Below are 57,671 nucleotides of genomic sequence, written 5' to 3'. Positions count from 1 at the left end.
TTGAGTGTATTTATGATGAAATCGCGGAATCAAGACCTGGCTATAAAGTGGTAGGATATTTTAAAAAGAAGAGATCCTGTAAGGAGTTTGCCAAATTATATTATGACATTGCTACTTCAAAATATGTCATTTTGGATGATTATTACCGTCCGCTATATAAATTAAAGGCCAGAAAAAGAACAGAAGTGATTCAAACTTGGCATGCTGCCGGTGCCTTTAAGAAATTTGGACACAGTGCGGTAGGCTATCGAGAAAGCAACACGGAAGAGTTTGAAAATGAAGCTCATGGTTCCTATACTAAAGTGGCTGTTACAAGTAAAGAAATAGTCCCTCACTATGCGGAAGCTTTTAATATACCAGAAGAAAATGTATATCCGGTAGGTCTTCCGAGAACAGATGTGTTTTTTGATACGGAAGGGATTGAATATATTAAACAAAAATATGAAGCGGTTTATCCGGCTTTACGTAATAAGAAGATCATTACGTATGCTCCAACCTTTAGAGGAGGTCCGGGAAAGCGAGCGAGCTTCAATATTCAGCTCGATTTAAAAAAAATGGCTGAAGAGCTATCGGATGAATATGTATTAGTATTGAAACTTCATCCATCTGTTACGAAAGGTATTGACATACCGAAAGAAGCAGAGGATTTCGTATTAAATTTAAGTAAGAATGATATCAATAATGTTTTATCTATTACAGATATATTAATAAGTGATTATTCATCAGTCATATTTGAATACGCATTGCTTGAAAGGCCGATGATTTTCTTTGCATACGATTTAGAGGATTATTTGGAAGATAGAGGTTTCTACTATGAGTACAAAGAATTTATCCCGGGCCCTCTTGCAGAGAAGACAGAACAAGTTATCTCTCTGATTCAACAAAACTCCTTCAACATTCAAAAGGTTAAAGCTTTTAAAGAACGATTCTTTGAAGACTTTGATGGAAAAGCATCCAAACGTTTTGTAGATACATTTATAAAACCAATTAAAAAATCATGATCGACCAGATCATGATTTCCTTTTTTTGTGAGATGAAATGAAGACTTAGACATGTTATAAACATATATAACATAAAGAGGCATTAACTTTATGTTACAAATAATACGTGTATACGATATAATTTAGATTGTATTCGACACAGGTTTGAAAGTTAGATGCATGAGTTATATAATTAAGAATAAGTTTTCATCTTGTTTTTGTATGATGCTCCGTTTTTTGGTCAGTTACCAGTTTGCTAATGAACTAGGTAAGGAGATGTAGAAATGAAAAAGATTATTACGTATGGCACTTTTGACTTATTACATGTCGGTCATATTAATATTTTAAGAAGAGCCAAGGAAATGGGCGATTATTTAGTAGTGGGCTTATCCACTGATGAGTTTAATAAGGCGAAAAATAAAAAAGCTTATCATAGCTATGAAAATAGAAAACTGATTTTGGAATCAATTGAATTTGTTGATGAAGTGATTCCGGAGGAAAATTGGGAACAGAAGATTAAAGATATTAAGGAACATGATATAGATGTTTTTGTCATGGGTGATGATTGGGAAGGTCATTTTGACTTTCTAAAAGAGCACTGCCAGGTCGTTTACTTGCCAAGAACAATCGGTATTTCAACATCTCAAATCAAAAAAGACTTATTTAAGGTGAAAAATGGTTAAAGAACTTGTTATTCAGTTGTATTTGTTGATTTTTAAAATCGTATTTAATATTTTTAATTTATTCCCTATCCAAAATAAGGTGGCATTTATTGTATCTTTTGGTGATAACACTCAGTATGTATATGAAGAAATGCGTCGAAAACATATTGCTTTTGACGTGGTTTTTTTATGTAAGGGTACAAGCTATAAAAGGTTTCAGCAATATGAGGATGCTACTATAGCACTGATTGAAAATAAAAATCCGATTGATTTCATTCAATCTATTTATCATTTGGCGACATCTCGTTATGTATTTGTTGATAATTATTATGGTTTTTTGGCTGCCACTGACTTTAGACCGGGAGTGGAATGTATTCAGCTTTGGCATGCCTCAGGAGCTATCAAAAAATTTGGCTTGGAAGATGCCTCTGTTCAAAACAGGTCTGAAAAAGCTGTAAAACGTTTCAAAGATGTTTATAAACGTTTTAACAAAGTAGTAGTTGGTTCTGATATTATGGGAACTTACTTCATGAATGCATTTAATTTAAAGGGAGAAAATATCCTTAGAACTGGTATCCCCCGAACTGACTTTTTTTATAATCAGGCTGAAAAAGAAAGTGTATTCAATCAATTGACTAACGAGAACAGATTGCTCTGGGATAAAAAAGTAATATTATATGCGCCTACTTATCGTGATAACGAATTGGATAAATTTCAGTTAGAATTAGATTTAAAAAGATTATACGATGAATTGCATAACGATTATGTCGTTATGTTACGTTTGCATCCAGCTATTAAGGATATTCCGGACTATTCAAAAATCTATCCCAATTTTGTCCTGAATTATTCTAAACCAAAGTACGATATTAATGAATTATTGGTGGTTGCGGATATTTTAATAACAGACTATTCCTCTATATCATACGAGTTTTCATTATTAAAGAAACCGATGATATTCTTTGCCTATGATTTAGTTGAATACACAAAAGATAGAGGACTTTGGGAACAATATGAAAAAATGGTTCCAGGACCAGTAGTAAACAATACAGAGGCGATTATTGACCTCATTAAAGAGAACAGCTTTGATATGGACATGATTGAAGAGTATGCAAATAAATGGAATAAGTATTCAAAAGGACATTCCAGCGAAAACTTAATTTCATATTTGTTTGATGAAAAAACAATACTATCCAAACAGAGAGCGCTGTAAGACTCTTTGCATTACATGTATCTGTTGTAAAATAGTGGGGAAGGATATTCAGAATTTATGAAGTCTATGTTTACAGTCATACAAGAACAAATACGTTCATTTTATTTAATAAAACGATTGTCTGTATTTGAATTAAAAAGTGCTAATAATAGTAACTATTTAGGAATCATGTGGGAATTCTTAAATCCCTTGATTCAAATAGGAGTATATTGGGTTGTATTCGGGATGGGAATCCGGGGAGGCAGAGAAATTGGGGACGTGCCATTTATCTACTGGATGCTATCCGGAATTTCATTGTGGTTCTTTGCCAATCCAGCCATTATGGATGGAACAAAATCGATTTATACGAGGATTAATTTTATCTCTAAAATGAGTTTTCCTATGAGTGCGATTCCTTCATATGTCATTATGTCGAAATTTTATCAGCATATTGTCATCGTGATTATTGTTTCTATCATTTTGCAGTTTGGTGGTTTCCCTATTTCGTTGTATTATCTACAGCTGCCTTACTTTATGATTGCGGCTATCATTCTGTTTTTTGCTGTTACACTCGTTACCTCCACGTTGGCTACCATTGTCCGTGATGTAGTCATGATTGTCCAAGCCATCATGAGGATGCTGATTTATTTAACCCCTATCTTGTGGGTTTCAAATAGTTTGCCAGGATTTTTACAAATGATTATTAAATTTAATCCACTTACGTATCTAGTGGAGGGGTATCGTGCAGCGATGTTAGGCCAGTCCTGGTACTTTATTGAGCATGCAGACTATACGTTATACTTTTGGGGAGTAACGATTGTGTTACTCATGATTGGATCAGCGCTTCATTTGAAATTTAGAAATCATTTTGTGGATTATTTGTAAAATGGAGTGAGGTCTACTATGGAAACAGTTATTGTAAAAAATGTTTATAAAAGATACAAAATGCATAGCAAAACCTCCGATAAATTATTGGATATTCTTCTTCCGGGAGGATATGGAGATGATTTCTATGCACTTCAGGATATTAGTTTTACAGCAAGTAAGGGTGATGTTATTGGACTGATTGGAGTTAATGGATCAGGTAAATCAACATTATCCAATATTATTGCCGGTGTGGTACCTCCTACAATGGGTTCGGTTAAAACAGTTGGACAAACGTCTTTAATTGCCATTGCTTCCGGTTTAAATAACCAGCTGACTGGCCGTGAAAATATTGAGTTGAAATGCTTAATGCTGGGTTTCAATAAAAAGCAAATTCAGGAATTAGAGCCGGAAATTATTGAATTTGCGGATATAGGCAAGTTTATTGATCAGCCTGTTAAGAAATATTCCAGCGGGATGAAATCAAGACTTGGTTTTGCGATTTCTGTAACCGTCGATCCTGATATTCTGATTATTGACGAAGCATTATCAGTAGGTGACCAGGCTTTTGCTGAGAAATCCAAAAAGAAAATGTACAGCTTCCGAGACCAGGGGAAAACAATCTTCTTTGTTAGCCATGCGATCGGACAAATAAAGGATTTCTGTAATAAAGCTTTATGGCTTGAATATGGAGAAATAAAAGATTTTGGTACAGTGGAAGATGTTGTTCCAAAATATGAGAAATTCTTGAAAGAATACAGAGCTATGACTCCAGCTCAACAAAAAGCATTTAGAGAAGCTGCTATTAAAAAACAAAGCAGCATGACGATCACATCGAAATAAAATACATGAAATTTAATTTTTATCAACAGGCTATCATCACAGGATGATAGCCTGTTTGCGCTTTTAAACTAAATTATGAAGATGGATACTGAAAATGACTAAGGAAAGAACACATATTTTCGGATTAGAGAAAGAAAAAGTAATGAATAAGTTTAGAAGAACTGTGAGAAAGTTTGATATAGATGGGTAAGCTTTCACGCCCATGATTTCTAAAATAAATTAAATTAGCTATAGATATGATGGATTTAATTACTCATGGTTATATTTATTAAATACCAAAAAACAGGAATGCTAATAACCCATAAAATTAGAGTGTTAGTATATATATGAAATCTATTTAAATATAAGTTGATTGCTGTTCTGTTCAGTAATCAACTTCTTTATTTTATTTAATTACCATTAAGTTATAATTCCGTAGATGCTAAAATTAGTTTAATATAATAAAATGATAAGTAATTAAAAGTTTAATATAGTATTATTATTGGATATAAATATATTAAAATAATAATTTTGTTTGATATTTCCATTTTAAAAGGAGATTTTTATGATTAAAAGAAATAAGCTGCCATTCAAGGTCATGGCAACATCCGTTCTTTTATCTACCGGACTGGTTTTGGGTGGTGGTGTTGGACCAACAGGTAGTTTAACGGGTATACAAGTAGCTGAAGCGGCTGATACATATTATAAAACAACCGATAATTTGAATATGAGAAAGTCTGCAAGTACAAAGGCGCAAAAAATCACAACAATTCCAAAAGGAAAACAGGTTACTTACATATCTAAAAGTGGCAGCTGGTTTAAGGTGAAATACGGAACTAAAACTGGATTTGTCAGTTCGCAATATTTAATAAAAGTGACGGCGAGTTCAACAGTTTCATCTTCTGCCTCCACAACAAGTACTTCTGTATACACAACAACAGACAATTTACGTTTGCGTAAACAGGCATCAACCAGTTCAGCTACGTTATTGACCATCCCAAAAGGGAAAACAGTGACGTATGTATCTAAAAGCGGCAGCTGGTATAAGGTGAAATACTCATCGAAAACAGGATATGTTAGCTCCAAATATATAAAAGTTACTAAAAAAACAAGTTCCTCAACATCTACGTCTACATCTGCAACGATGAAGGCAACTAAATACAAAACGACAGAAAAATTAAATATGAGATCCAATGCATCAACGAGCGGTACCCGGATCCTTACTATACCAAAGAATAAAGTTGTCACAGCTACTGCAAAATCAGGTTCCTGGTACAAGGTGTCTTACAGTGGTAAGACCGGCTGGGTAAGCGGATCATATTTAAAGGAATACAATCAAACTACGACGACAAGCACGACTTACTATAATACAAAGGCTGCAAGCTCCTTATATAGTGCTGCTAATACAAATAAAGCAGCTGTTTATTCTATTCCAAAGAATAATGTATTTACTTCTACCCAAAAAGTAGTCAATAGTATCGGAGAAACTTGGTTTCGAGTTTCTTATAAAGGAAAAAACTATTATATTCAGTCCAGCTCAGTAAATAAGGTGACAGCAGCGAGTGTTACGAGCACCTCCTATACGGCAAAGGAAGCAACTTATTTATATTCCTTTGCAGGAGCAACACACGGAACTTTAGTTGCCATTCCAAAGGGAGCTAAAATAACCACCAATTATCGAATCGGGGATTGGTATAAAGCATCCTATGGCGGAAAAACAGGTTACATTGATTTGACTAAATTCACAAAAACAGTTGCTACTTCGGAAACATCGATTAAGGCTACAAAATTTAAGGTTACGGCTAATTTGATTTTACGTAAGACAGCTTCCGATTTAGGTGCGAAATTAGATACAATCCCTGCGAATACTGTTATCACAGCTACTGCAAAATCAGGCTCCTGGTACAAGGTCTCTTACAGTGGTCAGACCGGTTGGGTAAGCGGCTCGTATTTACAAGAATACAATCAAACTACGACGACAAGCACGACCTACTATAATACAAAGGCTGCAAGCTCCTTGTATAGTGCTCCTAATACAAATAAGGCAGCTGTTTATTCTATACCAAAGAATAATGTGTTCACTTCTACCCAACAGGTCGTGAATAGTATAGGAGAAACCTGGTATCGAGTTTCCTATAAAGGAAATAACTATTATATTCAATCTGGTTCAGTAAGTAAGGTAACAGCGGCGAACGTTACGAGTACTTCTTATACAGCAAAAGAAAAGACTTACTTGTATTCCTTTGCAGGAGCATCGCACGGAACTTTGGTTACTATTCCAGAGGGAGCTAAAGTAACTACTAATTATCGAATTGGTGATTGGTATAAAACATCCTATGGCGGAAAAACAGGTTACATTGATTTGACTAAATTCACAAAAACAGTCACTTCAACGACACCGTCTTTTACGGCTACGGAGTTTAAAACAACGGCTAATGTGAATTTACGTGAGACAGCATCTGAATCGGGTGCGAAATTGACTACAATACCTGTGAATACAGTAGTTACAGCTACAGAACAATCAGGTGATTGGTATAAAGTTACATACAATGGTTATATCGGCTGGGTAAGTGGTTCTTATTTGACAAAGTACACTAGCAGTACTGGTAATAACAACTCAAGTAGTAACAGCGGAAATCAAATAACATTACCGAGCGGCACTGCTATAACTGAAACAACGTATTTGCCAATCAGTGAATTGAATATCCGTGCTTCCGATTCAACTTCATCAGCTAAAGTTGGTTCAATCCCTAAATATACACAGGTGAAATCTACCTATAAAACGAGTAAGGGCTGGTACCGAGTGACCTATGGTGGAGTAACAGGTTTTGTATCGGGAGAGTATTTAATCACAAAAGCGAATTACGATAAAATGAATTCTTATGAGGCAAATAAGAATTCCTATATGCATTTGGATTTACGTAAAAAATCCTCTGTAACAGCTGCACAAATTAATGCTTATATTGCTAAGCATGCAACATCAGCTAATAGCGTTCTCTACAATAAAGGCTCGGCATTTATTACAGCGGCTAATAAATATGGTGTGAATGCCCTCTATTTAGCAGCACATGCGATTCATGAAAGTAACTATGGAAAATCTACTATTGCGTTAGCAAAAAATAACTTGTTTGGCTTTGGATCCTATGACATTACGCCATTTGTAGGTTCCGTTAAATTTTCTTCTATTGAAGAGAATATTGCCTTTATTGCACAAGAAATGAAAGCCACTTATTTAAATCCATCTAACTGGAAGTACAAGGGGGCGACACTTGGATATACGATTAAGGACGCTAATGGAAATCGTATCACTGATTTAAGTAAGGGAATGAACTTTTACTATGCCAGTGATTCCGATTGGGGAAATAAGATTGCCAAACATATGTCTAACATCCTGGATTATGGCAATGAGGGGGCAGTCAGCCAAAGTCCAAATACAACGGTTCCAGCCAAACCTAGCTATCCAAGCGGCAAGGATGTGTTCCCGACAGGTACAATCGCTGTTGCCAATTCTTCTATCAGTCTTAGAAACTCAAAAAGCAGTTCAGCGACTGTGGCTGCAACGATTAAGAAGGGTGAAACCTTTAATCTACTGGAAAAATGGAATGATTATTGGCTAACAATCAGTTATAAAGGCAAAACGTATTATACAAATACGGTTAGTCTGAGCACCTATAATCAATATATGACCGTGAAAAATTTAGCGCGCGTCAATGGTGCCAGCACTTTGAATGTCCGCGCGTCAGCTAATACGGCGTCAGCTACAGTGGGAACTTTAAAAAACCATCAATATGTCGAACTTGTGGTAGATTCAAACAATAATCCAATCACTAGTAGCGGATGGTATAAGGTTAAGTTATCTAATGGCACAGTTGGCTGGGCATCAGGTTCTTATTTAGCAAGAGAATTGAATAAATAGAATTTAGGAAAAGAGGTTGTTGACATGGTCAACAACCTCTTTTTTTATTAAATACACTATTGGATAGAGAAAATTTAACTTGGTCTTTGAATGATGTATAAGTGAAAGAGAATAAGAAATCGGCTTTTATATTATTTAAACATAATATAAACAAGCATGATTATTTATGTATCTATCAAATTATTTGATAATTTTAAAACTATATAGGAAAATTATTTTATATCAAAATAGTAATTTAGTTTGGTGTCTTATTTACTAAAGAGGGAGATTTTATTGCAATGAATAACAGGTATAATCAACCACTTAAGGTTATGGCAACATCCGTTCTTCTATCTACGGGTCTAGTTTTGGGGAGCAGTCTTGAACCGACAGAAAGTTTTCTGGGAATGCAAGTGGCTCAAGCTGCTGAATCATATTATAAAACAACAGCCAATCTAAATATGAGAAAAACAGCCAGTATTAAGGGCCAAATTATCATAACCATTCCCAAAGGAAAGCAAGTCACCTATATATCTAAAAATGGAAGTTGGTATAAGGTGAAATATGGATCGAAGACAGGTTATGTCAACTCCAACTATCTGAAGATTGTACCGAGTTCGACTGCTCCGGCAACAAGTACATCCGTATATACAACGACGGCCAATTTGAATTTACGCAAAACAGCTTCAACCCGTTCGGTAATCTTAACGACCATCCCAAAGGGGAAAACAGTCTCGTATCTATCGAAGAGCGGCAGTTGGTATAAGGTGAAATATGGAACAAAAACCGGTTATGTCAGTTCGAGCTATATAAAGGTTACGAACAAAACAAGTGAATCTACGTCTGCGTCAACAACGATTAAGTCGACTAAATATAAAACAACATCCTATTTAAACATGAGGTCTAAAGCCACAACGAGCAGCAGTCGGCTCTTAACTATACCAAAGAATAAAGTTATTACAGCCACCGCAAAATCGGGCTCGTGGTATAAGGTCTCTTATAGTGGTCAGACCGGTTGGGTCAGCGGCTCGTATATAAAGGAGTACAATCAAACTACAACGACAAGTATTGCTTACTATAAGACGAATGCGACAAGCTCCCTGTATAGTGCTGCCAATACAAATAAAGCAGCTGTTTATTCGATTCCTAAGAATAATATATTTTCTTCTACCCAAAAGATCGTCAATAGTATAGGAGAAACCTGGTATCGAGTTTCTTTTAAAGGGAAAAATTATTATATTAAAGCTGGATCAGTAAGTAAGGTATCTGCAGCAAATGTTACAAGTACCTCCTATACGGCAAACCAAAATACTTACTTATATTCATTTGCTGGGGAAAAACACGGGACTTTGGTTTCTATTCCAAAGGGAGCCAAAATAATAACCAGTTATCGTATTGGAGATTGGTATAAAACAACGTATGGTGGAAAAACAGGATATATCAATATGGCTAAATTCTCAAAAGCGGTAACTTCATCAAGCGCGTCTATTACAGATACAATGTTTAAGACTACCGCCAATCTGAATTTAAGAAAGACAGCATCTACTTCCGGAGAGAAATTAGACACAATACCTAAAAATACGATTGTCACAGCTACTGCAAAATCGGGAGATTGGTATAAAGTGAGCTACAATGGTAAAACCGGCTGGGTCAGCGGTACGTATTTGGCTGCGTATAATAGTTCAAGCAACAATACGGGCAGCAACTCGAGCGGTTCTAGTGTTACGGAAAACATATACTTGCCAATTGCTAAGTTGAATATTCGTGCCTCCGATTCGACATCATCGGCTAAAGTAGGTTCAATCCCTAAATATACTCAAGTGAAATCTACCTATAAAACTAGCAAGGGCTGGTATCGGGTAACATATGGTGGAGTAACAGGCTACGTCTCAGGAGATTACTTAATTACAAAAGCGAATTACGATAAAATGAACTCTTATGAAAATAATAAGAATTCCTATCTACATATTGATTTACGTACAAAATCCTCTGTAACGGCTGCGCAAATTAATGCCTATATTGCAAAGCATGCAACATCGACTAATAGTGTTCTCTATAATAAAGGATCTGCATTTATTACAGCAGCCAATAAATATGGAGTGAATGCCCTTTATTTAGCAGCACATGCCATTCATGAAAGTAATTATGGAAAATCTACAATTGCGTTAGCAAAAAATAACTTGTTTGGTTTTGGGTCCTACGATAGTACGCCGTTTGTTGGCTCCGTCAAATTTGCTTCTATTGAAGAGAATATTGCCTTTATTGCACAGGAAATGAAAGCAACCTATTTAAATCCATCTAACTGGAAGTACAAGGGTGCAACGCTAGGTTATACAATTAAGGATGCGAATGGAAATCGAATCACTGATTTAAGTAAAGGAATGAACTTTTACTATGCGAGTGATTCCGATTGGGGAAAAAGGGTTTCTACCCATATGTCGAATATATTGGCTTATAGCAAGGAAGGGGCTGTCAGTCAACGTCCAAATACGACGGTACCAACTAAACCAAGCTATCCAAGCGGAAAGGATGTATTCCCAACAGGTACGATGGCTGTTGCCAATTCATCTATTAGTCTAAGAAACTCAAAAAGCAGCTCAGCGACTGTAGCCGCAACAATTAAGAAGGGTGAAACCTTTAACCTACTCGAAAAATGGAATGATTACTGGCTGAAAGTTAGTTATAAAGGCAAAACATATTATACAAATACGGTTAGCTTAAGCACATATAATAATTATATGACTGTAAAAAATTTAGCCCGTGTAAGTGTTGGTGGTACGAGTACCTTGAATGTACGCGCATCCGCTAGTACGGCAGCGGCTAAGGTGGGATCTTTATCGAACCATCAATATGTCGAGCTTGTGGTAGACTCAAGCAATAATCCGGTTACTAGTGGCGGTTGGTATAAGGTTAAACTGCCTAACGGAAAAGTTGGATGGGCATCAAGTTCTTATTTGGTAAGAGAGTTAAATAAATAGAATGAAGAAAAGAGGTTGTTGATTAAATCAACAATCTCTTTTTTGTTTGTAATCAGACAAAACTATTATGGAAAAATAATGTAATAATGATGAAATAAGGATGGAAAAGTATGCTTTATTACAAAAAAATGATTGATAATTTTATTTTTTTCAGTGCTTACCCTTAGAAAACCGCTCTATTATTCGTAATTCTATTAATGGGGGGAATATATGCTTATAAGAGAATAAAATATATATCTAAATAATAGTTTAGTACGGTGCGTCTTATTTACTAAAAAGGGAGAGTTCAATGAATAAAAGGTATAAACAACCAATTAGAGTTATGGCAACATCCGTTCTTCTATCTACTGGCTTGATTTTTGGGCCTGAAATTGGATTGAAGGATAGTTTTTGGGAATTAAAAGTAGAAGCAGCTGCGGAGACATATTACAAGACAACAGCTAATTTGAACTTGCGAAAGTCTGCAAGTAAGACTGCATCAATTATTACAACGATTCCAAAAGGAAAACAAGTTATATACTTATCAAAAAGCGGCAGCTGGTATAAAGTGAAATATGGAACAAAAACGGGTTATGTCAGTTCTAGCTATTTAAAAGCAGTTTTGCCAACGAGTACATCAGTATACACAACGACAGCTAATCTGAATTTACGCAAATCAGCTTCAACCAGTGCGGCCATCATTACGACTATACCAAAAGGAAAAACAGTTTCGTATCTTTCAAAAAGCGGCAGCTGGTATAAAGTGAAATATGGAACAAAAACAGGTTATGTAAGCTCAAAATATATCAAAGTCACTAAAAAAACGAGCTCCTCTGCCTCTGTTTCGATTAAGTCGACTAAATTTAAAACGACAGCAAATTTAAACATGAGGTCAAAAGCATCAACAAGTGGCACTCGACTCCTTACCATACCAAAGAATAAAATGATCACGGCTACGGCAAAATCAGGCTCATGGTATAAGGTCTCTTATAGTGGTAAAACAGGCTGGGTAAGCAGTTCGTATATAAAAGAATACAATCAAACTACGACTATAAGTACCACTTACTATAAGACGAATGCGACAAGCTCCTTGTATAGCGCTGCCAATACAAAAAAAGCTGCAATCTATTCCATACCAAAGAATAATATATTTACATCTACTCAAAAGGTAGTTAATAGTATAGGAGAAACCTGGTATCGAGTTTCCTATAAAGGGAAGAATTATTTCATAAAATCCGGGTCTGTAAGTAAGGTGTCTGCAGCTAAGGTTACTAGTACTTCCTATACGGCAAAAGAAGCGACGTATTTATATTCCTTTGCTGGGGAGAAACATGGAACATTGGTTGCTATCCCTAAGGGAGTCAAAATAACAACCACTTATAGAATTGGGGATTGGTATAAAACAACGTATAGAGGAAAAACGGGTTATATCAACATAGCTAAATTCTCGAAAACGGTATCATCAACAGACACGTCAATTACAGCTACAAAGTATAAGACGACGGCCAATCTGAATTTACGAAAGACAGCGTCCACTTCCGGAGAAAAATTGGACACTATTCCTGTAAATACAATCGTGACGGCCACAGCAAAATCAGGAGATTGGTATAAAGTGAGCTATAATGGTCAAACTGGTTGGGTTAGCGGCACTTATTTGGTTGCATATAGTAGTACCTCAAGCAACACTCCGAGCGGTTCTACTATTACTGAAACAACCTATTTGCCGATTGCTGATTTGAATATTCGTGCCTCCGATACGACATTGTCTACTAAAATCGGTTTAATCCCCAAATACACACAAGTAAAATCAACCTATAAAACCAGTGAGGGATGGTATCGGGTAACGTATGATGGAGTAACAGGCTATGTATCAGGAGATTACTTAATTACAAAAGCGAACTACGATAAAATGAACTCTTATGAAGCGAATAAGAATTCCTTTATACATATGGATTTGCGTACGAAGTCCTCTGTTACAGCTGCACAAATTAATACTTATATTGCGAAGAATGCAACATCGAGTAATAGTGTCCTCTATAACAAAGGCTCGGTGTTTATCACTGCCGCCAATAAATATGGCCTAAATGCCTTGTATTTAGCAGCACATGCGATTCATGAAAGTGATTTTGGAAAATCGACGATTTCTTTGGGGAAAAACAATTTATTTGGTTTTGGATCCTATGATCTAGCACCATTTGTAGGCTCTGTAAAATTTTCCTCCATTGATGAGAATATTCTCTTTATTGCACAGGAAATGAAGGCGACTTATTTAAATCCATCTAACTGGAAGTATCAGGGGGCAACACTTGGATATACCATTAAGGATGCCAATGGAAATCGGAGTGCAGATTTAAGTAAAGGAATGAACTTTTACTATGCCAGTGATTCCAATTGGGGAAGTAAGATTGCCAACCATATGTCCGAGATTTTAGCTTACAGTAAGGAAGGGGCAGTCAGCCAAAGTGCAAATACGACAGTACCAGTCAAGCCAAGCTATCCAATTGGCAAGGATGTATTTCCGACAGGTACAATTGCTGTTGCCAATTCTTCTATAAGTCTAAGAAATGAGACAAGCAGCTCTGCGACTGTGGCAGCAACAATTGGAAAGGGTGAAACCTTTAATCTATTGGAAAAATGGAATGATTACTGGTTGACAGTCAATTATAAAGGCAAGAAATATTATACAAATACGGTCAGCTTAAGCAAATATAATCAGTATATGACTGTTAAAAACTTAGCTCGGGTGAGTGTCAGTGGTTCGAGTACCCTGAATGTACGGGCAACAGCGAGTACTGTGGGCGCTATATTGGGATCATTGCCAAATCATCAATATGTCGAGCTTGTGGTGGATTCAAGTAAAAACCCAATTAAAAGTGGATCTTGGTATAAAGTTAAATTATCAAATGGAACACAAGGCTGGGTTTCTTCTGCTTATCTAACGATGGAATTAAATAAGTAATATCTTTAAAAGTTGTCGGAATTCTGACAACTTTTTTTGTTTACATCAAGGGGATTTTGCATTTTTTGACCATCAAATCACTTTAAACTAGGCACAAGCTCTATCAAATTAGGATCGTTCAGACTTCCCCAGTAAAAATAGGTAGATATAATCTCTTAATTTTTGTATGATTTTGTTAAATGATATTATTTCTATTTAAGGAATTAAATGTTAATAATCTAGTCTTATGGATTTAGTAAGTATTCTAGTTTGAAATGGGGGTAAACAAGTGATTTATGCAGAGATTCTGGCAGGTGGGAAAGGTACTGAATGGGTAATACCTTACTGCAGCTATACCCATTTATAATGCGGCCAGGCATTTAAATGGAATTAATCAAAGCAATAAAGTAGGTTCGTTTCGATTAAGCTATACTGTGCGCTCTTATTTTACATAAAAATTCGACAATATATCTCTCGATGTAAAACTGCCGTCTACAGTTATGAATAAAATGGTGGAGGGGTTGGGATGATGAAAGCCAGGCAAATATAAGCGATGTTTACAATATGCGCGGCCTTCTGTGAGTTCTATTGTCGTTCATCACTATACAGAAAGTGGAGTAGAATAATTAACAATCTATCCCAGTGTAAAAGGTTGGTATGAACTACGCCCGGTGGATACGGACGGAGTAATGAATACAGAATTTGTTCAAGTGAGTGATGTTGACTATTAAGGAGGATGGAAATGAAGGGAATTATATTGGCAGGCGGAAGCGGTACCCGACTATATCCATTAACCAGTGCTATTTCTAAACAAATGCTGCCGGTTTACGATAAACCGATGATTTATTATCCTTTATCCATATTGATGCTGGCAGGTATAAAGGAAATCTTAATCATTTCAACTCCAGAAGATACATCACGTTACGCACAACTGTTAGGAGATGGTTCCAATATTGGCATAAGCCTTTCCTATGCTGTACAAGAAAAACCGGAGGGGCTAGCACAGGCTTTTATTATCGGTGAAAGCTTCATTGGCGAAGATTCTGTTGCGCTCATTTTAGGGGACAATCTATTTTATGGACAGGGATTATCCAAAATGGTACAAAAAGCGGCATCGAAGGAGTATGGAGCTACTGTATTTGGCTATCATGTACATGACCCAGAACGCTTTGGTGTAGTAGAGTTTGATAATCAGATGAAGGCTATATCCATAGAAGAAAAACCAAAGAATCCGAAAAGCAATTATGCTGTGACAGGTGTCTATTTTTACGATAATAGAGTGGTAGAATATGCGAAAAGAATTGAGCCATCTGCCAGAGGAGAATTGGAAATTACAGATTTAAACAGCATCTATCTTGAAAATGGCGAGTTGACCGTAGAAATCATGGGACGTGGTTTTGCCTGGTTGGATACAGGTACGCATGAGAGCCTGCTCGAAGCTTCCACATTCATAGAAACAGTGGAAAAAAGACAACGGCTTAAGATTGCCTGCCTAGAAGAAATCGCCTATCGAATGGGCTATATTGATGCTGAGCAGGTCAGACAATTGGCTGAACCACTTTCGAAAAATGAGTATGGACAGTATTTAATGAGGATGATCGAGCAAGATCAAATGGCGCCTAAAGAAGAGGTGGAATTATGAATGTTATTGAAAGCCGGTTGAAGGGTGTTAAATTAATCGAACCTGCCGTTTATGGTGACCATCGTGGTTTCTTTACGGAAAGCTATAATGAAAAGCTATTTCATGAACATGGCATTCTTGATCGGTTTGTTCAGGATAATCATTCCCTTTCAAAGGAAGCCGGCGTATTGAGAGGGATGCATTACCAATTGGAACCTAAGGGCCAAACCAAATTAGTACGTGTGGTAACAGGAGCAATCTATGATGTAGTGGTAGACATACGAAAAGGATCGCCAACTTTCGGGCAATGGGAAGGATTTATTCTCAGTGAATTTAATAAGCGCCAATTATTCGTTCCAAAGGGGTTTGCACATGGATTTTGTACCATTACGGAAAATGTAAATGTACTTTATAAGGTGGATGAATTATATTCACCTGAACATGACCGGGGAATTGCCTGGAATGATGATGAGCTAGCTATTAAATGGCCAGTTTCGGTTCCAATTTTATCTGATAAGGACCAAAAACATCCGATGCTTCATGGAGCTGATTATAATTTTGTTTGGGAGGATGCCTAATGAACATTTTGGTTACAGGAGGAGCGGGCTTTATTGGAAGTAATTTTGTCCGTCATCTATTAACTACCTATCCTGATTATCGAGTTATTAATTTGGATTTACTAACTTATGCGGGTAATATACATAACTTGGATGATGTGATGGAGAATCAAAATCACTATTTTGTCCAAGGGAATATCACGGACCGTGAGCTAATCAAAAGCTTAATCGAACAATATGATATCCAGGCAATTGTTAATTTTGCGGCTGAGTCACATGTGGACCGCAGTATTTTGGATCCAGGAATATTCATTGAAACGAATATTCAGGGAACATTGGCTTTATTGGATGCAGCGAAGGAATGTCATGTACAAAGGTTTTTACAGGTATCGACGGATGAGGTCTATGGATCGCTGGGGGAAACAGGGTATTTTACGGAAGAGACACCGTTAGCACCGAACAGCCCATATTCAGCAAGTAAAGCAGGAGCAGATATGCTCGTCCGTGCTTATCATGAGACTTATGGCTTGTCGGTTACTATCACACGCTGCTCAAATAATTATGGGCCTTATCATTTTCCTGAAAAATTAATTCCATTGATGATAACGAATGGAATAGATGGGGACATGTTACCGATTTACGGAAATGGAGAGAATATCCGCGATTGGCTGCATGTTACCGATCATTGTGCCGCGATAGATTTAGTGCTCCATAAGGGGAAAAGTGGAGAAGTGTATAATGTTGGCGGTCATAATGAGCGGACCAACAATGAGATCGTTCAAAAAATTGTAGAGCATCTCGGTCTCTCAAGTGATAGGATTCACTATGTAGAGGATCGGCTCGGGCATGATCTCCGTTATGCGATTGATCCCACAAAGCTCGAAACTGAGCTAGGCTGGAAGCCAAAGTATACCTTTGATACGGGGATTGTGGAAACAATTGATTGGTATGTCAATCATGAGGAATGGTGGCGTCCATTAAAGGAACGCGCCAAACTGGGTAAATAAGATGAAGATACTAGTAACGGGAGCGAATGGCCAACTCGGGACTGAAGTTGTTACCCTGCTAAAGGAGGAAGGGATACACACGGTATTCCCCTTTATTAAAGAAGCGTTGGATATATCTAATGAACAGGAAGTTTCCGAGATCATATCTTCCATTCACCCGGACTGGGTTTTGCATTGTGCAGCTTATACGGATGTTGAAGCTGCGGAGGAAGAAGGCAGGGAAGCGAATTGGAGAATTAATAGAGATGGATCTGCTTATATTAGTAAAGCGGCAGCGGAGACTGGGGCTCGAGTTATTTATTTAAGTACAGATTATATATTCGATGGAACAAAAGAGGCAGCCTATTTACCGTCAGATCAAACAAATCCTATTAATCAATATGGTGCGGCTAAACTTGCAGGTGAAGAGGAAATTTTAAAATACAGTCCTTCTGCCTATATCATTCGTACTTCTTGGATATTTGGAGAACATGGCCGTAATTTTGTTTATACCATGCTAAATTTAGCTAAGAAAATGGATACGATTAAGGTGGTCAATGACCAATATGGAAGGCCGACCTATGCGCATGATTTAGCGGCATTCATGGTTTATATTGTGAATCATGAAGTCGAGACAGGTGTCTATCATTTTTCGAATGATGGAGTGGCGACATGGTTTGAGTTTGCTAAAGAAATATTAAAAGGTGAACAGGTAGAGATTTTGCCAGGGACATCTGCTGAATTGCCGCAAAAGGCTGCAAGGCCAAAGCATTCTGTCCTGTCCTTGGATAAAGTAAAGGATACAGGTTTTATCATACCAACCTGGAAGCATGCACTAGAGCGCTTTATGAAGCAAAGAGTCCATTGACCGATCTGATCATGACAAACTAAAAAGCTGCGATTATTCTAAAAAACGGATAGTGCGCAGCTTTTTTAGTTCTGGTGATTTATTTACTCAAGCTTTATCTATTTGTGACCAAGTATTTGCTAGAAGTCTTAAAGGAAAATGCGAGAACTATTTTCTTTGTCAGCCATTCCATTAAGAAAACTATAGAATCAACTATAAAATGAGAGTGTTGATTACATGAGCTAGGCTATAAATACCTATACTTAATTAGAGTGCGCCTAAGAAGATACGTTTTCTTAGACAGCTAATTTAAGATCCTATAAATTAATAGTTATAGTACCAACCGTTATAGGCGTACTCGTATTTATTCCCCAGTTCATCCTTATAGGATAGTACATACATTAAATCGATATAACTATTATCAGCAAAGAGATTGTCAGGTACAAGATAATTCAAGGTGTTTTGCCCTATTTGGAAGTTATATGTTTGCTGATCATAATAGCTACTAAGATTGCCGGAGTTATAATGATTATAATCATAGACAGTTAATTGCATCTCTGTATCTTTTGATAAGTTTGTTACTATATCGATGCCCGTATTATGTGTATCTACGGAATGACTTTGAATCCACTCTGGATATTCCTCATAATAATTGCTTAAGATAGAGCCGGTTACTTTTGTTTCTCTGCCCATCTCTGTTTTGGCTTTAATAACGTAATTGAGAGGTTCGTAATACCAATAATCGTTGCCATCGTCACTTACTCCATCCCACGTGAAATTCTGAATTCCCGCCTCTTGTTTTACATTTTTGCTAATAGTCTTAACTAGAGAATCATCTCCGTCATAAATTTCAACCGTGACGGTAGCAGGATCAGAGAGTTTATAGAAGACTTCAATATCTGCTTCATTATACTCTTTAGATTTATTTTGTACGTGCTTCGGATACTCAACTTTAATAACTTGGCGATCCACATTAAGATTTGCACTGTATGTTGCGCTATTTGTATACTTGTCAATTGCGTTGATTCTGTAGGTATAAACCCCATCTCCTATATACTCACCACTAGAATTGGTTCCATTCCAAGAGAAATCATAGCTGCCAGCATTCAGGCTTTTATTTGTAAGGATTGTTTTTACAAGTGTCGAGCCTTTATAAACATTGATAGACACACTGGAAGCTTTAATGAGTGTATATGGAATAGCAACGTCCGTATTACCGGTGATATTCTTTGTTCCTTTGCCACTTACAAAATTAGCACGATGATCTTCGAGGTTGAAAGTTTTACTCTTAATCGTTTTTTTATTACCGATGAGATCTTTTAACTCATACTGCAAAACATAAATTCCTTCTGTAACAAATTTATTCTTACTGTCTGTTCCATTCCAACTATGTTGTATGGATGAAGGATCATACAATTTGTTAGTAACCAGTGTTTTTACTTTCGAACCCTTGCTATTCAAAACAGAAACAGTCATATATAGTTTTTCTTTGGATTTAAAGGTTGCATTCTGTTTATTCTTCTCTGTTGCTTTAAATGGGGTAGCTATATTATTTAGAGAGCCATTTATAGTCGTATCCACAGTGATACTTGATTTAACTGTTTTTCCTTTGACCTTCGTTAGAGAGATGGTTTCGAATGACAGTTTATAACTGCCATCCTTCACTAGCTTGTTACTGGAGTTTTTCCCGTTCCAAGTAATTGATTGTTTGCCACCTTTGATGGTCTTGCTCTTCATAATTGTTCCAACTGTTTTCCCCGTACTATCCAAAACTTTAACAGTTACTTTTGAATCTTTGTTAAGTACATAAGGAACTTTTATTGATGTAGTGACCTTGTGTGAAAAATTGGCAGCTTTACTGGTGACTGTTGGGGCTACATTATCCTTAACTGTCACAGTTTTGGTTTTATAAATGTTTTTGCTGCCTCTAGTCATTCTTGCAACAAGCGTATATTTTCCTGATTTGGCGTAGCTATATGATCCTGTCTTTCCGTCCCATGATGTGGAAATTTTCCCCCAACTCCACGGTTTATTGGAGACTAAACTTCTAACCAATTTTCCTTTGGAATCCTTTACATAGATTGATAGTTTTGACGAGCCATATGCGCTTACAGAGATGTTATGTTTATTTTTCCCTGTAGCAGTGAATTTTGTACTCGCGGTTATCGTTGATAACTGCCCAGGTGTATTTGACATTGCTTTGCTCGCATCAATTCGACCATATCCATATAAAGAATCCCAGCCTTTTTTCCCGAGGTCTTTGACAGATTTATTCATAATAATTTCTATTTGGTCTGGTGATAACCAAGGATTTTTAGAAAGCATTAGAGCAGCTACTCCACTTACTAAAGGAGCCGCCATTGATGTTCCATCCATATATTCATAAGAACTGCCGTTGACGGTAGAATAGATATCTTCACCAGGAGCTGAATAATTTATGTAGTTTCCAAAATTAGAAAAGTATGAATCGCTGTCTTTCTTATTAGTGGAACTAACTGCCAACACATGATTTAAAGCAGCTGGATAAGAAGTGTAGGAGGTGCTGTCATTACCTGCAGCTGCAATAATAATAGCGCCCTTCGAATGCGCATATGCCACTGCACTATCTACATATGAACTGTAAGAATAACTTCCAAAGCTTAAATTCAATACTCTTGCACCATTATTGACTGCATATATAATTCCATCACCAATACTATAAGCGTCTGCATATTGCCCATTGAAAACTTGAACAGGCATGATTTTAACCTTTGGAGCTACACCTGATATACCGATTGTGTTCTGAGTAGCTGCAATGATACCAGCTACATGGGTACCATGAGCTGCCGATGTTATCGTCGAGTTGTTGCGTACAATATTTTTTTGCTTAGTAATTTCCCCTTTTAGATCTGGATGATTTGTCTGCATTCCATTATCGATAACAGCAACTATGATCGAAGAGGATCCTTTTGATTTATCCCATGCTTTTGGCATATTGATTTTTGGTAAATGCCATTGTTTTTTATAATGTTTATCTTTTGGGGTATAAGCCGTTTTGTATAATATATTTGGTTCAACCAATTGAACGGATTTGTGCTTAGAGAGCCTTTTGGCAATAGAAGATAGGTCAGTATTTTTTACTACAGAGACTAAAGAATAATTTCCTGTTTCAGAAAAGGATAGCTCACTACCTTTAATGCTGTTGATGATTTGCTTTCGCTGACCCTTAGAAAGGACAGATTTAAACTTAACAATCAACTCTTGCTCTGTGTATTCTTTCTCATCCGCAGTACTGAATAATTTTATACCGCCTTTTTGAGCATTGTTCTGTTTTTGTAATGTTTCCGCAGCGTTTACATTGGCAGTGGAAACCATGAAACAAAACAAAAATACAATAAAGGCACTAATTCCTTTAATTAATGAATTCCTCATTCAATATCCCCCTAGTTTAAATGCATTAATTACAATAATCCCCTATTTATTATATCGGATAAATATGGTAATATTTAACTATTTTAATAGTTATACTTTGGATCTTTTTAATAGACTTTAATATGGATTCTTTTCTATAAAAATTGTTTTTAGTGGCTAATTGTCGAGTTAATAAAAAGTGTGGGTTGTATTTTGGCTTAGTTATTTTGCATTAGGTTGCTATGGTTAAAGTTAGCGGGGAAGTTGGCCTAAATTTTAATAGAATTGAAAATTATTTCATGGCGTATACAGTTTGAAGAATCTGTGCTGAAGATGTTGTGGATTTCCTGAGTTAAAACAGGAGTGGATATTTTTTTCACGTGTGCCTCTGCCGATAAGGAGGTTGCCAATAGACAGACAACGAGTACCGTGAGGCTGAATAGAACCTGGTATACTCTTTTCATAAATAACCCCTTCTTTGTCCAATATCGTATTGATTCATTTTACCTAATTGCAACTATAATTCTTGTTGTATTTTGTCGATAAAACTAAACTTTTTTCCTAAGATTTTAGACAAAGAAGGGGGAATTGAGTTCTTTTAGAATTAGAGGTCATGCTCGAGGTATAGCATTTCGCCTTCTTCTATGGATGCCTGTCCATTTGATAAATCCGTCATCCAGTCTATGAAGGCTTCCTTTGCGTCTTCCTCTGCGTAGGATTCAATCATGACTCGGTCCAGATAATGAATTTCGTTAATGGAATAGTGCGAATTTCGAAGTTCATTTTCAATTTTCCCGAGAAGTGTATAATCGAACGTGGATTTCATGATGCGCATTAATCTTCTTTCCACCACACCGGTTGCGTTAATTCCTTCAGAAGCTGCTCCGCCGTATGCGCGGATTAATCCGCCAGCCCCAAGTTTAATTCCTCCGAAATAGCGTGTCACAACCACCGCAGTGTCCTTCAAGCCCTTTTTCTTAATGACTTCGAGAATAGGGACACCGGCTGTGCCGCTAGGTTCACCATCATCATTGGCTTTTTGGATGAGGTCATTTTCACCGATCATATAGGCTGAACAATTATGGGTCGCATCCCAGTGCTTTTTCTTGATTGATTGAATAAATTGTATGGCTTCTTCCTCTGATTCCACGCGATTCACATAGGCAATAAAGCGTGACTTTTGGATGATTTGTTCAGATTCGCCATATCCCTTTACTGTTTTATATGAATTCAGCATTTAAACTGCCGCCTTTCTCTTTATATCCCTTCTAGTATACTTTATTATTCGGTTCGTACGACATCTTTATTACAGAAGAGTAATATGCTGTGATGGAGATGTGAAATAGTAAAAAGTAAAAAAAATACTGGTAATCGTGCTATAATTTAACTATTATGTAGTATTTCACTGGTATATTAACTTATTTACCCAATAATTTCTAAAAACACCCACAAAGGAAATTCGTGAAGACCGAACTATTTTATATGAATTGGTACAGAAGAAGCGGAGGATTCTTTTGCGTCAAACAGGAGGTAAGATTATGCGGGTACCTAAGCTGGATGGAAAGGCACTCGATAACATCCTTAATCATATGATCAGTACCGTGGACAATAGTAAGGGAGAAATATATGAAATAGGGGAACACTGTCAGCATGAATTTGCTCAACTTTCTTCTGAATTAGAATCTGTTAAAACAATGGTGCTGAAGGTCATTGCTGATGGGGATGAGCTTGATCAAAAGGCGCGTGAATCCCGTAAATGCTTATCAGATGTTTCCTCCCGTTTCAAGGAATTTACGGAGGTACAAGTGAGGGCAGCCTATGAACAGGCACATACGTATCAGGTTGACCTGACCATGAACAGAGAGCTGGAAAAACAGCTCCGTAAACGTCGAGATGACCTTGAAAGAAGGCTCATTAATCTAAAGGAAACTATTGATAGAGCTGAGAATCTCGTTTCGCAAATCACGGTTGTTCTGCATTATTTAACAAGTGACCTGCAGGACGTGTCTGAGGTTCTCGATATGTATAAACAGAAACAGGACTTTGGCTTTAAAATCATTGAGGCCCAGGAAGCCGAGCGCAAAAAGCTTTCTCGTGAAATTCATGACGGTCCTGCACAAATGCTTGCCAATGTGATGGTCCGTTCAGATTTAACGGAGCGGATATTCAGGGAACGCGGTCCTGAGGAAGCGTTGCTGGAAATAAAATCTCTGAAGCAGATGGTTCGGAGTGCGCTGGCTGAGGTTAGGCGAATTATCTATGACCTGCGGCCTATGGCCTTGGATGATCTTGGGCTTATCCCGACTCTGCGTAAGTATTTGCAAACCATTGGTGAATACAATTCAGAGATTGATTTTAAATTTCAGATTTATGGACAGGAAAAAAGACTTGAGCCGAATTATGAAGTTGCGTTATTCAGGCTTGCCCAGGAAGCAGTCCAAAATGCAATCAAACATGCGAATGCCAGCCTGATTCAGGTTAAACTGGAACTTTTGAATGATAAAGGGACATTGACTGTACGGGATAATGGCCGTGGATTTGAGCCGCATAAACAAAAGGAAGGTTCCTTTGGAATCATGGGAATGAATGAGCGTGTTGAGACACTTGAAGGAGAAATGACCATTCAATCAAGTGTGGGTGGAGGTACGCTTGTCTATATTCAGATTCCATTAAAGGCATCAATAATTGTGTAATTTTTTTATAAAATAGTTTTTTAGTTATATTTATTGTAAATGTTTGGAGTTTACTAGTAGTCAAGAATATAATTAGGATAATGACTACTTACTGTAAAAAGATGGGGGATGAGAGATAATGACAACTACAATTGCAATCATAGATGATCATCAATTATTTCGCGAAGGGGTTAAACGGATTCTCGATTTCGAATCTTCTTTCTCGGTAATCGCTGAGGGGGACGATGGCAGCGAGGCGATCTCAATTGTTGATACATATCATCCGGATGTTATCATCATGGATATCAATATGCCAAACGTCAACGGGGTTGAGGCAACAGGCCAGTTGATTGAGAAATTTCCGGATTCCAGAGTAATTATGCTTTCAATTCATGACGATGAAAACTACGTAACCCATGCTTTAAAAACAGGTGCCCGCGGCTATTTATTAAAGGAAATGGATGCGGATGCCTTGATTGACGCTGTTAAAGTCGTTGCAGATGGTGGTTCCTACCTGCATCCGAAGGTTACTCATAATCTAGTACGTGATTACAGAAGATTGGCAACAGATGAAGCAGCAAATGGCGATAATGTCATGAATGTCGAGATTCGCCGTCCATTGCATTTGCTGACAAGACGTGAGTGCGAGGTCCTTCAATTATTGGCTGATGGCAAAAGTAATAGAGGAATCGGTGAGACTTTATTTATCAGCGAGAAGACCGTTAAAAATCATGTAAGTAATATCCTTCAAAAGATGAATGTAAATGATCGTACTCAGGCGGTTGTATATGCGATTAAAAACGGCTGGGTTGAAGTTAGATTATAATAGATGATAGATTTAAGCGCCGACCAATTGGTTGGTGCTTTTTTAATCGGGATGGATTCTGTCAAACTGTCAGTTTATATATTTTTTTTCAATAGTGTATATACATTTTTCATATTTTGTTAAAGTTTTTAATAAAGATTAGGGTAGGAGAGGAGATATTGTGAATCAACCGTATACAATTAGAGATGCTAAAGAGAAGGATTTAGCACGCATCGTTGAAATTTATAATTCTACTATTCAGAGCAGAATGGTGACAGCTGACACGGAAATGGTGGATGTAGGAAGTCGCTTGGAGTGGTTTTTGAATCATACCTCTGAGAAAAGGCCTTTATGGGTTATGGAAAATGATGGTATGATTATAGGGTGGCTCAGTTTTCAGGATTTCTATGGACGACCTGCTTATCAAGCTACTGCTGAAATCAGTATCTATATTGACCCGGCTTATCGAAAAAAAGGAATAGGAGCAAAATTTTTAGACTATGCAATTAAGAATGCTCCCATCCTCAGGATTCATACATTGCTGGGATTTATTTTTGCCCATAATGAGCCAAGCATACGTCTATTTAAGCAATTTGGATTTGAAGAATGGGCTCATTTGCCTAGTGTAGCAGAATTAGATGGAGTGCAAAGAGATTTGCTGATTTTGGGTAAAAAAATATAGATTGAAAAGTTTAAAAATTACCATTTTAACCAATGTAATGCAAACAGACTGATTATGATTTAAAATGGAGAAGATAATAAGGAAAATCTCAATAATAAGGATGGTTTTCAATAATGAGAACTGCAATAGTTACAGATAGTACAGCTTATATACCAAAAGACCTGCGAACGCAATATGATATACATATGATTCCGCTAAGTGTAGTGTTTGGAGATGAAGTGTATCAGGAGGAGAATGAAATAACTGCTTCTGACTTTTATGAAATGGTCGAGCGTTTGGATATGCTTCCAACGACCTCACAGCCAGCAACCGGAAAATTCGTTGAAAAATATGAAGAGCTTGCGAAGGACTATGATGCTGTGATCAGTATCCATTTATCGAGTGGAATTAGCGGTACCTATCAAGGTGCTATTACAGCTGGAGAAATGGTAGATGACATTAAGGTTTATGCTTTTGACTCCGAGATCACTTGCATGATTCAGGGATTATTTGTACTCGAAGCAGCCAAAATGGCGAAGGAAGGCAAACATCCTGATGAAATCATCGCACGCTTGCATGAACTCCGCGAATCATCTAATGCTTACTTCATGGTAGACGATCTATCCAACCTGCAAAGGGGCGGCCGCTTAAATGGCGCTGCAGCTCTAATTGGCAGCTTGCTTCAAGTGAAGCCAATCCTGCATTTTGAAAACAAAGTGATTGTCCCTTTTGAAAAAATCCGTACGAAGAAAAAGGCATTAAAACGTATAGTCGAGCTTTTTGAGCAGGAATATAAAAAGGGTGAGCCTCTTCAGGCTGTTTTAATCCATGGCAATATTGAAGAGGAAGCGACTGAAATGTTAAATGAGCTAAAAGAGAAATTCCCTGAAGCGGAATTTAGACTAAGCTATTTTGGCGCAGTTATTAGTACTCACTTAGGCCAGGGAGCAACGGGACTTGGCTGGACAAAACGATATAATTAACTAGTAATATGGGGCTTGGCTGTTTGGCCGCCCCTTTTTATTTAAAAGGAGGTTTTCAATTTGAACGTGAAAGCATCCAGACACTCAACAGGATCCTCACCTATATCTCTGCAACAGCTCCTCATTGGTAAAGAACTCCTCATAACTGAAATTCCAAATGAATTAAAGGAACAATTGGATTTAAATGAACAAATTTATTCTGTGAGAGGGATTGAGAATGGTATATGCAGACGCTGCGGCAATACGGATTCCCGTTTGTTTGCAACATTCCCCCACAGTGCGTGTGGTGAAAACTGTCTGTATTGCCGCCATTGTATTATGATGGGCCGAATCAGCTCCTGCTCTACTCTTTTTGGATGGAAGGGGGAAATGCCTCGCTGGAGTCCTGAGTTAGCCCGGCTTCGTTGGGATGGTTCACTTTCCTTCTCCCAAAAGGAGGCTTCAGAAAAAATCATGGAAGCTGTCCGAAATCAAATGGATTTACTCATTTGGGCAGTATGCGGAGCCGGGAAGACAGAGATGATCTTTGCCGGTATAGAAGAAGCTCTTTTCTCAGGCAAACGGGTTTGCCTGGCGACTCCTCGTACAGATGTTATCCTTGAGCTTGCTCCAAGGCTGCGCAGCGTATTTCCAGATATTCCAATCGTAGCCCTATATGGTGACAGTCAAGAAAAACAGCTTTTTGCTCCATTTGTCTTATCGACCACTCACCAGCTAATGCGTTATGCCGATGCCTTCGAAGTGATGATTATTGATGAAGTAGATGCGTTCCCTTATTCCTTTGATCCTCATCTCCAATATGCGATTCAAAAGGCGTGTAAGAAAGATGCTGCTGTTATTTATTTGACGGCAACGCCTTCAAAACAGTGGCAGCTCGAATTTCAACAGGGTATAAGAAATGGAATTCTCCTCCCTGCCCGTTTTCACAGACACCCTATTCCTGTCCCCACTATGAAATGGGTTGGAAACTGGCAATCATCCATTCAGAAAAATAAACTCCCCAATCCTCTCTTGTATTGGCTCAAAACTGCTATCGAATGTAAGAACCCCTTTCTTATTTTTTTCCCGAATATCGCATTAATGGAAAAAGCCCTTCCTCTCTTTCAAGGCTATGCTCCTGAAATTCTTTCTGTCCATGCAGAGGATTCGGAACGTAAAGATAAAATAATGAAGCTGCGCAGAGGTGAGATTCAGGGCTTACTGACAACCACGATATTGGAAAGAGGCGTTACGATTCCTAAATTGAATGTAGCGGTGATTGGGGCTGAGGATGAAATCTTTACCGAGTCAGCACTCGTCCAAATTGCAGGACGGATTGGAAGAAGTAAGGACCATCCTCGCGGTGATTGTGTATATTTTCATTATGGAAAAACTAATGCCATGCTTGATGCGATTCAGCAAATCAACCAAATGAATAGAGAAGCTGTCAAAAGGGGGCTGCTGGATTGAAGATTTTCCAATCATCACTTTGTCTATATTGTCACAGCCCTATTCGTGAGAGTGCAGGCTGGGCGAATATCTTCTTTTTAGAGGAGGCTGATTTGCTCTGTCTGGCCTGTCGCTCCAGGCTTATTTCGATTCAGGGGAATACGTGTGTGATTTGCTGTAAACCGCTTCAGACGGGAGACAAATGTCCGGATTGTGAAGAATGGCTGGTGGATCCCATGTTTGGTCATGCACTTGATTATAATGTCTCCTTATATACCTATAATCCGTTTATGAAGGATGTGATTGCCCGATTTAAATATCGGGGTGATTATGAATTGGCACGTATATTTGCTGCCGAACTGCGTAAAAAAGCGCCGAAGGCTCATTTTGTCATTCCGATTCCGCTGAGTGACGAGCGCCTGAACGAGCGTGGGTTTAATCAGGCTGAAGCAATCGGTATGATGGCTGGAATGGTCTTGGAAAATGGGTTAGTTCGTGTACATGGTGAAAAACAGTCTAAGAAGAGTCGGTATGATCGTATCCACACTGAACAGGTCTTTCGTATCCATCCTAAAGCCTCAGATTTTCAGGACAAAACGATTCTTATACTGGATGATATTTATACGACAGGCACCACCTTGAGGCATGCTGGTGCGCTTTTAAAGGAGGCGGGGGCAAAAAGGATCATTTCTTTGACGATTGCACGATAATCTTTATCTTTGAAGAGAATATCCGATAAGTAATCTAAGAGCATTTCCTGAGGAGGTAAAGAATATGAATGAATTGACCAACTGTCCGACTTGCCAGGCTCTATTCGTGAAAAATCAATTCAGAGATGTATGTGAGAGCTGCTATAAAAAAGAAGAAGCCATTTATAATGACGTTTACCATTATATCCGTAAGCGTGAAAATCGCACGGCAACGATTGTTCAGGTGGTGAAGGCAACGGGTGTGGATGAATCTTTGTTAATGAAATTTATCAAGAGTGGAAAGCTGCGTATCACATCCAACCCTAATTTGGGCTATGGCTGTGAGCATTGCGGTTCCCTCATTCGCGAGGGCCGCTTTTGTGCAGACTGCAGGGAGGATCTTCAGGCCGACCTTATGAGGTATGAACGGGATGAGGCGCTCTATAAAGAGATAGAGGAACGTGAGCGTCAAATGACCTATTACCGAAAAACGCACTAAAAATAAGCATTTAGACCTGTTAAGTCCTTTTTGAACATTGCTTTTTTGTATGTCATAATTTTCATCACAGACAGTAAACAAATTACCCTTGATGTCGATACTAACAGTAGATAAGCAAGAAGGTCTTCTTGATGATCTGCCTGAGACATAATATGACTCAGATTAAAAGATCAACATAGACCTTGGAAGCTAGTGTGACGGAAGGGAAAGTGAGGAACGCGAAATGAAAATTAATCATCTTAATCAATATGGCGTAAATCCGTACCAAAAGGCAGTTAATAAAGCCGATACCTCCATGAAGCCTTCTCAGCTTGCCGATAAAGTGGAAATTTCCAGTAAAGCGAAAGAATTGCAACAGCTATCGAGTGTAGAAGTTGAGCGTCAGGCTAAAATAGACGAAATTAAAAAGCAGGTAGAGAACGGCACCTATCAAGTGAATGTCAATGAAACAGCAAAAGGCGTATTGGATTTTTACTCAAAAAACTAAACCTGAAGCCAGTATAAGGCTTGTACTGGCTTTCTTTTTTTATATGGGGTGAACTAATTAATGTCAGCTCAATCTATCATTCAAACCCTTCAGCAGCTGGTCGATCTGCACAGAGAATTGAACAAAATGGCTCAGGAAAAAACAGAGGCCATTAAAGCAGAAGAGTTAAAGTCGTTAAGCAGTCTGCTTGTTCAGGAGAGGAAGCTAGTCGTTGCGATTGAACGGCTTGAGAATGTGCGGCAGAGTGATGTACATGCCTTTCTTAGAGAAAAGGGCGTGCAGAATGGAACCGCACTCTTATCAGAATGTATTCAATATGCTTCGGAAAACGTGCGAACAGAACTTACCAGACTCGGTGCTGAATTGCGAGAAGAGATTATGAGTTTAAAAGAGCGGAATGAATTAAATCAGCAGTTAATCTATCAATCTCTTCAATTTGTGAATCTGAATTTAAATCTTATGTTACCAGAGAATGAGAGCTATACATACGACAGGCCACAGGATCCAGAGGGTGCAAGAAAACCAAGTAAATCGTTATTTGATTCGAAGGCCTAAAAAGAAACAGGGGGAGCATTTATGACATCAACCTTTCATGGGTTAGAAACAGCCAGGCGCGGACTGACGACTCAGCAGGCAGCTTTATATGTAGTGGGCCAAAACGTTGCCAATGCCAATACACTCGGATATTCACGCCAACGGGTTAACATGGGAGCGGAAACGGCTTACCCAAACCCGGGTATGAACCGCGAACAAATTCCTGGTCAAATGGGTACCGGTGTTAAAGCGGGCTCCATTCAGCGGGTTCGTGAAAGCTTTTTGGATGTTCAATATAGAAGCGAAAGCACGAAGCTAGGATATTGGACGGGGAGAGCGGAAGGGTTAAGCAAAATAGAGGATGTCATGGACGAGCTTAAGGGAACAGGGCTTAGTGATTCCATTGATTCATTTTGGCAATCCATACAGGACTTGGCCACCAATTCTGTCAACTCAGGTGGTAAAGCTGTTGTACGTGAGCGGGGAATTGCGCTGGCAGATACATTTACCTATTTGAATAGCTCCCTAAAAATGGTCCGCTCCGATTTGAAGAATGAATTGGATGTGACGGTTGAAAAGGCCAATAGCATGCTGGGAAGCATCGACCAGCTTAATAAACAAATTGCAGCGATTGAACCGCATGGCTATTTGCCGAATGATTTATACGATTCTCGTGATCTGTTGATTGATGAGCTTTCCTCCATGATGAATATCAAGGTCGATTATGTGAAAAACGGCGGCAATTCAGAGGCCCAGGCAATGGGATCGGCGGTCATAAAGCTTAACAATGGCACTGCTGAACCGATGACTTTGATTGATTCTACTGCAGTTAACCCTATTACTCTAACGTTTAATGGGGAGGATGGCGCTATGGATAGCATATCAATTGGTGGGAATGCAGTAACTTCAGCTGATTTTATTTCAGAGGGCAAGCTGCTGTCCCTTTTGCAAACATACGGATATACAAATGCAGAAGGAGAGTTGGCGGGGGATTTGCCAGATATGCTCAAAGAACTTGATCATATGGCTTATACCTTTGCGACAGAGTTTAATAAGGTTCATAAGGAAGGTCTGAGTGCGAAGGAGCTTGCAGCCTGGAAAACAGCTATCGAAAATGATCCAGCTGTGAAGATAGAGGATTTTAATGAAGATATTCTGTTTTTTACTGATGAAAATAATGCTGAGCCTCAGAACGTCAAGGGCTTTGCCAGCCGCATTCGAATAGCCGATGAAATAAAAGAAAGCTACGATTATATTGCTAATGCGTCCGTTGCTACTCCTAATGATGGTGATGCAAGCAATCTATTGAAGCTTGCGGATGTCTTTTATGAAAAGCTCAATTATAAGGATGCATTAGCTGACACTTCTCCAGCTGCTGAAAAAGAAAGTTTAGGCGCTTACCTGCAAAGTGTCATAGGGACATTGGCGGTTAAAACGGAGCAGGCGGATCGATTATCTGTGAACAGTGCGACCCTGCTGCAGAATGTCAGCGACCGACGTTCTTCCGTCAGTGCAGTTTCATTGGATGAAGAAATGACCAATATGGTTCAATATCAGCAGGCATATAATGCATCCGCACGAATGATTACGATGATTGATGAATGTCTCGATAAAATAATCAACGGCCTTGGCGTCGGTGGCAGGTAGGTGAATACGTATGAGAGTCACACAAAGTATGGTTGCAGCCAATTCTTTGCGGAATATCAATAAGAGCTATGGATCGATGGCGCAGTATCTTGAACAGCTATCAACAGGTAAAAAGATTACAAAGGCCTCCGATGATCCAGTGATTGCCCAAAAGGGGATGTATTATCGGACAAGCCTGAATGAAGTAGAGCAATATAAGCGCAATTTATCGGAAGTTTATCTTTGGATGGACAACTCAGAGGCTTCAATGGATCAGGGTAACAAAAATTTTCAACGTATCCGTGAATTGATGATTCAGGCAAAAAATGATACAAACGAAACCACCGACCGGGAAGCCATTGCAAAGGAAATCGCTCAGCTGAAAGAGGACTTAGTATCCGTAGCGAATACGCAGGTTGCCGGCCGTTATATTTTTAATGGAACGAGTGTGAATACAGCGCCTGTTACCTCCGATGCAAATGGAGTCGTGGTCAATTCAGAGAATGATCCTTATCTGGTGGAAGTATCAAGAGGAATTCAATTGAAGGCAAATGCAGATCCTTCTCAGCTATTCAGTCAGGAATTATTTAATACAATTGGAGAGATTGAGAGAGAGTTATCAGAGGATGATATGGATCTTGATTCTTTACTCCAGAAATTCGATGGTTTGGTCACTACCTTTTCAGCTGAACGCTCCGACCTTGGCGCCCGCTATAATCGCCTGGAGCTATTGGAATCCAGAATAGATAACCAGGAGGTATTGGCGAAAAAGGTACTGAGCGAAAATGAAGATGTAGACATGGAAAAGGTCTATACGGATTTTATTACGCAGGAAAGTGTGCACAGAGCTGCTTTACAAATGGGAGCGAGCATCATTCAGCCAAGCCTGGTTGATTTCTTACGATAAAAAAGATGAGTTGACTCAAGAAGCGCCCAGTGGCCAATTGGGTCAACTCTTTTTGTATGTTTTGAGGAGGAGAGACTATCCATGCCCATTGCCCAATTACAAATGAACTCAACATCAGCGCAGCTCGGCTACCAAATCAAACGTATTAATCAATCGATTGAACAACAGATTCGAAATGAATATATAGGAGTGAAGCTAACGTGAAGCTGACAACAAAATATCATGGTGAGCAAGTAATCGACGAAAAAGATATCATTACCTTTGATGAAGGGATTCCGGGTTTTCCAAACGAACAGAAATTTGTGATTCTTCTTTTAACAGATGATCAATCCTTCTTTGTGCTTCAATCTGCAAAGACACCGAATCTAGTATTCGTGGTGACAAGTCCGTTCTTAACGTACCCCGATTATGAATTTAAATTAGATGATGATATTGTAGAATCATTAGGGGTGACAGAGGAACATATTACGGTGTTTTCGATTGTTACAGCAAAGGATCCTTTCGAAGATTCGACGATTAATCTTCAGGCTCCGCTTATTATTGATACGAAGAAGGGTAAAGGGAAACAAATCATTCTGAATCAAACAAACTACCAAACCAGAACACCTTTATTTCCAAAAGTAGAAAGCAAGGGGGAGTAAAGCATGCTTATTCTATCAAGGAAAAAAGATGAATCCATATTAGTAGGTTCCGATATTGAAATTACCGTTGTTTCTGTACAGGGCGATCAGGTTAAGCTTGGCATTAAAGCCCCAAAACAAGTCGACGTCTATCGGAAGGAACTATTTGAGGAAATCCAGCATGAAAATGTAGAAGCAGCCGAGATTACGGTTAATATTGGTGATTTGATTAATAACTCTAAAAATAGGACGAAAGACTCATAGAGAGCGACTAAAATCACCCGATACAAATAGTGTGCAAGAGAAGGAAAGACGGCCGCTTTTCATTTCTTGTACACAAAAAGGACCACATGGATGTGATCCGTTAAATCAGGGAGGATTTTTTATTATGATTATTAATCACAATATTGCAGCAATCAATACACACCGTCAATTTGGTGTAGCGAACAACGCACAATCCAGTTCAATGGAAAAATTGTCTTCAGGTCTTCGTATAAATCGTGCTGGAGATGACGCAGCTGGTCTATCTATTTCCGAAAAAATGCGTGGTCAAATCCGCGGACTAGAGCAATCTTCTCGTAATGCTCAAGATGGTATTTCTTTAATCCAAACAGCTGAAGGTGCTCTTAACGAGGTGCATTCAATTACTCAACGTATGCGTGAATTGGCCGTGCAATCTGCGAACGATACTAACATTGCAGAAGACAGAGCAGCTTTGAAAGATGAGTTTGATGCCTTGGCTACAGAAGTTGGACGTATTAATACTGATACTGAATTCAATAAACAAAAATTACTTGATGGTACTGCTGGTAATGCAGGTGTTCTATCTATGCATGTTGGTGCGAATAAAGATCAAGTTATCCAAGTTGATTTAACTAGCGTGAAATTAGATGATATTCAAGCAGCAATTGCAGATGCTGATATCAGCAATCAAACTGGGGCAGAGGCAGCAATTGCTACTTTAGATGAGAATATTGCTAAGATTTCTACTGGACGTTCTAAGCTTGGTGCATACCAAAACCGATTAGAGCATTCTATTGCGAACTTGGACAATGCTGCAGAGAATTTGACAGCTGCTGAATCTCGTATTCGTGACGTGGATATGGCGAAAGAAATGATGGAGCAAACAAGATCATCCATTCTATCTCAAGCAGCTCAAGCTATGCTTGCACAAGCTAACCAAACACCACAAAACGTACTTCAATTGTTGCGTTAATTCTACCGGAAATCGGAATCCTCTATGGGTTCCGATTTTTTTATTGAAAAAATGTTAAAATTTTATATTAAAACTATTAAATGTTAAAATAAGTTTCCGATATAGATTATGTAAGAGAAACAACCCGAAAAAATTTCATACTGAATACTCAGGACGAGTAAATATTTCTTATTGAATCTTCGCAGGACGCGAATGTGAGATAGGGGATGTTTACTTTTTTTATGTGTACTAGAGCGTAAGGAGGGTAATGTTCTCTATGGGGGTCTTACAAACTGATCACTTTTCTCAAGGAGGAGGACCACAACTATGCTAGTACTTGGTAGAAGACCTGGTGAATTTATAAAAATTGGCGATGACATCATCGTTAAGGTCGTTAAAAGTGAAGATGGACACCTTCGCTTAGCTATTGATGCCCCCAAACACGTAAAAATTACGCGTGGGGAACTATTAGATAACCAACAAAACAAATAGATTCCTATTTGCTCATGGACGAGCGGCACTAAACTACGATGCAGGAAGCATCCCAGTTCAGAACCGCTCGTCTTTTTTAATCTCGTTATTAACTGGAAACCCCCATCCTAGGCAACGGGCCAGTTTCCATTAATATATAAATTTAAAATTGAACAGGTGGAAAAGGAAGTCCACCTACACATTCCAAGGAGGAAAATTAAATGATTATCAATCACAATATCACAGCGTTAAACACACACCGTCAGTTGGGTGCGGCTACAAATGCACAAGCAGGATCAATGGAGAAATTGGCTTCTGGACAACGTATTAATAAGGCTGGGGATGATGCGGCGGGTCTTTCAATCTCTGAAAAAATGCGCAGTCAAGTTCGTGGTTTAGACCAAGCGGCTAAAAACTCACAAGATGGTATTTCATTAATTCAAACTGCTGAGGGAGCGCTTAATGAAACGCATTCTATTTTACAACGTCAGCGTGAATTAGTTGTTCAGGCGGGAAATGCTGGTACACTTGAAGCTGATGACTTAACTGCAATTAAAGATGAAATTACACAATTGAATAGTGAATTAGATGGAATTGCTGAACGTACAGAGTTTAATGGTAAAAAATTGCTGGATGGCACTTATAATAAAGATTTACAAATTGGAGCCAATGTTGGACAACAACATAATATTACAATTAATTCTGGAGGAGAGGGAGAAACCAAAACGGGATTTAGTTCTACAGGATTAGCAGTTAGTGGTATAGTAGCAGATGGTACTTCTTTTGATGCAGATGTCGCATTGGTGGATGCGGCAATCGCAAAAGTTTCTGCAGCACGTTCTAACCTTGGAGCGAATCAAAATCGCCTTGAGCACACAATTAATAATTTAGGAACAGCGTCAGAAAACCTAACAGCTGCGGAATCTCGTATCCGTGATGTAGATATGGCGAAAGAAATGATGGAACAAACTAAAAATTCTATCCTTTCTCAAGCAGCGCAAGCAATGTTGGCTCAAGCTAACCAACAACCACAAGGGGTTTTACAACTTCTTCGTTAATCATAATGAAAATCCGGTCTTTCTTAATGGAAAGCCGGGTTTTTTAATTTAGAGTAAAGAGTAAATGATAAGCTTTCATGAACGAATCAACTGTGACATAACTTTCAACGTTGAATACCTTAAGAGAATCGCTTGAAATCCTTTTCTTTTTAACTTCATTCAATTATCCCTTCAACCCTTAAAATCTCCCTCATCCTACCGATATACCTAATAACAGTGAACTGAATAGTTGGAGGTGCGAGATGGTGAATGGTATTTCGGCTGATGTTGGTCGTTTAGCTCCGCAGTCATTTGCTAAAACTTCTGTTCCTATAAAAGAGCAGGCTTTGATTCAAAATGTTATTCCTCAACAAGAACAGTCACCTATGACAGATGTACAAATGAAAGAGAAGCTTACAGAAACGACGGAAGCTATGAATAAATTTATAGGACCAATGCATGCGTCTTTGAAATTCGAGCTTCACGAGGATCTAAATGAATATTATGTAACCGTGGTTGATGATGTAACAGGCAATGTGCTTCGTGAAATTCCTCCAAAGAAGATGCTTGATATGTATGCAGCTATGGTAGAGAACATGGCTTTGTTTGTAGACAGAAAAGTTTAAGGATGTGAAAAAATGCGTATTTCCGGTTTAGCTAGTGGTATAGATACCGATACGATGGTTAAACAGCTGATGCAGGCTGAAAGAATCCCTTTAGATAAATTAAAACAAAATAAACAGACACTTGAGTGGAAACGTGATGATTACCGTTCTATCAATACACTGTTAACGAATTTTCGCCAAGATGTATTGAATATGAAGCTGAGTTCTTCCTATCGTTCCAGAATGACAAGCAGTACAAATGATGCAGCGGTTACAGCCACCGCAACATCTGGCGCGAGCGCAACCAGTTATCAATTATCCGATGTTAAGCTGGCCAAAGCTGCTTCTCTTACTACAAAGGAGTTGTCCGGTACAAATCCAAAGTTAGATTCCAGTAAATCCTTGGAGTCCATGTCGAGCAGCTTTTCTTCAGCTATCGATTGGAAACCTGGTGTGGTCGAAACGCAAAAGTTTATAGCCAACGTGTCACCCATTGATCTTAAATTACCCAACACTGTAACTATTCAAAATGATCAAGTTCAAATTAAAGTTGCTGGAAAAGTGTTGGAGCAATTTTCAAAGGATGCCAATGGTAATGACGTTACAAATTATACGATTGATAAAGGAATTATTACATTCGAAAATAATATTCCTGCATCAGGGTCAGCTATCGAAGTAAACTATGTGACCAACAAAAAGATAGAAACAATCTCGATAGCTAAAGATGCCTCAAGCTTTCAACTTTCTAAAGTAGCCATTAATGAAGGATCTATGATCCTGAAAGTTGGGGATAAATCTGTTACGGTTGACGAAAATGGAGACTTTAGTGTTGGTATTATATCTGGTACGGTAAATTTCAAAACAGGTAAGGTCGATCTTAAAACTGCTGCAAGTGAGGATATAGAAATAGAGGCTGAGTATACGAAAAAATATACTGCCATGAACATGAAGACTACAACCTCAAGTGGAGAGATGAGTGAAACATTCTTCATTACTTCTGATCAATCACTGGATAATGTGATCAGTAAAGTAAATTCATCAAAGCTTGGATTAAACATGTTCTATGATTCATTTACAGATAAAATATCCATGACAAGAAAAGAAACAGGTACCTTTGCCAAAGATTTGAAGGATATTCAAATAGATAATTCATCATTAGCTCAAGCCCTTCAATTGACGTCAGCTGATTACAAGGCGGGTGCCAATGCGTTATTAAAAATTAATGGTCTAGAGACTCAGCGGGCAAGTAACACATTCACCATGAACGGTGTCACATTCACGCTTAAGAGTGAATTTACTGAAGCCGTCACCGTTGGGATTAACAATGATACTACAAAAGTGTATGACAACATAAAGGGATTTGTAGATAAATATAATGAATTGATTGCAACAATCCAAAGTAAGGTCAGCGAGGAACGTAACCGAAATTATTTACCTTTAACTGATGATGAACGTGATAGTTTGAGTGAAAAAGAGATTGAGAAATGGGAAAATATTGCGAAGACAGGAATGCTGCGCAATGATTCTATTTTAAATGGAGCTTTAGATTCCATGCGGGGGAGCTTTTATAGCTCGGTTAATACATCAACAGGTATGTATTCATCCTTAAGCAGCATCGGAATCACGACAACCTCTGATTACATGGCAGGCGGTAAACTCGAAATCAATGAAACCAAATTAAAACAGTCTTTAGAGGATGATCCTGAAAGTGTAGAAGCTTTATTTGCTTCGGAGGATGGAATTCTGTCAAAGCTGCAGAAAAATATATCTGCAGCTACTGACCAGCTGAAGGCAAGAGCGGGAACCTCATTGTCGACCAATGCTACGTTTACGATGGGAAGAGATTTAACGAATATTGATGATCGTATTAGTCGATTTGAGGACAGGCTTGTCCAGGTAGAGAATCGCTATTATAAACAATTCACTGCGATGGAAAAAGCAATTCAACAGGCAAACAGCCAATCAGGCTATTTATCATCGATGTTTGCGACTGGTTAATAAAAAGGAGTGTACGTATAAATGGCAATACAAAATCCGTATCAGGCTTATCAAACGAATACTGTTACCACTGCTTCCCCGGGAGAATTAACACTTATGCTGTATAATGGCTGCCTGAAATTTATTAAAGCCGCACGAGTTGCGATGGAGTCGAAACAAATTCAAGTCAGACATGAGAATCTTCTAAAGGCGCAAAATATCATTAGTGAATTACGAATCACTTTAAATATGGATATGGCAATCTCTCAAAATATGATGGCAATGTATGATTATATCAATAATCGGTTAATAGAGGCGAATACTAAAAATGATCCTGCTATGTTGGACGAGGCGGAGGAATTGGTTTTGGAGTTCCGTGATACATGGAAGCAGGCTATTCAACTTAATCGACAAAAGCAATATTCAACAGGCGGACAAGCCTGATTCTATTTAAAGAAGGGCCGAAAGATGAAGTAGATTGTTCATCTTTCGGCCCTTTTCTTTCTATATTACTCGACTATATCTTGATCTTCTATATGAGTGATCCACATATGATGCACACTATTAATAATACCAATCATGAGAATTTGCACAGATCCAAGAATGGCTAAGTTCAATCCTTGTAATCTTCCAGTTATGAAAGAATAGATGTTAAATATGATTAATACAACTAGTAAGCCATTCAGTATATGGATACTTTTACCCCTTTTCATTTCTCATCCTTCTTCCATTTTGATTAAAAACCCTTATGTGTTATTTATACCCATTATTGCCGATTATTTCTGTCATAGCAAGCGTTTTGTTGTATATTAAGAAATTTTTGTTCTTTTTAACGAATATTAGTGCTTAGGCAAACTAGGAAATTGTGTCTATTTCTTTATCACAAACTAATATTTGTAGGCAATTTACCGATAAAAAGAATAAGGAATTTGGACGGAGAGTGAACGCAATGCAGATTCAAGCAATCCATTCGGGGCAAAGCTTAAACGGAAAAAGCAATCAATATTCAGTTGGACAGATCCAGTCTGTAACCATTAAGGAACGGGTATCCGTTAATACAGCTGTTGTTTCTTTAAAAGGGAAAGAGATGAGCATGACGTTTGAAAATGGAGTGCCGGCACAGAACAAGGCTCAAGTTGAGATTACAGCAATTAACAATGACCAATTAACGGTTAAAACTCTTTCAACAAGTCAGCCCGCAGCAGAAGGCCAGGCTCCTACCAAGGTTGAAGAGATTCTGAAAGCGGCCGGTGTTGATGCATCTAATAAAGACTTCCGTCAAGCTGTGCAAATTTTGCAGGAAAAAGGGTATCCACTTTCTAAAGATAGCTTACAGACGATTCAGCGCTTTATGAATACAGAGGCAGGGACAGTGGAGCAAAAATTAGCTACCATTACGGCTTTGGCGGAACGTCAGTTAGAGGTACGCATGCCACAGTTGAAAGCAATTCACTCTGCCTTGCATGGTGAATCGATTGGGAAGATGGTCAGTGAGATTGGAAAAGAGCTTCCGGAGATTTCGAGGATTTCTACACCATCTATTCATCTGCCGATAACTACAATCCGCGATTTAAAATCAGCCATCATACACCAACAGGATTCTGCCAAAATCACTGAACAGGTGATGAAATTTATAAAGGATTCACCAGATCTTTCTCAAGCTGAAAAGAGTGCCATCTTAAAATCTCTGCAGGCTGGTAAAGAAGCTTTACTTCAAATTCTTTCCCTCATTGATAAAAGCAAGGTAGCAGTCACTCCAGTGAATATGGAGGTTTCTGTTCATGGCAAGGAAGTAATGGATTTGATGAAAAGTGTTCAAAAGGATTCTTCCATGGCGATGGTATTTGCAAAAGCAACGGAATTTCTGAGTGGTGACTCTGCGAAACTATTTGAAGGTATTGAACGTCTGACAGGAGTGGTTGAAAAGGCAACAGAGCTTGTGTCCAAGGGTAGAGAATTATTAGCCCGCAAAGAACTGATGACGGCATTATCAATCATGCAGGAGGAAAACCCAAAATTAATGGATGTAAAACCGGCCAACTCATTAACCGAATCTGAGCAGAATGCAATCAATCAGATCATCCAGGGTCTGAATCTCTCATCAAAAGATGTGATTGTTACTGAAATTAGTAAAAAGCTATCTCAGCTTACGATCGATTTTAAACATATAAAAAGAGAGATTACGAGAAACTTGGATCAGTCTATCAAAATGATGGAGCAAAAACAGCCCCAGGTTAAGCAGGTCTTGGAATCTACCATTAAGCAACTCGATCAAGCTATTTTAAAAGGTGAATTTATGCTTTATACCGATATGTCGACGGAGAAGAAGCTCCTGCAGGCTAGCAGCAGATTGCAGGAAGCAAAGAATTTTCTTATGAGTGGAAAGTCCCTTGAGGCGAACCAGATCGTGAAGGAAGTTAAAACATCGGTTGAGGGTCTTTTGTTTAAACCGTCTGATGTTAAAGTTAAGCATTTTGTGGCAGGCATGACGAGTAATGTCGGTGAAGATGTATTTACGCAAACTGCAAAGCCTGAGCAGTCTGGACGGAATGTGTTGGAGCTGATTCGAAAACTCGGGATGATGAATGAACATGAGGTGGCGAAGTCTGTTTTGAATGGAAAACAGCCGGAAATGCCGCAAACTGTAAAATCCTCTCTGCTTTCAATCTTACAATCAGACCAGCTGAATCCAAAGCAGACACAGCAGGTGGATCAGGCTGTTCAAAATTTAACCGGTCAGCAGCTTCTAACTAAGCCTGACTCATCTGGAATGCAGAATCTGGCCATGCAGCTTCCGCTTTTACTTCATAAGGAAGTTGAGAATGTAAAAGTATTTGTAAACTCTCAATCTGATAAGGATCAAATTGATTGGGAGAATTGCAGTCTTTACTTTGTGATGGAGACCAAGCGGCTTGGTGAGATTGGAATTTCGCTGACGGCGACCAATCGAAATTTGTTTCTAACCTTTAAAAGTGATAAGGAAGATTTACAGCAATCCGTGACTCGGATATCTGATTCATCGCTTGATCGGTTCAAGGAAATTGGTTATTCGATTGGCTCGGTTCAATTTAAACCGATGACTGTGGAAACGAAGAACTCAGTACGAGAGGCAAGTCCAACAGCCCAAACAGCCTTTACGAAAAAGGGGTATGACATAACGATATGAGACAGCAATATTTCAATCAAATGAACCGTAAAAAGATGAATGGACCGACCGCAGCTGTCATCAGGTACGATGAACAAAATGGAGAGGCCCCGCAGCTAGTCGCTCAGGGAACTGGGGAAGTAGCTAGAAGGATTATTGAAACGGCTAAGAAAAATGATATTCACCTGCAGGAGGATGAGTCATTGGTCAGCCATCTTTTGGACATTGACCTTGGAGATTCGATTCCTCCGCAGCTTTATGCAGTGATTGCTGAAATCCTCCTTTTATTAGAAGAGCTCGATAAACAATATAACTAGCCCGTCGATATATAAAATAAGAGGACATGGAGGTTTTTGTGAATGGAATTTTTAACAGAGGAACTTATTGTGCAAAAATCATCTCAGGAATTAACGGCATTGCTGTATGAAGGACTATTAACCAATTTATATGAAGCAATTGATCAAATAGACGAGCCTAATTTATTCCAGGCTAATAAAAGCCTGCAAAGGGCCAGTGATATCGTTCATCGACTTGGTGTGGGACTTCGGTATGAAGCAGGCCCAATTACGGAGAATTTGGACACCCTCTATAATTTCCTGGCTGATGAGCTGATCCGGGTAAATCTAACTAAGAATACGGATAGCATTTCATTTCTGATCAAAATCGTTGAGACCCTATCCACTGCCTGGAATGATGCCATGCAACTGAAAAATAATGCAAAGGCTGATTCGTTAATTAAGATGGTATCGGCCTATGAAAATAACGTGATGAGGAAAAAATTCTAATAGAATGAGGGAGCATTTCCATGAAAATTAATCATAATATATCTGCCTTGAATGCCTATCGTAATCTATCAACTAATACAACCAATACAAATAAAAGCTTAGAAAAGCTATCATCTGGGCTTCGTATTAATAAAGCTTCGGATGATGCAGCGGGACTAGCTATTTCAGAGAAAATGCGTTCACAAATTCGCGGTCTAAATATGGCGGAACGAAATGCCCTTGATGGAGTTTCTCTCATTCAAACAGCAGAAGGCTCCTTGTCATCTGTCCATGAAATGCTGCAGCGTATGAGAGAGTTAACGGTTCAAAGCGCGAATGGGACGTATACGAATGAAGATCGTGAAGCCATCCAGGAAGAGTATAATCAGCTTACAGCAGAAATTGATCGTGTTAGTGAAACGACTGAGTTTAATAGTGCGAAGCTATTAGATGGAAGCCAATCTGAATTTAGTTTTCAAATAGGCGCTAATGCAGGCCAAACGATTGAGTTAACGATAAATAAAATGAATGCTGAAGAACTCGGATTAGGAACCGCAGCTGCACCATTAAATGTGAAAACAGCAGAGGCTGCGAATGCTGCTCTTTCAAAAATTGATGCAGCGATCGCGGCCGTTTCTGCTGAGCGTTCCAACTTAGGTGCGATGCAGAATCGTCTGGAGCATACGATTACGAATTTACAAACAATGAGTGAAAACGTAACCTCTGCAGAATCACGGATTCGCGATGTAGACATGGCTCTTGAGATGACTGAGTTCACAAAGAATACCATTTTAAATCAGGCAGCACAGGCCATGTTGGCACAAGCCAACCAACTTCCACAGGGTGTGCTACAATTATTGAAGTAACAAAGTTGAGGTGATCTCATGGAGGTACAACGAGTAGGCAGGACTGGTTTGCAAAAGGTCAGTTCTAAGGAAGAGGTAGCCAAGGATTCGATTGCCTTTAAAGAGGTTATGGGAACCAGGCGCAATGATTTGACTCTTGATCGATTGACACGGAAAATGCAGGAGATTGAGGAGCAGGGCAAGAGGCTCGGTGAAACTCAGTCGGTTGATTATTTACGAAAATATAAGAAGCTTGTGAAAGACTTTTTAGATGATGCCGTAAAAAATGGGCTGCAATTAGAGGAGCATCGCGGTTTTAATCATCGTGGATCAGCAAAGGTGTATAAGCTTGTAAAAGAAGTGGATAAAAAGCTGGTTGACCTCACAAATGCAGTCCTTGATAAGGAAGATAAACGTATACATTTATTAGGCATGATTGGCGAAATCCAAGGAATGCTCATTAATATTTATACGTAATGGGGGTTTGGCCTTGGCTTTTACAGAAGTCAGGGCTTTTTTAAATGAGAGACAGAGGAGCTCGGTTTATGATGAGTGCACTGCGGGAATATTTTCAGGTAACAAGGGAAGCGATAGAGGTATTAAGTGATTTGAGCTGGGAAAAAGACCGCGAGATCGCTATTTCTAGGCTGGATGAAATCATTCGTATTCGGGAAAGTCTGCAAAAAGACATACAGCCTCCTTTTACTGACGAGGAAAAAAAGCTTGGCGAGTTATGTGTGAAGCTGAATGAAGAACTGGCGAAAGCAATGGCCAAACGGAGAATGGAAGTGGCTCGGAACCTTAAAATGGTACGGGAGCAAAAGCAGCATAATCAAAAATATGCCAACCCCTATGAGGCGATTTTGACAGATGGAGTTTATTACGATAAGAGGAAATGATTACCTTAAATGAATTATCATGAGAAGTAGTGCTTTTTTGTTGTTGAATAGGGTATACTATATATGAATTCCTTGAAAATCCTGAATATTTAAACTTAAACAAATTGTCGATATAGGCAGGATTTTTAAAAGGGATTAGAGAATATTATAGTTATAGAGTAGAAAAGGAGGACTCACTTATGAATTATAACATTCGTGGTGAAAACATTGAGGTAACTCCAGCAATCAGAGAATATGTAGAGAAAAAAATCGGAAAATTGGAAAGATACTTTACAGAAACACCTGATGCAAACGTACATGTCAATCTGAAGGTGTACAATGATAAAACAACAAAAGTTGAAATCACTATTCCGCTACCTAACCTAGTGCTACGTGCAGAGGAAACAAATACAGATATGTATGCAGGTATCGATTTAATTAACGATAAATTGGAAAGACAAATTCGTAAATATAAAACAAAAGTTAACCGTCGTTCTCGTGAAAGCGGTAAAGAGTTATTCACTTTTCCAGCTGGAGAAGTCGGTGTTGAGCAAGAAGAGGATGATAAATTAGAAGTTGTGCGTGTGAAACGCTTTGATCTTAAACCAATGGACAGCGAAGAAGCAATTCTTCAAATGGACATGCTAGGACACAATTTCTTCATCTATACTGATGCAGAAACTGACGGCACTCACATCGTTTACAAACGTAAAGATGGCAAATACGGCTTAATTGAAGCACAAAGCTAATTTTATACTTGATAATGGGCAGCTCCTGTAAGGGGGCTGCTTTTTCATTGAATGATCGTGATCAGAAAATGGGCATAAATCCATCTCGTTCAATCAAAACTTGAACTTATTGAAACCTCATCTATGGAGGCACCTAGTCTACTATGTTTGTGTATCAATTCTATTATAATTAGAAATCAGCCTAACCATTTATGAGGAAACCTCTCTTCAATATTTAAGCCCTTGATGCAATTTCTCTATCAAAATTTCAAAGCTCAGTTATGAACTTAAGTATATTTTGAGGTAAAATAACCCAAAAATATCATGTGTGTACACACTCCTTCTGTTGTTTTGTCCATTTGTAAGTGTTACTATTAATGTGAAATTTAAAAATATGAACGATTATTAATCTATATCATTCTAGGGCTAATGAACCCTGTACAGATAAGAGGAGAGACTGCTTAATGGGGATTTTGAATAAATTGTTTGACCCTAATAAATCTGAGCTTAAACGCCTGAATAAGGCTGCAAATAAAATAGAAGCTTTGGCATCTGCCATGGAAGCTTTGTCTGATGAAGAACTGTCTGCTAAAACAACAGAATTTCAAGAACGTTACGCGGGTGGAGAGAAACTCGATGATATACTGCCTGAGGCATTTGCAGTAGTCAGAGAAGCATCACGCCGTGTCCTTGGCATGTATCCTTTCCAAGTTCAATTAATGGGGGGTATCGCCCTTCATGAAGGTAATATTTCTGAGATGAAAACAGGGGAAGGTAAAACATTGACCTCCACTATGCCTGTTTACTTAAATGCGATTACTGGTAAAGGTGTTCATGTCATTACAGTCAATGAATACTTAGCAAGCCGTGACGCCACTGAAATGGGGCAATTATTTAACTTCCTTGGGCTTTCAGTCGGCTTGAATCTTACTGGAATGAGCCGTGAAGAGAAACAGGAAGCGTATAATGCCGATATTACCTATGGTACAAATAACGAGTTTGGGTTTGATTATTTACGTGACAATATGGTGCTGTATAAGGAACAGATGGTACAGCGTCCGCTTCATTATGCTGTAATAGATGAGGTTGACTCCATCCTGATTGATGAAGCACGTACGCCATTGATTATCTCTGGTTCCGCTCAAAAATCAACTCAGCTTTATATACAGGCGAATGCCTTTGTCCGTACTTTATCAAAAGAAAGAGATTACACATACGACGAAAAGACAAAAGGTGTTCAGCTAACTGAAGAAGGAATGAGCCGTGCTGAAAAAGCATTTGGCATTGATAATTTATTCGATATTAGCCATGTTGCCTTGAACCATCATATTAACCAGGCGTTAAAAGCGCATGTTTCCATGCATTTGGATGTGGATTATGTGGTTCAGGATGGCGAGATTGTCATCGTTGACCAATTTACCGGCCGTCTAATGAAAGGACGCCGTTATAGTGATGGCTTGCATCAGGCGATCGAAGCGAAAGAAAACCTCGATATCCAGAATGAAAGCATGACGCTTGCGACGATTACGTTCCAAAACTACTTCCGTATGTATGAAAAGCTTGCCGGTATGACTGGTACAGCGAAAACAGAGGAAGAGGAATTCCGTAATATTTATAATATGAATGTTATTGCGATTCCAACGAACCGCGACATCGTGCGTGATGACCGTGCAGATTTGATTTTTGCCTCTATGGAAGGGAAATTCAAAGCGGTCGTTGAGGATATCGCTGAACGCCATGTGAAGGGTCAGCCAGTATTGGTTGGTACAGTAGCGATTGAAACGAGTGAATATGTATCTGAATTATTGAAGAAAAAAGGAATTCCGCATAGTGTCCTGAATGCGAAGCAGCATGAACGCGAAGGAAATATCATCCTTGATGCCGGTCAGCCAGGTGCCGTAACAATTGCTACGAATATGGCGGGCCGTGGTACAGATATCAAGCTTGGTGAAGGTGTGAAGGAAGTCGGCGGTCTTGCCGTTATTGGTACGGAGCGCCATGAAAGCCGCCGTATTGATAATCAGCTGCGTGGACGTTCCGGTCGTCAGGGAGACCCTGGGGTTACACAATTCTATCTTTCATTAGAGGATGAATTGATGCGCCGTTTTGGATCTGACAATATTAAGAGCATGATGTCCCGTCTCGGTATGGAGGATGACCAACCGATTCAAAGTAAAATGGTATCTAAAGCCGTTGAATCTGCGCAAAAACGAGTTGAAGGTAATAACTATGATGCCCGTAAACAATTGCTTGAATATGATGATGTACTTCGTCAACAACGTGAGATTATTTATAAGCAGCGTTTTGATGTACTATCAAGTGAGAATCTGCGTGAAATCGTAGAGACTATGATTCGTTCCTCTCTGCAGCGCAATGTCTATGCCTTTGCGCCTGATGTGGAAAGCGAAGAGTGGAATATTGAAGGATTGCTTGATTATGTCTATGCCAACCTTCTGCCTGAAGGTACTTTTAATGCTGAGGAATTAAAAGAGCTTGATGGGGAAGAATTGATTGAATTAATTTATGGCAAAATCATTGAAAAATACAATGAGAAGGAAGAAGAGCTTTCTTCTGAGCAAATGCGTGAGTTTGAAAAGGTAATTGTATTGCGTGCGGTTGATAGCAAGTGGATGGATCACATTGATACAATGGAACAATTGAGACAAGGTATTCATTTACGTGCCTATGCTCAAATCAATCCGCTCAATGAATATCAGCAAGAAGGCTTTGCGATGTTCGAAGCCATGGTTTCTGCGATTGAGGATGATGTGGCTAAATACATCATGAAAGCTGAGATCCGCAATAATCTAGAGCGTGAAGAGGTTGTGAAAGGACAGGCTGTTAATCCGAAGGGTGATGAAGGAGAGACAGTCAAGAAGAAACCGAAACGTAATGAAGAATCCGTTGGACGAAATGCTCCATGTCCATGCGGTAGCGGTAAGAAATATAAGAATTGCCATGGAAGATAAATAAGACATGTCAGTATCTTTAGATGACGTTGACGCGTATAATAAGATATGTTAAATAAAGAGGGACGGCTAAAGGATAGGCCGGCTCTCTTTTTCCTGAAAAGGAGATTTAAATTGTGAGTAACAAGCTTTGTAAAAATAGATGAGGTGAACGTAAATGGAAATAGCAGAAATTCGTAACGAGTTAGAAAAAACAGCCACACGTTTGGCGGACTTTAGGGGGTCTCTTTGACTTAGAAGAAAAAGAAGCCCGTATTATGGAATTGGACGAGATCATGTCCGAACCATCATTTTGGAATGACCAAGCGAAAGCGCAGGGAATTATTAACGAGGCAAATGGCTTGAAGGATCAAGTGGGCGAATTTAATGCATTAAATGAGTCATACGAGAATTTGGATTTGACCTTTGAATTAATTAAGGAAGAGCCAGATGTAGATCTCCAGGAAGAACTGGAGAGCGAGCTTATGGAACTATCCGAGAGGTTGAATGCGTTTGAGCTTCAGCTGTTATTGAGTGAAGAATATGACAAGAATAATGCCATTTTAGAGCTTCATCCAGGTGCAGGCGGAACGGAATCTCAGGATTGGGCATCCTTACTGCTGCGTATGTATACAAGATGGGCTGAAAAGAAAGGCTTCAAGGTAGAAACACTTGATTATCTTCCTGGTGATGAAGCTGGAGTTAAAAGCGTAACGCTAGGCATTCGAGGCCACAATGCGTATGGCTATTTGAAGGCAGAAAAAGGCGTACACCGCCTAGTACGTATCTCGCCGTTTGACTCCTCAGGACGTCGTCATACCTCTTTCGTTTCCTGTGAGGTAATGCCTGAATTCAATGATGAGATTAATATCGAAATTCGTACAGAGGATTTGAAAATTGATACGTATCGTGCGAGCGGTGCCGGTGGTCAGCATATCAATACAACAGATTCCGCTGTTCGGATCACTCACTTACCAACCAATACAGTGGTCAGCTGCCAAACGGAGCGCTCCCAAATCAAGAACCGTGAAACAGCTATGAAAATGCTGAAATCCAAACTTTACCAGTTGGAAATCGAGCAACAGGAAGCTGAATTGGCAGAAATTCGCGGAGAACAAAAGGAAATTGGCTGGGGAAGTCAAATCCGTTCCTATGTATTTCATCCATATTCCATGGTTAAGGACCATCGTACAAATGCCGAAACTGGGAATATTCAGGCTGTCATGGATGGAGATTTAGATATGTTCATTGATGCTTATTTACGTTCAAAATTATCCTAATTCATATAGAACTTTTAAAGGATCAGCTAAAATTTAGCTGGTCTTTTTTATTAATTTTTTAATTATTTTGTAATTTCTGTAACTTTTATCCGTTTTATACGGTATTATTAATAGGTGTAATTTTTGAAAGGAAGTGATGGCATGAATGATACGGCTCTTGAAGTAAAGTCATTAACGAAAAAGATTGGCAGCACTGTTATTGTCAATGATGTTAGTTTCAGTGTTAAAAAGGGTGAAATTTTTGGACTGCTTGGTCCGAATGGTGCTGGTAAGACAACGATTATCAGAATGATTGCCAGTCTGATCAATCGTACGAACGGCCAGGTTTTTATTAATGGCCATGATCTGGATAGGGATTTTGAAGGGGCAATGCATGATTTAGGGGCAATTGTAGAGAACCCGGAGTTTTACAAATATATGACCGGCCGGAAGAATATGATCCATTATGCCCGAATGGCCAAAGAAAAGATTAAAAAAGAGCGGATTGATGAAGTTGCTCGCTTGGTAAAGCTTGACCATGCGATGGACAAGAAGGTAAAGACCTATTCGCTGGGAATGCGACAGCGTCTTGGGGTTGCGCAGGCTGTGCTGCATCGTCCTCAGTTATTAATCCTCGATGAACCAACAAACGGATTGGACCCACAAGGAATACGAGAATTCCGTGATTATTTACATCAATTAGCCAATGAGGGAATAGGTGTGCTAATTTCCTCTCATTTATTATCCGAGATGCAATTAATGTGTGATCGTTTTGCCGTTATTGAGAAAGGAAAGCTCATACATATAGAAAACAATATTATAGAAGAAAAAGAGGAAGATTTAAGAGAAGTGGTTTTCTCCATCAATAATGTATTGGCAGCAGCCAATGTAATTAAAAAGCAATTTTCAAACCTGAATATTGTAAGGCAGGATGAAAAGATGATTACCCTCCAGGCAACACGCGAAGATATTGCCAAAGTAAATCGACAGTTAAATGAAGCAGAAGTAGATGTTTATGAAATTAATGTTGTGAAGAAAACGCTTGAAGATCGATTCTTCGAGATTACAGAGCAAGAGGAGGTGCGAGTATGATTTCATTGATTAAAAATGAATGGATGAAAATTTTCTCTAAAGTGTCTGCTTATATATTTATCGGCTTTTTGCTAGTTGCTCTAGTAGGGAGCGCTATTCTAGTAAAGACCATGAATAATGCAGATGATTGGAAAGCGAAGGAAGAGAATAACATACAGTCCCAGCAAGCTGTTCTGGATGATCCGAAGACATCTGAGGAAGAAAAAGAGTGGATTCAAGAAGATATTGCCCGAAGTCAGAAATTATTGGATACGGGTATCAATCCTAACCAAGAAACAAGTTGGACCTTTATGGTCAATTGGGTTACATCAATCGCATCTTTTGTGACCTTATTTGCTGTTATTATCTGCAGTGCCTCAGTGTCCGCGGAGTTCTCTGATGGAACAATTAAGCAATTATTAATTCGTCCGCATCGGCGCTGGAAAGTTCTTCTCTCGAAATATATAACAACTTTATTATATGCAGCTACAATGGTGGTTGTATTAAGTGTTGCAGGATACCTTGTCGGGTTAATTTTCTTTGGTTCAGCATCATTCACAGATAAGATGATCGACCCTACAAGTTTTGAGGAAGTCATAACATTAGAAGCAGGCCCATACTTTTTTGAGCTTATGCTATTTTGGGTTCCAGGCTTCCTCATCATTATAACGATGGCTTTTATGTTGAGCACTTTGTTTAAAAGCCAGGCAATCGCAGTCGGTATATCTGTTTTCATCTTGTTTGCTTCTTCAACCTTAAATATGTTAATCACCTCCCTTGTTGAACGATATGAATGGTTAAAATTTGTTTTGTTCCCTCACATAGATTTGAGAAGATATATTATGGAAAGTGCGCCTATGTTTGAGGGTGCGACGGTTGGTCTCTCACTCGGTGTGTTGGCTGCTTACTATGTACTGTTTATCGCGATAACCTTTATTGTTTTTAATAAGAAAGATATTTCGATTTAATTATAATAGGTGCCCTTTACGGGGTGCCTTTTTCTTTGCCATTTGGCGCGATTATTGTCTGACTTTTTCATCTTTTATTGCCTTTCATTGTTTCATAGTGAATTATCGTATAGAATGAATATACTTTATTAAATGTTTAGACGGAGGCTTTTGCAATTGTGAAGAAAAAAAGAAACGCACAGAAGGAATCGCATCCTTACTTCAATCTAATTAAGGATTATTTATATGTTCTGATCGGCTCTGCCATTGTGGCCATCTCCTTTAATATGTTTTTATTACCGACAAAAGTTGCATCCGGTGGGGTCAGCGGAATCAGTACGATTACGTATAATGTATTCGGATGGGAGCCGGCCTTTGTACAATGGGCCTTTAATATTCCGCTATTTATAGCTGGGGTTATTCTGCTTGGTCCGCATTTTGGAATTAAAACAGCTGTAGGAACGATCTTTTTCCCATTCGTTGTTTTCCTGACGAGTAACTGGTCTCCATGGACTCAGGATCCCTTATTGGGAGCTTTATTTGGTGGGATTGGTGTTGGATTGGGACTTGGGATAGTATTCCTTGGAAAAGCTTCAACTGGCGGTACCGATTTAGCAGCGCAAATTGTTAATAAATACACCGGGCTTTCTTTAGGAACCTGTGTTGCCGCCATTGATGGTTTAATCGTACTGGCTGCTTGTCTCGTATTTGATATTGAGCAAGGTCTATATGCATTGATTGGGCTATATGTAACGAGCAAAACTATTGATTTAGTCCAAGTCGGCATTAATCGCTCTAAAACGGTTATGATCATTACCAATCATGAAACAGAAGTAAGACGAGCTATTTTGGAAGAAGTGGATCGCGGGGTTACAAGAATATCTGCCCATGGCGGATATACAGAGAGTGAACGTCCGGTATTAATGTGTGTAATCGATCAAACTGATTTCACAAAACTGAAACAAGTGGTTCAACGTATTGATGACCAGGCATTTGTCGTCGTGATGGATGCTGCCGAGGTACTTGGAGAGGGTTTTAAAAAAGCCTAGATACAGCTAAAATAAGGGCATACAAATGTTTTCCTAATATTGGGAGGGGACTTCCTTGAAGAACTATTTGCATTTTGGCATAGCAGTTGTTATCATTGCCCTTGTTGGTTGTGCAACTCATTCGGGTACTGAGAAAAATGAAACAGCCTCATCCACTCCCATTTCGATTGCTAATGATGGAAGTGAAGCGGCAAAGATTTATGAACAAAAATGTTCAAATTGCCATGGAGACACACTTGAAGGCCGAATTGGTCCTGGGTTGGTTTCTGTAGGTGAAAAATTATCCGTGCAAGAAATTGAAGCAATCATTAATGATGGGGCACCTGCCATGCCAGGCGATTTGATTGCAGAGGATGATGCTAAAAAAGTGGCTGAATGGCTTAGCAATAAGCAGTGAAGTATTTTAATAGAATTTACCAAACCGGAGGAGATTATCTTACCGGTTTCTGTTTGTCCTTTAATTAATTGAATAGGTTAAATGACCTCTTCTTTAAGATTGCAACTTGAGTACAATGAACCACAGGCATAGTTAATACTATATTTACGGTATCTGACAAAAAAGGTAATAGAGTTGAAATATAAATGTAATATAAACGTGGTTTTTCTGACATTTTATGATGTTATAATAAAATCGTGACAAAAGATGGATTTTTCCATCATAAAACAAGAAATAACGACACCTGTCGATAAAGCATAGAGGTACTATACACAACATGAAGGTAGAAAAAGGTGAAAACGACATGATAGAAATGATTAATGTTCAAAAGACATATCCTAATGGCGTTTCAGCAGTCAAGGGCCTAAATGTAAAAATCAAATCAGGAGAATTTGTTTACGTTGTTGGGCCAAGTGGCGCAGGGAAGTCTACATTTATTAAGATGATGTACCGCGAAGAAAAACCGACAAGTGGTACGATCATGATCAATGGCAGGAATATTGCCAATATCAAAAACTCGAAGGTGCCTCTTTTAAGAAGAGATATCGGGGTAATTTTCCAGGATTATAAACTGTTGAATAATCTTACAGTCTATGAAAATGTAGCCTTTGCTCTGGAAGTAACAGAGGAAAGACCACAGGTCATTAAGCAAAAGGTTATGGACGTGCTTGATTTAGTTGGTTTAAAGCATAAGGTTCGTATGATTCCAACTGAATTGTCCGGTGGAGAACAACAAAGGGTAGCGATTGCCCGATCCATCGTTCGCTCGCCTAAGCTGGTAATTGCAGATGAGCCGACTGGTAACCTGGATCCAGAAACATCATGGGAAATCATGAAGATTTTCGAAGAAATCAATAGTCTCGGTACAACAGTTGTGATGGCAACGCATAATAAAGAGATTGTTAATACACTACAACATAGAGTTATTGCGATAGAGAATGGATACATCGTGCGTGATGAACAGAAGGGGGAATATGGCTATGAACTTTAGAACCTTCCTCCGACATATAAAAGAAAGCTTCAAAAATATTGGCAGAAACGGCTGGATGACATTTGCTTCTGTCAGCGCCGTAACAGTTACACTATCTTTAGTTGGTGTATTTGTTGTTATTATGATGAACTTAAATAACTTTGCCAGCAGCATTGAGAGTGATGTTGAAGTACGTGTCCATGTGGATCGCACTGCTACTGAAGAACAAAGGATTCAACTTGAGAGTAATCTAGAAAAATTAGGGGAAGTAGATTCTATTACTTTTTCCCCGAAAGAAGATGAATTAAACAACCTGATTGAAAACATGGGTGATCAGGGAAGTGCCTTTGAACTCTTTGAGCAGGACAATCCTCTGAACGATGTATATATCATCAAAACATATCGCCCTGACGATGTCGCAAAGGTTGCGGAAGAAGCAGGAAAAATGGATTATGTTGAAACTGTCAAATACGGACAAGGCTTCGTTGAAAAAATGTTTAAAATAGTCGATACATCACGGAATGTAGGGATTGTTTTAATCGCAGCCTTGTTATTTACGGCGATGTTCTTGATATCCAATACGATTAAAATTACCATCTTCGCAAGAAGACGTGAAATTGAAATTATGAGATTAGTAGGTGCCACAAATGGATTTATCCGTTGGCCGTTTTTCCTTGAAGGATTATGGCTCGGCATCATGGGATCTATTATTCCAATAGCGATTATTGCTGTAGGGTATAAGTTCCTTTACGATAATTTTGCATTAGGTTTAACCATTGATTACATGAGCCTACTTCCATACAATCCATTTATCATTCAGGTCTCCCTATTGATTGTCCTGTTTGGAGCTTTGATTGGTATTTGGGGAAGTTTAATGTCGGTTCGTAAGTTTTTGAAAATATAACCATCTAAATTTCAAACATTATCAATTGTGCCCCTTGTAACAAAGGGGCCTACATAGAATAGACAGATTGTGTTACCTAGTATGAAAGGGGAAAGTCACGTGAAGAAGACCATTGTTGCATTAAACACAGCGCTAGTGCTGGGTTTTGCTGGCCTCTTTGGAGGCAGTGTTCAAGCAGCATCCATTGATTCTTTACAACAAAAGAAGAATAACATCCAAGAAAAGAAATCAGCTGTTGAAACAGATATCTCAGAAGCAAACGGTAAAATCAATCAGATTGAATCTCAAAAAGCTGAAGTAAAAGCAGAACTTAATAAATTACAAAAATCAATAACTGAAACACAAGAGAAAATTAAAGAGAAAAATAGCCAAATTACTTCAACACAAGAGAAAGTTACAAGTTTAAAAGAGAGCATTAAAGAAATTGAGGCCAGAATTGAAACTCGCAATGAGATTTTAAAAGAACGGGCTCGCTCCTACCAGCAAAATGGTGGAGGAGTGAATTATTTAGAGGTTGTTTTTGGAGCCAGCAGTTTTGGTGAATTTGTTGAACGTGTAGGTGCTGTATCCACTATTATGCAAGCGGATAAGGATATCTTAACGGAACAAGAAAATGATAAAGCTGACTTGGTTGCAAAAAAAGAAGAAGTTGAAGATAAGCTCAATAAATTAAATGCAATGAAACAAGAGCTGGTAACTATAAATGAAAAGCTTGATGGCCAGAAGGTCGAAAAAAATAAATTAATGGCTATTCTAAAATCCGAACAGGCCGAACTTGAAGAAGAAAAACTAAGCCTGGAGGAGGAAAAGCAATTATTGGCGAGTCAAGCAGAAGCTGTGAAAAAAGCCATTCAACAAGAAAAGGACCGTCAGGCAGAAGAAGCTAAAAAGGTTTCTGCAAGCACAGGCGGGGGAAATGGTAATACAGTATCTGCGCCGGCCATTACGTCCGGTAAATTTATGCGCCCTGCAGCAGGATATGTATCCTCAGGATTTGGCGGAAGATGGGGAAGAAACCATAATGGGATTGATATTGCCAAGTCAGGTACAGTTCCAGTCGTAGCTTCGGCAGCCGGTGTCGTAACAAGGTCAAATTTTTCAAGTTCCTATGGGAATGTTATCTACCTGTCGCACTATATAGATGGACAAGTTTATACAACAGTCTATGCCCATTTGAGATCAAGAAATGTTTCTGAGGGTCAAACAGTAAGTAAGGGCCAACAAATCGGAATCATGGGAAATACGGGTCGCTCATTTGGACAGCATTTACATTTTGAATTATACGTAGGTGAATGGACTGCTTCTAAAAAGAATGCTGTAGATCCATTGAAATATTTAAGTGGTATGTAAGTTGAAAGATGCACGTAACGCAGTTCTATATTGAACTGCGTTTTTTTATTCATGGGGTAAATGTGAATATGCTAGCAAAGAAACCCGAAATATGTCGGTTTACCTACTATTTTGGTGGATAAATAAAGTGTACTATTTAGACAACGCCTGCTAAAATTTGTATTATGGTATAAAATTTTACAAATAGTGAGGTGTGGCATGGAGGGTGTTATTTTGAAGGATTATCTGATCAAGGACGATCAACAGTTTACTGATTTTATCAGTAAACAAAAAGAACTCTATGATCCTACACAAATCGATTTACATAGTATTATATTTTCACTGAATGATTTATTTCCTAATAACTATGAAAAACAGAAATATTTTCTGAAGGAATATTATATCAATTGCAGAGATGCTATAAAACCTCACATTTTAATGGAATACTTTACGATGCAGGGGGATACGAAAGAAGTAGAATCCCTCCTTCAAACTGAGAGAGAATTCGACAGTCCGGAGATGAGGACATGGCTCTCAATCTATTCCATCCTAAGTAAGCGAAGAGATGGTCTTTTAACTGGTACGGATTTAATTGATGCCATTTTTAAGGTGAAGAATACGAGTAATGAAACGCTTATTCTTTCATTAATTATTCATCTATATGGAATCAGCGAAACAGGCCTATATGAACCTTTTCATAAGGTCAGGCGTGTTATCGTACCAATGGTTGAATTAATGGATAATGATTTCCTGCGTGAATCATATTCAATCCGTTTGGCTGAGATGGAAGTTCTCACCTACCTGTATATGAATAAAATTGATCTCTGCAGAGAAAAATGCATGAAAGTGATTGAAAGACGCGAATTGGAAGTATATTTTCCTGTTATCTATTCCGTTTTCTATCACACATTGGGTCAATCCTTTATGTTTGAAAATTATCAGGTGGCAAAATACTGGCTAAATAAATCAATGGCTACTTTAAGTTCCCTGCCAGCCGATATACAATCCAAAAGGATGAGTTTTTTAATAAATACTATAGAGTTTTTGAACTCTTTTTGGGGAGTCGATACTGACTCAATACCAAAGGATGAAGCAGAAAAAGCCCATCGCTATCTTGTAACAGGACGAACAGAAGAGGCTTTGCATATATTAGATAATCTGAAAAAAGAGAATGGGTATTTAACTTCGTATCAGCTGTTTTTTTATAGCATCGCAACTGATAATGAAAAATTAATGCAAGTTGCCAGAGATGTTTTTACATCAAACTCAAACTTTTTTTATCTTCAACTATTGAACTCCGAGAATGTACATAGATACAAAGCAAGATTGGGAGGTGAATAGGTTTATGAAGCGAATAGCTGGGTTTGTCATCACGTTATGTATACTGACTTGCGCTTTTGGAAGTGCTGCAGTATTTGCTAAAGATCCAGGACCGATTGCTCCGGGTGCCAGTCAAAAATTAGATAAATAATCATACTATGTACAAGCCTTTCA

52 protein-coding genes and 1 pseudogene (1 of these 53 only partly in view) are annotated in these 57,671 nt (G+C 38.6%); 50 read left to right on the top strand and 3 right to left on the bottom strand.

Going from position 1 to position 57,671, the window contains the following annotated elements:
* The 12 genes and pseudogenes from AC4BHP_RS13050 to rfbD all read left to right on the top strand — a co-directional run.
* Positions 1 to 1,001 carry the 3' portion of a bifunctional glycosyltransferase/CDP-glycerol:glycerophosphate glycerophosphotransferase gene (locus AC4BHP_RS13050; RefSeq protein ID WP_490552667.1) on the top strand. 1,321 nt of this gene lie to the left of the window's left edge, so 1,001 of the gene's 2,322 nt are visible here — the last part of the coding sequence; its start codon lies off the left edge, out of view; it ends in the stop codon at positions 999 to 1,001.
* Positions 1,002 to 1,264: 263 nt separating this feature from the next.
* Entirely contained in the window at positions 1,265 to 1,663 is a 399-nt protein-coding gene (gene tagD / locus AC4BHP_RS13045) for a glycerol-3-phosphate cytidylyltransferase (RefSeq protein WP_066105967.1), read from the top strand.
* Entirely contained in the window at positions 1,656 to 2,852 is a 1,197-nt protein-coding gene (locus AC4BHP_RS13040) for a CDP-glycerol glycerophosphotransferase family protein (protein WP_490552665.1), read from the top strand. Before tagD ends, AC4BHP_RS13040 begins: the two co-directional genes overlap by 8 nt.
* Positions 2,853 to 2,909: 57 nt before the next feature.
* The gene (locus AC4BHP_RS13035) at positions 2,910 to 3,716 is read left to right on the top strand and encodes an ABC transporter permease (RefSeq protein ID WP_066105973.1); all 807 of its coding nucleotides are present in this window, start codon (positions 2,910 to 2,912) and stop codon (positions 3,714 to 3,716) included.
* An 18-nt stretch (positions 3,717 to 3,734) separates the two neighbouring features.
* Positions 3,735 to 4,514 (top strand): annotated as a pseudogene (tagH, locus tag AC4BHP_RS13030) (teichoic acids export ABC transporter ATP-binding subunit TagH); the annotation flags it as partial.
* Between the two features lie 568 nt (positions 4,515 to 5,082).
* Positions 5,083 to 8,433: an SH3 domain-containing protein gene (locus AC4BHP_RS13025; protein ID WP_490552663.1), complete on the top strand. Its 3,351-nt coding sequence runs from the start codon at positions 5,083 to 5,085 to the stop codon at positions 8,431 to 8,433.
* Positions 8,434 to 8,711: 278 nt separating this feature from the next.
* The gene (locus AC4BHP_RS13020; protein WP_490552661.1) at positions 8,712 to 11,390 is read left to right on the top strand and encodes an SH3 domain-containing protein; all 2,679 of its coding nucleotides are present in this window, start codon (positions 8,712 to 8,714) and stop codon (positions 11,388 to 11,390) included.
* Positions 11,391 to 11,679: 289 nt separating this feature from the next.
* Entirely contained in the window at positions 11,680 to 14,328 is a 2,649-nt protein-coding gene (locus AC4BHP_RS13015; protein WP_490552659.1) for an SH3 domain-containing protein, read from the top strand.
* A gap of 721 nt (positions 14,329 to 15,049) precedes the next feature.
* Entirely contained in the window at positions 15,050 to 15,949 is a 900-nt protein-coding gene (rfbA, locus tag AC4BHP_RS13010; RefSeq protein WP_490552657.1) for a glucose-1-phosphate thymidylyltransferase RfbA, read from the top strand.
* Positions 15,946 to 16,506, top strand: coding sequence for a dTDP-4-dehydrorhamnose 3,5-epimerase (gene rfbC, locus AC4BHP_RS13005; protein WP_490552655.1), 561 nt, complete (start codon positions 15,946 to 15,948; stop codon positions 16,504 to 16,506). The genes rfbA and rfbC overlap by 4 nt, the downstream gene beginning before the upstream one ends.
* A complete protein-coding gene (gene rfbB, locus AC4BHP_RS13000; RefSeq protein ID WP_490552653.1) occupies positions 16,506 to 17,492 on the top strand; it encodes a dTDP-glucose 4,6-dehydratase in 987 nt (328 codons plus the stop codon). Before rfbC ends, rfbB begins: the two co-directional genes overlap by 1 nt.
* A 1-nt stretch (position 17,493) precedes the next feature.
* A complete protein-coding gene (gene rfbD / locus AC4BHP_RS12995; protein ID WP_490552652.1) occupies positions 17,494 to 18,339 on the top strand; it encodes a dTDP-4-dehydrorhamnose reductase in 846 nt (281 codons plus the stop codon).
* Between the two features lie 303 nt (positions 18,340 to 18,642).
* On the opposite strand, the gene AC4BHP_RS12990 is transcribed toward rfbD, so the two are convergent.
* Entirely contained in the window at positions 18,643 to 21,729 is a 3,087-nt protein-coding gene (locus AC4BHP_RS12990) for a S8 family serine peptidase (RefSeq protein ID WP_490552651.1), read from the bottom strand.
* A 583-nt stretch (positions 21,730 to 22,312) separates the two neighbouring features.
* Entirely contained in the window at positions 22,313 to 22,945 is a 633-nt protein-coding gene (locus AC4BHP_RS12985) for a YigZ family protein (RefSeq protein ID WP_490552650.1), read from the bottom strand.
* A gap of 301 nt (positions 22,946 to 23,246) precedes the next feature.
* Here AC4BHP_RS12985 and AC4BHP_RS12980 point away from each other — a divergent pair, with 301 nt between their 5' ends.
* From AC4BHP_RS12980 to fliS (AC4BHP_RS12885), 20 genes are all read left to right on the top strand, one after another.
* Complete coding sequence (locus tag AC4BHP_RS12980; RefSeq protein WP_066106003.1) at positions 23,247 to 24,401, top strand: sensor histidine kinase; 1,155 nt, start codon at positions 23,247 to 23,249, stop codon at positions 24,399 to 24,401.
* Positions 24,402 to 24,519: 118 nt separating this feature from the next.
* Positions 24,520 to 25,206 (top strand): response regulator, encoded by a 687-nt coding sequence (locus AC4BHP_RS12975; RefSeq protein WP_066106006.1) that lies wholly within the window; start codon positions 24,520 to 24,522, stop codon positions 25,204 to 25,206.
* A gap of 160 nt (positions 25,207 to 25,366) precedes the next feature.
* Positions 25,367 to 25,867 carry a GNAT family N-acetyltransferase gene (locus AC4BHP_RS12970; protein WP_077248102.1) on the top strand — a complete coding sequence of 167 codons (501 nt, stop codon included), beginning with the start codon at positions 25,367 to 25,369 and terminating at the stop codon, positions 25,865 to 25,867.
* Between the two features lie 113 nt (positions 25,868 to 25,980).
* Positions 25,981 to 26,829, top strand: a complete 849-nt coding sequence (locus tag AC4BHP_RS12965; RefSeq protein ID WP_066106009.1) for a DegV family protein — start codon at positions 25,981 to 25,983, stop codon at positions 26,827 to 26,829.
* A gap of 66 nt (positions 26,830 to 26,895) precedes the next feature.
* On the top strand, positions 26,896 to 28,278 hold the full coding sequence (locus AC4BHP_RS12960; protein ID WP_490552807.1) for an ATP-dependent helicase ComFA: 1,383 nt from the start codon (positions 26,896 to 26,898) through the stop codon (positions 28,276 to 28,278).
* Entirely contained in the window at positions 28,275 to 28,967 is a 693-nt protein-coding gene (locus tag AC4BHP_RS12955) for a ComFC family protein (protein WP_490552647.1), read from the top strand. Before AC4BHP_RS12960 ends, AC4BHP_RS12955 begins: the two co-directional genes overlap by 4 nt.
* A 64-nt stretch (positions 28,968 to 29,031) precedes the next feature.
* Positions 29,032 to 29,445, top strand: coding sequence for a TIGR03826 family flagellar region protein (locus AC4BHP_RS12950; protein ID WP_490552645.1), 414 nt, complete (start codon positions 29,032 to 29,034; stop codon positions 29,443 to 29,445).
* Between the two features lie 223 nt (positions 29,446 to 29,668).
* On the top strand, positions 29,669 to 29,932 hold the full coding sequence (gene flgM, locus AC4BHP_RS12945; protein WP_490552643.1) for a flagellar biosynthesis anti-sigma factor FlgM: 264 nt from the start codon (positions 29,669 to 29,671) through the stop codon (positions 29,930 to 29,932).
* A 60-nt stretch (positions 29,933 to 29,992) separates the two neighbouring features.
* Positions 29,993 to 30,487 (top strand): flagellar protein FlgN, encoded by a 495-nt coding sequence (locus AC4BHP_RS12940; protein ID WP_490552641.1) that lies wholly within the window; start codon positions 29,993 to 29,995, stop codon positions 30,485 to 30,487.
* Between the two features lie 21 nt (positions 30,488 to 30,508).
* Positions 30,509 to 32,113 (top strand): flagellar hook-associated protein FlgK, encoded by a 1,605-nt coding sequence (gene flgK, locus AC4BHP_RS12935; RefSeq protein WP_490552640.1) that lies wholly within the window; start codon positions 30,509 to 30,511, stop codon positions 32,111 to 32,113.
* 10 nt (positions 32,114 to 32,123) lie between these two features.
* Positions 32,124 to 32,999, top strand: coding sequence for a flagellar hook-associated protein FlgL (flgL, locus tag AC4BHP_RS12930; RefSeq protein ID WP_490552638.1), 876 nt, complete (start codon positions 32,124 to 32,126; stop codon positions 32,997 to 32,999).
* An 81-nt stretch (positions 33,000 to 33,080) separates the two neighbouring features.
* A complete protein-coding gene (locus tag AC4BHP_RS12925; RefSeq protein ID WP_490552636.1) occupies positions 33,081 to 33,203 on the top strand; it encodes a hypothetical protein in 123 nt (40 codons plus the stop codon).
* Entirely contained in the window at positions 33,200 to 33,640 is a 441-nt protein-coding gene (gene fliW / locus AC4BHP_RS12920; protein ID WP_490552634.1) for a flagellar assembly protein FliW, read from the top strand. The genes AC4BHP_RS12925 and fliW overlap by 4 nt, the downstream gene beginning before the upstream one ends.
* A gap of 3 nt (positions 33,641 to 33,643) precedes the next feature.
* A complete protein-coding gene (gene csrA / locus AC4BHP_RS12915) occupies positions 33,644 to 33,883 on the top strand; it encodes a carbon storage regulator CsrA (protein WP_139892170.1) in 240 nt (79 codons plus the stop codon).
* A 124-nt stretch (positions 33,884 to 34,007) separates the two neighbouring features.
* On the top strand, positions 34,008 to 34,835 hold the full coding sequence (locus AC4BHP_RS12910) for a flagellin N-terminal helical domain-containing protein (protein WP_066106034.1): 828 nt from the start codon (positions 34,008 to 34,010) through the stop codon (positions 34,833 to 34,835).
* A gap of 306 nt (positions 34,836 to 35,141) precedes the next feature.
* A complete protein-coding gene (locus AC4BHP_RS12905) occupies positions 35,142 to 35,306 on the top strand; it encodes a carbon storage regulator (RefSeq protein ID WP_140461804.1) in 165 nt (54 codons plus the stop codon).
* Positions 35,307 to 35,506: 200 nt separating this feature from the next.
* Entirely contained in the window at positions 35,507 to 36,343 is an 837-nt protein-coding gene (gene hag / locus AC4BHP_RS12900; RefSeq protein WP_490552630.1) for a flagellin Hag, read from the top strand.
* Positions 36,344 to 36,588: 245 nt separating this feature from the next.
* On the top strand, positions 36,589 to 36,948 hold the full coding sequence (gene flaG / locus AC4BHP_RS12895) for a flagellar protein FlaG (protein ID WP_490552628.1): 360 nt from the start codon (positions 36,589 to 36,591) through the stop codon (positions 36,946 to 36,948).
* A gap of 12 nt (positions 36,949 to 36,960) precedes the next feature.
* Positions 36,961 to 38,925: a flagellar filament capping protein FliD gene (gene fliD, locus AC4BHP_RS12890; RefSeq protein ID WP_490552626.1), complete on the top strand. Its 1,965-nt coding sequence runs from the start codon at positions 36,961 to 36,963 to the stop codon at positions 38,923 to 38,925.
* Positions 38,926 to 38,946: 21 nt separating this feature from the next.
* A complete protein-coding gene (gene fliS / locus AC4BHP_RS12885; protein WP_490552624.1) occupies positions 38,947 to 39,348 on the top strand; it encodes a flagellar export chaperone FliS in 402 nt (133 codons plus the stop codon).
* Positions 39,349 to 39,413: 65 nt separating this feature from the next.
* Here the strand turns inward: fliS (AC4BHP_RS12885) and AC4BHP_RS12880 are convergent, their stop codons facing one another.
* Positions 39,414 to 39,617, bottom strand: a complete 204-nt coding sequence (locus tag AC4BHP_RS12880) for a hypothetical protein (protein ID WP_139892176.1) — start codon at positions 39,615 to 39,617, stop codon at positions 39,414 to 39,416.
* 236 nt (positions 39,618 to 39,853) lie between these two features.
* Between AC4BHP_RS12880 and AC4BHP_RS12875 the strand changes: the two genes are divergently transcribed.
* The 18 genes from AC4BHP_RS12875 (at position 39,854) to AC4BHP_RS12790 (ending at position 57,648) form a co-directional block, all read left to right on the top strand.
* On the top strand, positions 39,854 to 42,070 hold the full coding sequence (locus tag AC4BHP_RS12875; RefSeq protein WP_490552621.1) for a hypothetical protein: 2,217 nt from the start codon (positions 39,854 to 39,856) through the stop codon (positions 42,068 to 42,070).
* A complete protein-coding gene (locus tag AC4BHP_RS12870; RefSeq protein WP_139892178.1) occupies positions 42,067 to 42,366 on the top strand; it encodes an EscU/YscU/HrcU family type III secretion system export apparatus switch protein in 300 nt (99 codons plus the stop codon). Before AC4BHP_RS12875 ends, AC4BHP_RS12870 begins: the two co-directional genes overlap by 4 nt.
* A gap of 42 nt (positions 42,367 to 42,408) precedes the next feature.
* Positions 42,409 to 42,834 (top strand): flagellar export chaperone FliS, encoded by a 426-nt coding sequence (gene fliS / locus AC4BHP_RS12865; protein WP_139892179.1) that lies wholly within the window; start codon positions 42,409 to 42,411, stop codon positions 42,832 to 42,834.
* A 20-nt stretch (positions 42,835 to 42,854) separates the two neighbouring features.
* Positions 42,855 to 43,679 (top strand): flagellin N-terminal helical domain-containing protein, encoded by an 825-nt coding sequence (locus AC4BHP_RS12860; RefSeq protein ID WP_139892180.1) that lies wholly within the window; start codon positions 42,855 to 42,857, stop codon positions 43,677 to 43,679.
* 18 nt (positions 43,680 to 43,697) lie between these two features.
* Positions 43,698 to 44,135 carry a YaaR family protein gene (locus AC4BHP_RS12855; RefSeq protein WP_490552618.1) on the top strand — a complete coding sequence of 146 codons (438 nt, stop codon included), beginning with the start codon at positions 43,698 to 43,700 and terminating at the stop codon, positions 44,133 to 44,135.
* Positions 44,136 to 44,203: 68 nt separating this feature from the next.
* Positions 44,204 to 44,557 carry a flagellar protein FliT gene (gene fliT / locus AC4BHP_RS12850; RefSeq protein WP_066106070.1) on the top strand — a complete coding sequence of 118 codons (354 nt, stop codon included), beginning with the start codon at positions 44,204 to 44,206 and terminating at the stop codon, positions 44,555 to 44,557.
* 179 nt (positions 44,558 to 44,736) lie between these two features.
* Positions 44,737 to 45,285 (top strand): ribosome hibernation-promoting factor, HPF/YfiA family, encoded by a 549-nt coding sequence (gene hpf, locus AC4BHP_RS12845; RefSeq protein ID WP_066106072.1) that lies wholly within the window; start codon positions 44,737 to 44,739, stop codon positions 45,283 to 45,285.
* Positions 45,286 to 45,728: 443 nt separating this feature from the next.
* Positions 45,729 to 48,233, top strand: a complete 2,505-nt coding sequence (secA, locus tag AC4BHP_RS12840; protein ID WP_490552615.1) for a preprotein translocase subunit SecA — start codon at positions 45,729 to 45,731, stop codon at positions 48,231 to 48,233.
* Between the two features lie 157 nt (positions 48,234 to 48,390).
* Positions 48,391 to 49,492, top strand: a protein-coding gene (prfB, locus tag AC4BHP_RS12835) for a peptide chain release factor 2 (RefSeq protein ID WP_139063848.1) whose coding sequence is annotated in 2 segments (ribosomal slippage) — positions 48,391 to 48,462 and positions 48,464 to 49,492 — 1,101 coding nt in all. Because the reading frame shifts where the segments join, the coding sequence is not laid out codon by codon here.
* A 141-nt stretch (positions 49,493 to 49,633) separates the two neighbouring features.
* Positions 49,634 to 50,563, top strand: a complete 930-nt coding sequence (locus tag AC4BHP_RS12830) for an ABC transporter ATP-binding protein (protein ID WP_490552612.1) — start codon at positions 49,634 to 49,636, stop codon at positions 50,561 to 50,563.
* Positions 50,560 to 51,510, top strand: coding sequence for an ABC transporter permease (locus AC4BHP_RS12825; RefSeq protein ID WP_066106080.1), 951 nt, complete (start codon positions 50,560 to 50,562; stop codon positions 51,508 to 51,510). Before AC4BHP_RS12830 ends, AC4BHP_RS12825 begins: the two co-directional genes overlap by 4 nt.
* Positions 51,511 to 51,668: 158 nt before the next feature.
* Complete coding sequence (locus AC4BHP_RS12820) at positions 51,669 to 52,538, top strand: YitT family protein (RefSeq protein ID WP_490552610.1); 870 nt, start codon at positions 51,669 to 51,671, stop codon at positions 52,536 to 52,538.
* A gap of 55 nt (positions 52,539 to 52,593) precedes the next feature.
* Positions 52,594 to 52,935 carry a c-type cytochrome gene (locus AC4BHP_RS12815; RefSeq protein ID WP_077248104.1) on the top strand — a complete coding sequence of 114 codons (342 nt, stop codon included), beginning with the start codon at positions 52,594 to 52,596 and terminating at the stop codon, positions 52,933 to 52,935.
* Between the two features lie 343 nt (positions 52,936 to 53,278).
* Positions 53,279 to 53,965, top strand: coding sequence for a cell division ATP-binding protein FtsE (gene ftsE / locus AC4BHP_RS12810; protein WP_066106856.1), 687 nt, complete (start codon positions 53,279 to 53,281; stop codon positions 53,963 to 53,965).
* Positions 53,955 to 54,848 carry a permease-like cell division protein FtsX gene (ftsX, locus tag AC4BHP_RS12805; protein ID WP_066106086.1) on the top strand — a complete coding sequence of 298 codons (894 nt, stop codon included), beginning with the start codon at positions 53,955 to 53,957 and terminating at the stop codon, positions 54,846 to 54,848. Before ftsE ends, ftsX begins: the two co-directional genes overlap by 11 nt.
* A 99-nt stretch (positions 54,849 to 54,947) precedes the next feature.
* Complete coding sequence (locus AC4BHP_RS12800) at positions 54,948 to 56,198, top strand: murein hydrolase activator EnvC family protein (RefSeq protein WP_066106090.1); 1,251 nt, start codon at positions 54,948 to 54,950, stop codon at positions 56,196 to 56,198.
* A gap of 213 nt (positions 56,199 to 56,411) precedes the next feature.
* Positions 56,412 to 57,518: an AimR family lysis-lysogeny pheromone receptor gene (locus AC4BHP_RS12795; protein WP_066106093.1), complete on the top strand. Its 1,107-nt coding sequence runs from the start codon at positions 56,412 to 56,414 to the stop codon at positions 57,516 to 57,518.
* 4 nt (positions 57,519 to 57,522) lie between these two features.
* A complete protein-coding gene (locus AC4BHP_RS12790) occupies positions 57,523 to 57,648 on the top strand; it encodes a hypothetical protein (protein WP_257469103.1) in 126 nt (41 codons plus the stop codon).
* Positions 57,649 to 57,671: the final 23 nt, after the last annotated feature.

The organism is Pradoshia sp. Z4_20, assembly GCF_058216035.1.
This window is presented reverse-complemented; position numbering and strand designations above follow the sequence as displayed.

Coding starts and splice junctions, on each gene's coding strand:
- AC4BHP_RS12825 (WP_066106080.1), top strand. CDS start 50,560: ATGATTTCATTGATTAAAAATGAATGGATGAAAATTTTCTCTAAAGTG.
- AC4BHP_RS12860 (WP_139892180.1), top strand. CDS start 42,855: ATGAAAATTAATCATAATATATCTGCCTTGAATGCCTATCGTAATCTA.
- rfbB (WP_490552653.1), top strand. CDS start 16,506: ATGAACATTTTGGTTACAGGAGGAGCGGGCTTTATTGGAAGTAATTTT.
- AC4BHP_RS13015 (WP_490552659.1), top strand. CDS start 11,680: ATGAATAAAAGGTATAAACAACCAATTAGAGTTATGGCAACATCCGTT.
- AC4BHP_RS13025 (WP_490552663.1), top strand. CDS start 5,083: ATGATTAAAAGAAATAAGCTGCCATTCAAGGTCATGGCAACATCCGTT.
- AC4BHP_RS12855 (WP_490552618.1), top strand. CDS start 43,698: ATGGAGGTACAACGAGTAGGCAGGACTGGTTTGCAAAAGGTCAGTTCT.
- tagD (WP_066105967.1), top strand. CDS start 1,265: ATGAAAAAGATTATTACGTATGGCACTTTTGACTTATTACATGTCGGT.
- AC4BHP_RS12990 (WP_490552651.1), bottom strand. CDS start 21,729: ATGAGGAATTCATTAATTAAAGGAATTAGTGCCTTTATTGTATTTTTG.
- ftsE (WP_066106856.1), top strand. CDS start 53,279: ATGATAGAAATGATTAATGTTCAAAAGACATATCCTAATGGCGTTTCA.
- flgM (WP_490552643.1), top strand. CDS start 29,669: ATGAAAATTAATCATCTTAATCAATATGGCGTAAATCCGTACCAAAAG.
- secA (WP_490552615.1), top strand. CDS start 45,729: ATGGGGATTTTGAATAAATTGTTTGACCCTAATAAATCTGAGCTTAAA.
- fliS (WP_490552624.1), top strand. CDS start 38,947: ATGGCAATACAAAATCCGTATCAGGCTTATCAAACGAATACTGTTACC.
- rfbD (WP_490552652.1), top strand. CDS start 17,494: ATGAAGATACTAGTAACGGGAGCGAATGGCCAACTCGGGACTGAAGTT.
- AC4BHP_RS12940 (WP_490552641.1), top strand. CDS start 29,993: ATGTCAGCTCAATCTATCATTCAAACCCTTCAGCAGCTGGTCGATCTG.
- AC4BHP_RS12975 (WP_066106006.1), top strand. CDS start 24,520: ATGACAACTACAATTGCAATCATAGATGATCATCAATTATTTCGCGAA.
- AC4BHP_RS13035 (WP_066105973.1), top strand. CDS start 2,910: ATGAAGTCTATGTTTACAGTCATACAAGAACAAATACGTTCATTTTAT.
- ftsX (WP_066106086.1), top strand. CDS start 53,955: ATGAACTTTAGAACCTTCCTCCGACATATAAAAGAAAGCTTCAAAAAT.
- csrA (WP_139892170.1), top strand. CDS start 33,644: ATGCTTATTCTATCAAGGAAAAAAGATGAATCCATATTAGTAGGTTCC.
- AC4BHP_RS12950 (WP_490552645.1), top strand. CDS start 29,032: ATGAATGAATTGACCAACTGTCCGACTTGCCAGGCTCTATTCGTGAAA.
- AC4BHP_RS12870 (WP_139892178.1), top strand. CDS start 42,067: ATGAGACAGCAATATTTCAATCAAATGAACCGTAAAAAGATGAATGGA.
- fliS (WP_139892179.1), top strand. CDS start 42,409: ATGGAATTTTTAACAGAGGAACTTATTGTGCAAAAATCATCTCAGGAA.
- AC4BHP_RS12880 (WP_139892176.1), bottom strand. CDS start 39,617: ATGAAAAGGGGTAAAAGTATCCATATACTGAATGGCTTACTAGTTGTA.
- fliT (WP_066106070.1), top strand. CDS start 44,204: ATGATGAGTGCACTGCGGGAATATTTTCAGGTAACAAGGGAAGCGATA.
- hag (WP_490552630.1), top strand. CDS start 35,507: ATGATTATCAATCACAATATCACAGCGTTAAACACACACCGTCAGTTG.
- AC4BHP_RS13020 (WP_490552661.1), top strand. CDS start 8,712: ATGAATAACAGGTATAATCAACCACTTAAGGTTATGGCAACATCCGTT.
- rfbA (WP_490552657.1), top strand. CDS start 15,050: ATGAAGGGAATTATATTGGCAGGCGGAAGCGGTACCCGACTATATCCA.
- AC4BHP_RS12965 (WP_066106009.1), top strand. CDS start 25,981: ATGAGAACTGCAATAGTTACAGATAGTACAGCTTATATACCAAAAGAC.
- fliD (WP_490552626.1), top strand. CDS start 36,961: ATGCGTATTTCCGGTTTAGCTAGTGGTATAGATACCGATACGATGGTT.
- AC4BHP_RS12905 (WP_140461804.1), top strand. CDS start 35,142: ATGCTAGTACTTGGTAGAAGACCTGGTGAATTTATAAAAATTGGCGAT.
- flgL (WP_490552638.1), top strand. CDS start 32,124: ATGAGAGTCACACAAAGTATGGTTGCAGCCAATTCTTTGCGGAATATC.
- AC4BHP_RS12875 (WP_490552621.1), top strand. CDS start 39,854: ATGCAGATTCAAGCAATCCATTCGGGGCAAAGCTTAAACGGAAAAAGC.
- rfbC (WP_490552655.1), top strand. CDS start 15,946: ATGAATGTTATTGAAAGCCGGTTGAAGGGTGTTAAATTAATCGAACCT.
- AC4BHP_RS12830 (WP_490552612.1), top strand. CDS start 49,634: ATGAATGATACGGCTCTTGAAGTAAAGTCATTAACGAAAAAGATTGGC.
- hpf (WP_066106072.1), top strand. CDS start 44,737: ATGAATTATAACATTCGTGGTGAAAACATTGAGGTAACTCCAGCAATC.
- flgK (WP_490552640.1), top strand. CDS start 30,509: ATGACATCAACCTTTCATGGGTTAGAAACAGCCAGGCGCGGACTGACG.
- AC4BHP_RS13040 (WP_490552665.1), top strand. CDS start 1,656: ATGGTTAAAGAACTTGTTATTCAGTTGTATTTGTTGATTTTTAAAATC.
- AC4BHP_RS12910 (WP_066106034.1), top strand. CDS start 34,008: ATGATTATTAATCACAATATTGCAGCAATCAATACACACCGTCAATTT.
- AC4BHP_RS12790 (WP_257469103.1), top strand. CDS start 57,523: ATGAAGCGAATAGCTGGGTTTGTCATCACGTTATGTATACTGACTTGC.
- AC4BHP_RS12980 (WP_066106003.1), top strand. CDS start 23,247: ATGCGGGTACCTAAGCTGGATGGAAAGGCACTCGATAACATCCTTAAT.
- AC4BHP_RS12925 (WP_490552636.1), top strand. CDS start 33,081: ATGCCCATTGCCCAATTACAAATGAACTCAACATCAGCGCAGCTCGGC.
- AC4BHP_RS12985 (WP_490552650.1), bottom strand. CDS start 22,945: ATGCTGAATTCATATAAAACAGTAAAGGGATATGGCGAATCTGAACAA.